The organism is Solidesulfovibrio magneticus RS-1 (genome assembly GCF_000010665.1).
GTDB lineage: Bacteria > Desulfobacterota > Desulfovibrionia > Desulfovibrionales > Desulfovibrionaceae > Solidesulfovibrio > Solidesulfovibrio magneticus.
The window spans coordinates 3,314,983-3,372,653 of record NC_012796.1 but is presented as its reverse complement, the minus strand read 5'-3'; the positions used below and the strand labels follow the sequence as shown (position 1 = coordinate 3,372,653).

The 57,671-nt window shown below is 64.9% G+C and carries 42 protein-coding genes and 5 tRNA genes (1 of these 47 running past the window's edge); 13 read left to right on the top strand and 34 right to left on the bottom strand.

The features are described from left to right. On the bottom strand, window positions 1–1,757 hold the 5' portion of the coding sequence (locus DMR_RS14280; RefSeq protein ID WP_015861626.1) for an autotransporter outer membrane beta-barrel domain-containing protein. 172 nt of this gene lie to the left of the window's left edge; the window shows 1,757 of its 1,929 coding nt (coding positions 1–1,757); the start codon lies at window positions 1,755–1,757; its stop codon lies off the left edge, out of view. A gap of 390 nt (window positions 1,758–2,147) precedes the next feature. Between DMR_RS14280 and DMR_RS14275 the strand changes: the two genes are divergently transcribed. Beyond that, window positions 2,148–3,473, top strand: coding sequence for an Hsp70 family protein (locus DMR_RS14275; RefSeq protein ID WP_173362495.1), 1,326 nt, complete (start codon window positions 2,148–2,150; stop codon window positions 3,471–3,473). 84 nt (window positions 3,474–3,557) lie between these two features. On the opposite strand, the gene DMR_RS14270 is transcribed toward DMR_RS14275, so the two are convergent. The 10 genes from DMR_RS14270 to DMR_RS14225 all read right to left on the bottom strand — a co-directional run bounded on the left by DMR_RS14270 (window position 3,558) and on the right by DMR_RS14225 (window position 19,192). Further along, a complete protein-coding gene (locus DMR_RS14270; RefSeq protein ID WP_015861624.1) occupies window positions 3,558–4,277 on the bottom strand; it encodes a YdhW family putative oxidoreductase system protein in 720 nt (239 codons plus the stop codon). Continuing rightward, window positions 4,274–6,391 carry an aldehyde ferredoxin oxidoreductase gene (locus DMR_RS14265; RefSeq protein WP_015861623.1) on the bottom strand — a complete coding sequence of 706 codons (2,118 nt, stop codon included), beginning with the start codon at window positions 6,389–6,391 and terminating at the stop codon, window positions 4,274–4,276. Before DMR_RS14265 ends, DMR_RS14270 begins: the two co-directional genes overlap by 4 nt. A gap of 125 nt (window positions 6,392–6,516) precedes the next feature. Beyond that, entirely contained in the window at window positions 6,517–7,275 is a 759-nt protein-coding gene (locus tag DMR_RS14260; RefSeq protein WP_015861622.1) for a 4Fe-4S dicluster domain-containing protein, read from the bottom strand. 403 nt (window positions 7,276–7,678) lie between these two features. After that, entirely contained in the window at window positions 7,679–8,401 is a 723-nt protein-coding gene (locus tag DMR_RS14255; RefSeq protein ID WP_015861621.1) for a Crp/Fnr family transcriptional regulator, read from the bottom strand. Between the two features lie 83 nt (window positions 8,402–8,484). Then, window positions 8,485–8,814, bottom strand: coding sequence for a 4Fe-4S binding protein (locus tag DMR_RS14250; protein ID WP_015861620.1), 330 nt, complete (start codon window positions 8,812–8,814; stop codon window positions 8,485–8,487). Between the two features lie 12 nt (window positions 8,815–8,826). Continuing rightward, the gene (locus DMR_RS14245; RefSeq protein WP_015861619.1) at window positions 8,827–10,584 is read right to left on the bottom strand and encodes an adenylyl-sulfate reductase subunit alpha; all 1,758 of its coding nucleotides are present in this window, start codon (window positions 10,582–10,584) and stop codon (window positions 8,827–8,829) included. 36 nt (window positions 10,585–10,620) lie between these two features. After that, window positions 10,621–12,177, bottom strand: coding sequence for an SLC13 family permease (locus tag DMR_RS14240; protein ID WP_015861618.1), 1,557 nt, complete (start codon window positions 12,175–12,177; stop codon window positions 10,621–10,623). 223 nt (window positions 12,178–12,400) lie between these two features. After that, window positions 12,401–13,546, bottom strand: a complete 1,146-nt coding sequence (locus tag DMR_RS14235) for a hybrid sensor histidine kinase/response regulator (RefSeq protein WP_015861617.1) — start codon at window positions 13,544–13,546, stop codon at window positions 12,401–12,403. Further along, window positions 13,536–14,660: a response regulator gene (locus tag DMR_RS14230; protein WP_015861616.1), complete on the bottom strand. Its 1,125-nt coding sequence runs from the start codon at window positions 14,658–14,660 to the stop codon at window positions 13,536–13,538. The genes DMR_RS14235 and DMR_RS14230 overlap by 11 nt, the downstream gene beginning before the upstream one ends. After that, window positions 14,657–19,192 (bottom strand): response regulator, encoded by a 4,536-nt coding sequence (locus tag DMR_RS14225; RefSeq protein ID WP_015861615.1) that lies wholly within the window; start codon window positions 19,190–19,192, stop codon window positions 14,657–14,659. Before DMR_RS14225 ends, DMR_RS14230 begins: the two co-directional genes overlap by 4 nt. Window positions 19,193–19,604: 412 nt before the next feature. On the opposite strand from DMR_RS14225, the gene DMR_RS14220 reads away from it, so the two are divergent. Further along, window positions 19,605–21,638, top strand: a complete 2,034-nt coding sequence (locus tag DMR_RS14220; RefSeq protein ID WP_015861614.1) for a methyl-accepting chemotaxis protein — start codon at window positions 19,605–19,607, stop codon at window positions 21,636–21,638. Window positions 21,639–21,836: 198 nt separating this feature from the next. Here the strand turns inward: DMR_RS14220 and DMR_RS14215 are convergent, their stop codons facing one another. Next, window positions 21,837–22,322 carry a hypothetical protein gene (locus DMR_RS14215; RefSeq protein WP_015861613.1) on the bottom strand — a complete coding sequence of 162 codons (486 nt, stop codon included), beginning with the start codon at window positions 22,320–22,322 and terminating at the stop codon, window positions 21,837–21,839. A 349-nt stretch (window positions 22,323–22,671) separates the two neighbouring features. On the opposite strand from DMR_RS14215, the gene DMR_RS14210 reads away from it, so the two are divergent. Together DMR_RS14210 and DMR_RS14205 are read left to right on the top strand one after the other, a co-directional pair. Further along, window positions 22,672–24,321 (top strand): hypothetical protein, encoded by a 1,650-nt coding sequence (locus DMR_RS14210; RefSeq protein ID WP_015861612.1) that lies wholly within the window; start codon window positions 22,672–22,674, stop codon window positions 24,319–24,321. Between the two features lie 28 nt (window positions 24,322–24,349). Then, window positions 24,350–25,594, top strand: coding sequence for an MBL fold metallo-hydrolase (locus DMR_RS14205; protein ID WP_015861611.1), 1,245 nt, complete (start codon window positions 24,350–24,352; stop codon window positions 25,592–25,594). On the opposite strand, the gene DMR_RS24510 is transcribed toward DMR_RS14205, so the two are convergent. Then, a complete protein-coding gene (locus tag DMR_RS24510; RefSeq protein ID WP_148208441.1) occupies window positions 25,587–25,907 on the bottom strand; it encodes a hypothetical protein in 321 nt (106 codons plus the stop codon). The two genes, DMR_RS14205 and DMR_RS24510, sit on opposite strands and share 8 nt — an antisense overlap. A 69-nt stretch (window positions 25,908–25,976) precedes the next feature. On the opposite strand from DMR_RS24510, the gene DMR_RS14200 reads away from it, so the two are divergent. The 3 genes from DMR_RS14200 (at window position 25,977) to DMR_RS14190 (ending at window position 29,137) form a co-directional block, all read left to right on the top strand. Beyond that, entirely contained in the window at window positions 25,977–27,074 is a 1,098-nt protein-coding gene (locus DMR_RS14200) for a linear amide C-N hydrolase (protein ID WP_015861610.1), read from the top strand. A gap of 137 nt (window positions 27,075–27,211) precedes the next feature. Then, window positions 27,212–28,084, top strand: a complete 873-nt coding sequence (locus DMR_RS14195; protein WP_015861609.1) for a hypothetical protein — start codon at window positions 27,212–27,214, stop codon at window positions 28,082–28,084. Window positions 28,085–28,129: 45 nt separating this feature from the next. Then, entirely contained in the window at window positions 28,130–29,137 is a 1,008-nt protein-coding gene (locus DMR_RS14190) for a SphA family protein (protein WP_015861608.1), read from the top strand. Between the two features lie 393 nt (window positions 29,138–29,530). Here DMR_RS14190 and DMR_RS14185 read toward each other — a convergent pair whose 3' ends face one another. The 5 genes from DMR_RS14185 to DMR_RS14165 form a co-directional block, all read right to left on the bottom strand. Then, the gene (locus DMR_RS14185) at window positions 29,531–30,109 is read right to left on the bottom strand and encodes a rhodanese-like domain-containing protein (RefSeq protein WP_015861607.1); all 579 of its coding nucleotides are present in this window, start codon (window positions 30,107–30,109) and stop codon (window positions 29,531–29,533) included. A gap of 390 nt (window positions 30,110–30,499) precedes the next feature. Next, on the bottom strand, window positions 30,500–30,862 hold the full coding sequence (locus DMR_RS14180; protein WP_015861606.1) for a translation initiation factor Sui1: 363 nt from the start codon (window positions 30,860–30,862) through the stop codon (window positions 30,500–30,502). Window positions 30,863–31,099: 237 nt separating this feature from the next. Beyond that, window positions 31,100–31,176 (bottom strand) — tRNA-Asp (locus DMR_RS14175). Between the two features lie 101 nt (window positions 31,177–31,277). After that, window positions 31,278–31,354: transfer RNA gene (locus tag DMR_RS14170), tRNA-Asp, on the bottom strand. Between the two features lie 18 nt (window positions 31,355–31,372). Beyond that, a tRNA-Val gene (locus tag DMR_RS14165) sits at window positions 31,373–31,448 on the bottom strand. 143 nt (window positions 31,449–31,591) lie between these two features. Here DMR_RS14165 and DMR_RS14160 point away from each other — a divergent pair. Beyond that, the gene (locus tag DMR_RS14160) at window positions 31,592–32,461 is read left to right on the top strand and encodes an esterase/lipase family protein (RefSeq protein ID WP_015861605.1); all 870 of its coding nucleotides are present in this window, start codon (window positions 31,592–31,594) and stop codon (window positions 32,459–32,461) included. Between the two features lie 189 nt (window positions 32,462–32,650). On the opposite strand, the gene DMR_RS14155 is transcribed toward DMR_RS14160, so the two are convergent. Together DMR_RS14155 and DMR_RS14150 are read right to left on the bottom strand one after the other, a co-directional pair. Beyond that, window positions 32,651–33,883, bottom strand: a complete 1,233-nt coding sequence (locus DMR_RS14155; protein ID WP_015861604.1) for a type IV pilus twitching motility protein PilT — start codon at window positions 33,881–33,883, stop codon at window positions 32,651–32,653. 12 nt (window positions 33,884–33,895) lie between these two features. Further along, window positions 33,896–39,379 (bottom strand): alpha-2-macroglobulin family protein, encoded by a 5,484-nt coding sequence (locus DMR_RS14150; RefSeq protein ID WP_043600725.1) that lies wholly within the window; start codon window positions 39,377–39,379, stop codon window positions 33,896–33,898. Between the two features lie 125 nt (window positions 39,380–39,504). Here DMR_RS14150 and DMR_RS14145 point away from each other — a divergent pair, with 125 nt between their 5' ends. Then, window positions 39,505–40,359: a hypothetical protein gene (locus tag DMR_RS14145; protein ID WP_052279002.1), complete on the top strand. Its 855-nt coding sequence runs from the start codon at window positions 39,505–39,507 to the stop codon at window positions 40,357–40,359. Between the two features lie 139 nt (window positions 40,360–40,498). Here DMR_RS14145 and DMR_RS14140 read toward each other — a convergent pair whose 3' ends face one another. The 10 genes from DMR_RS14140 to DMR_RS14095 all read right to left on the bottom strand — a co-directional run bounded on the left by DMR_RS14140 (window position 40,499) and on the right by DMR_RS14095 (window position 49,923). Next, a complete protein-coding gene (locus DMR_RS14140; protein ID WP_006919333.1) occupies window positions 40,499–40,915 on the bottom strand; it encodes a PPC domain-containing DNA-binding protein in 417 nt (138 codons plus the stop codon). Further along, complete coding sequence (locus DMR_RS14135) at window positions 40,912–42,378, bottom strand: M48 family metallopeptidase (protein ID WP_015861601.1); 1,467 nt, start codon at window positions 42,376–42,378, stop codon at window positions 40,912–40,914. The genes DMR_RS14140 and DMR_RS14135 overlap by 4 nt, the downstream gene beginning before the upstream one ends. A 153-nt stretch (window positions 42,379–42,531) precedes the next feature. Next, on the bottom strand, window positions 42,532–43,779 hold the full coding sequence (gene rho, locus DMR_RS14130; RefSeq protein WP_015861600.1) for a transcription termination factor Rho: 1,248 nt from the start codon (window positions 43,777–43,779) through the stop codon (window positions 42,532–42,534). 361 nt (window positions 43,780–44,140) lie between these two features. Further along, window positions 44,141–44,653 carry a CarD family transcriptional regulator gene (locus DMR_RS14125; protein WP_015861599.1) on the bottom strand — a complete coding sequence of 171 codons (513 nt, stop codon included), beginning with the start codon at window positions 44,651–44,653 and terminating at the stop codon, window positions 44,141–44,143. A 338-nt stretch (window positions 44,654–44,991) separates the two neighbouring features. Continuing rightward, entirely contained in the window at window positions 44,992–45,627 is a 636-nt protein-coding gene (pth, locus tag DMR_RS14120; RefSeq protein ID WP_015861598.1) for an aminoacyl-tRNA hydrolase, read from the bottom strand. 97 nt (window positions 45,628–45,724) lie between these two features. Continuing rightward, entirely contained in the window at window positions 45,725–46,303 is a 579-nt protein-coding gene (locus DMR_RS14115) for a 50S ribosomal protein L25/general stress protein Ctc (protein ID WP_015861597.1), read from the bottom strand. 65 nt (window positions 46,304–46,368) lie between these two features. Further along, entirely contained in the window at window positions 46,369–47,313 is a 945-nt protein-coding gene (locus DMR_RS14110; protein ID WP_006919326.1) for a ribose-phosphate diphosphokinase, read from the bottom strand. 59 nt (window positions 47,314–47,372) lie between these two features. Next, window positions 47,373–47,448 (bottom strand) — tRNA-Gln (locus tag DMR_RS14105). A 57-nt stretch (window positions 47,449–47,505) separates the two neighbouring features. After that, window positions 47,506–48,396: a 4-(cytidine 5'-diphospho)-2-C-methyl-D-erythritol kinase gene (gene ispE / locus DMR_RS14100; RefSeq protein WP_015861596.1), complete on the bottom strand. Its 891-nt coding sequence runs from the start codon at window positions 48,394–48,396 to the stop codon at window positions 47,506–47,508. A gap of 57 nt (window positions 48,397–48,453) precedes the next feature. Further along, on the bottom strand, window positions 48,454–49,923 hold the full coding sequence (locus tag DMR_RS14095) for a DegQ family serine endoprotease (protein WP_015861595.1): 1,470 nt from the start codon (window positions 49,921–49,923) through the stop codon (window positions 48,454–48,456). Window positions 49,924–50,315: 392 nt separating this feature from the next. On the opposite strand from DMR_RS14095, the gene DMR_RS14090 reads away from it, so the two are divergent. Beyond that, window positions 50,316–50,392 (top strand) — tRNA-Arg (locus tag DMR_RS14090). Between the two features lie 151 nt (window positions 50,393–50,543). Here the strand turns inward: DMR_RS14090 and DMR_RS14085 are convergent. The 4 genes from DMR_RS14085 to DMR_RS14075 all read right to left on the bottom strand — a co-directional run bounded on the left by DMR_RS14085 (window position 50,544) and on the right by DMR_RS14075 (window position 52,325). Next, window positions 50,544–51,284: a DNA-methyltransferase gene (locus DMR_RS14085; RefSeq protein WP_015861594.1), complete on the bottom strand. Its 741-nt coding sequence runs from the start codon at window positions 51,282–51,284 to the stop codon at window positions 50,544–50,546. After that, complete coding sequence (locus DMR_RS23445; protein ID WP_081429616.1) at window positions 51,265–51,432, bottom strand: zinc finger domain-containing protein; 168 nt, start codon at window positions 51,430–51,432, stop codon at window positions 51,265–51,267. Before DMR_RS23445 ends, DMR_RS14085 begins: the two co-directional genes overlap by 20 nt. 144 nt (window positions 51,433–51,576) lie before the next feature. After that, a complete protein-coding gene (locus DMR_RS14080) occupies window positions 51,577–51,816 on the bottom strand; it encodes a hypothetical protein (protein WP_015861593.1) in 240 nt (79 codons plus the stop codon). 5 nt (window positions 51,817–51,821) lie between these two features. After that, the gene (locus DMR_RS14075) at window positions 51,822–52,325 is read right to left on the bottom strand and encodes a DUF4376 domain-containing protein (protein ID WP_015861592.1); all 504 of its coding nucleotides are present in this window, start codon (window positions 52,323–52,325) and stop codon (window positions 51,822–51,824) included. 562 nt (window positions 52,326–52,887) lie between these two features. On the opposite strand from DMR_RS14075, the gene DMR_RS14065 reads away from it, so the two are divergent. The 3 genes from DMR_RS14065 (at window position 52,888) to DMR_RS14055 (ending at window position 57,436) form a co-directional block, all read left to right on the top strand. Continuing rightward, entirely contained in the window at window positions 52,888–54,243 is a 1,356-nt protein-coding gene (locus DMR_RS14065) for a transposase (protein ID WP_012749653.1), read from the top strand. 561 nt (window positions 54,244–54,804) lie between these two features. Beyond that, a complete protein-coding gene (locus tag DMR_RS22490; protein ID WP_081429615.1) occupies window positions 54,805–55,425 on the top strand; it encodes a 4Fe-4S dicluster domain-containing protein in 621 nt (206 codons plus the stop codon). 1 nt (window position 55,426) lies between these two features. Then, the gene (locus DMR_RS14055; RefSeq protein WP_043600717.1) at window positions 55,427–57,436 is read left to right on the top strand and encodes an aldehyde ferredoxin oxidoreductase N-terminal domain-containing protein; all 2,010 of its coding nucleotides are present in this window, start codon (window positions 55,427–55,429) and stop codon (window positions 57,434–57,436) included. Window positions 57,437–57,671: the final 235 nt, after the last annotated feature.

The following is a 57,671-nucleotide window of genomic DNA, read 5'->3' as shown; positions in this document are numbered from 1 at the left end:
TGGGCCGTGGTCGTGGTCAGGGCGGCCTTGACCTTGCGGTCGGCCTGGTCCACCAGTTCGTGGTGCCATTTGGCTTCCACGAACGGCCGCCAGGAGCCCGCCTCGATGGCGGCGCGCCAGCCGAGCTGGCTTATGGCCGAATCGCGTATCTGCTGGCCAAAGGACAGGGCCGTGACGCCGTTGCCGCCGGTGGCCGCGCCGCTGGTCCCGGATTCGGCAAAACCCTTTATGCGCACCTGCTGCAGCACCAGCCCGGCCACCGGACCGGTGACCACCGGCCCCAGGCGGATGTCGCCGCCGGCGCGAAGGGCCAGGCCCAGGGACGTTCCCGTGGTCGTGGCGCTGTTGCTGTCGGTGAAAAGCCCCAGGGCAACGTCCCGGGCGATCTTGTCCTGGAGGAAGCCGTAGGAGGCCACGACATCGCCCCAGACCGGTCCGGCCTGATAGGCGGAATAGAGGCTGAGTGTCTGGTCGTTCTGGTCGAAGTGCCCGCCGCCCATGGAAAACTGCTGGGTCTGGGTCCCGGCGGTAAAGGCCGCGCCGACGATGAGGCCGCAGGGCAGCTGATAGTCCAGGCCCGCCGAGCCGGTAAACGGCGTGCCGGCGACATCGGGAAAGCCGGAGAAGTTTCGAAGCGTCAGCGCGCCGACGCCGCCGCCCATCCAGACGTTGACGCGTGCTTGGCCGCGATGCTGCCCGGTCAGGTCGATCTGACCCTGGAGGACGGCCGTCCGGGTCAGGCCGCCCTGGATGGGGAGTTCGGCCAGCAGGGACATCAGGCTCGGGGCCGTGAGCAGGCTTGTCTCATAATCCGACTCGATCTTCTGGCCGGCCGTGGTCAGGTGGTGGCCGTCGATGAACAGATACGTTTGCAACTGGATGGGCGTGATGTCGGCCCAGGTGGTCACCAGGGCGGCCACCGGGGACGGGGCGTTGGACGCCAGCACCGAGGACGGCGTGAACCCGAACAGCGTGGGATTGGTGGCCACGAACTGGAACAGGCTGGTGAGGTCGGCGGGGATGTACCGCACGCCGGCCGTTGTCAGGTACGACCACTTGGTGTTCCCGTAGGCCACGGCGCGGGCGTAGTCGTCGACGTTGCTGGCCGGGACGAGGCCGCCCAGGCCGGTCAGGGTCGAGGTGTAAAAGGTGTTGGGCACCATGACGGTGCGCGCTCCGGCCGCCTGCAAGCTGGCCACGCTGGCCGTGAACTGGGCCGCCACGCCGTTTAAGAAGGTCGGATTGGCGGCGATCCAGTCGGCTCCCTGTTTTTGCACGAAGATCAGATCGTTGTTGCCGCTGTTGACGACATAGAGCGCCTGGGTGTTGGCGGCGCCCCCGTTGGCGGCCAGGAGGCAGGCGATCTGCTCGGTGGCGGTCACGTTGCCGGGCAGGTTTCCGGGAGCCGTGACACCGCCGGCCGTGGCGCTCAAGGGGGCCGTGTAGGCGCTGCCGTTGCCGAAGTTGGTGCCGCCGATGCTGACCGGCTCGGCGGAAAGGCCGAACCGGCCGGCCAGAAACGTGGAGGTCATGATCCCGGGGCCGGCCCATCCGCCCTGGGCTCCGCCGGCGACGGCGGCGGCGACCATGGCGTCCGCCGAGGCGTTGCCTGTCGATGCATAGCGAAAATAGCCGCTGTCCAGGGTGCTGTCGCCCAGGCCGACAAACTGATTGAAGGCCCCTGCGGCGTCGGCCGAACAAGGCGCGACAAGGGCGAGCAGGGCGGCAAGAAGCACAAGATGCAGCACTTTTGACATGGGCACTTCCCTGGCGGTCGATTTTCAAAGTCCATCTGGCGATTTGCAATACGACCTGTCGCCTGCTGCGTTGACTGTCACATAAAAACGGTACGTTATCAATCAGAGACCGCCACCTCGGGCCGCGTCTTCAAGGTCCGTCTGGCGCATGGCGGGCGGTGGCCAGCGCGTTTTGGGGAATGGCGTTCGGGCGTTTGACTTCTCAAGGCGTTTGGTGCAAATTTTTTTGTTCGGAAGCTGTTTGCCGAGTTGTCGTTCAAGGCGGGGCCGTGTGCTTGACAGGCCACGGGCATGACCTCGTCACATAAAGCGATCCCACGAAATATCATCAAAAATGATCCTTTTGGCGAAAGGCCAACGGGGTCTTGTTTTGTTGTCGGTCTGACGGGCATGGGGCGGGGCTGTCTTGGGCAGCTGTCGGCCCGAAACGTTTACGGAGAAGGTGAGTCTGTGGCTCTTGGCATTGACTTCGGGACATCAAATTCCGCTGTTGGTTTGTTGAAGGACGGATTGCCTTGCCTCGTCGCGTTGGAGGACGGGAAACAGACGATCCCCAGCGCCATTTTTTATGACACGGAAGAAGATGCCGTGCTCTTTGGCAATGCAGCGATAGCCTTTTACATGGACGGCTGCGAAGGCCGGTTGCTGCGTTCGCTCAAAAGCATACTGGGCAGCTCGCTGGTCAACGAATCCACGGAAGTGGGCTATAAGAACATTGCCTTCAAGGACATCATTGTCACGTTCGTGCGGCATTTGAAGATTGGCGCGGAAACCGCTGTCGGCCATGCCGTGGACAGCGTCGTCATGGGCAGGCCTGTCCGGTTTGTGGACGCCGACGAGCAGGCCGACGCCCTGGCCCAGGCGCATCTGGAGGAGATCGCCAGGAAAGCCGGTTTTCGCGAGGTGCTCTTCCAGTACGAACCCATCGCGGCTGCCTTGGATTATGAGCAGTCTGTCCAGCAGGAAGAACTCGCCCTCATAGTCGATATCGGCGGCGGAACATCGGATTTTTCCATCGTCAGGGTGTCGCCGGACAGGCGGGGCAAGGCCGACCGCAAGCAGGACATCCTGGCCAACACGGGCGTGCATGTCGGCGGCACCGATCTGGACCTGAAACTGAGCCTTGAGCAGGTGATGCCGCTTTTCGGCTACAGGACGCGGACCAGGAGCCTTTTTCCCGGCGATCCCATTCTGGACTTGCCGCCGACGTACTATCGCGAACTGGCGACCTGGCACAAGATCGTTTTTCTGTATAACAACAGAGCGTTGCAAGGGGTCAAGAACATCAAGTACCATGCCCAGCGCCAAGATCTGGTCGACAGGCTGGTCAGGATCATTGAGCGCCAGGAAGGCCATCGCCTGGCCGGGGATGTCGAAGCCGCGAAAATCGCGCTTTCGCAGCAGGATGCCGCCTCGATTGCCTTGAGCTACGTGGAGAAAGGGCTGGAAGCTTCCCTGCGTCGCCAGGAATTCGAGTCCGACATCGCGCCTGAAACAGCAAGCATTGTGTCGAAAATAGACGAATGCCTCAGCCTTGCCGGCGTTCCGGCCTCGGCCATACAGACGCTGTTCATGACAGGCGGCAGCACGGCCATCCCGCGCATCGCCCAGGCCTGTCGCCAGGCCGTGCCCGCTGCCCGCCTGGTGGAGGGGAGCCGGTTTGGCAGCGTGGGCATCGGACTGGCTCTTGATGCCGGCATGAAGTTCGGGGCGTAAGCCCGGCTCGGCCTCAGGCGCGCCGCAAGGGCACGGCCCAGACCCTGGGCTTTTGCCTGGCAGCCTCCGCCGTCAGGCGGCGGATCACGGGTTCATGGCCAGCGTTGTTTCCTGTTCCGCCAGGAAGGCCGCATAGGCGCGGGCCAGATAGAGGCTCGAAAACAGATAGGCCGTTCCTGTGGACGTCTGGATGGTCGCGATGTCCTGAAATTGCGGCTTGGCGGCCATGGCGTCGAGGATGGCGGCGACGTCAGACGAGGCGAGATCGAAGGGCGGCTTCTCGAAGAGTTCGACCGGCACGGGGCGCGGGTAGTCCCGGGAATTTGACCGGACAGCCTCGGCCAGAAGCTCCTCGGGCACGTCCTGGTTGTCCAGCAGGCGGGCGTAGCTGTGACTGAGCAGGGCCGGGTCGTGGTAGAGGGTCCGGCCGGACCGGCTGGTCAAGGACGCGATTTCGGGCAGGTCCGCGACGATGACGGCCAGCGCCGTGCCTGGATCGTCTGGCGGCGAAGTTTCCAGGCGTTCGGCCAGGCCACGCTCCCGCAGCCCCTCCAGGATTTCTTCCAAGGCGAGCAGCCGAGGCTCGGCGCTGGCTTCCCGGATGGTCTCCAGAACAGCCCGGGCCAGTTCGGCTTCGGTGGCCGGTTCGGACAGCCCGATCTGCTCAGGCAGCCTGGATGGTTCGGATAGCCCGGCCAGGGTGGTCAGGTCGGCCGGATCGGCCAGCCCGGCTGGATCGTTCAGCCCAGCCAGCTCGGCCGCATCGTTCCGCCCGGGCGCGTCGGCTTCGCCGGCCGCGCTCACTTCGCGGCCTCGGGCGTGAGCTTAGCGGCGGCCAGGGCTTCGCCCACGTCGGCCAGGCCCAGTGCGGCGTAGCGTGCCTGGCTCGGCGCGCCCGTGGCCTTGTCCCAGCCCATGGCCTCGTAATAATAGTCCATGGCCTTGGCGATGTCGGCCGGGTCCATGCGGATGGTGCCCTTGGTCAAGGCCGCCGCGCCGTTTGGGTCCTCGAAGACCCAGGGCGGCACGATGTCGTGGGCGGCGCGCATGTCCACCCGCCCCATGTCCCGAATGGTCAGGGCCCGGTGCAGGGTGAAGATGCGCTCCGCCACCCGGTCCAGCTCCTCCCGGTCCATGGCCTGGCCGGTGGCCAGGCTCAAAAACTTCGACTCCAGGCTGTCGTCCCCGGCATAGCCGCGCTCGCGCAAGGGAGAGGCCGCCCACGGCCCCATCCAGTTGCAGACCCCCAGGGCGTCGTGGAGTTCCTTGCGCAGAAGCGACCACTTGGCCCGATGGGCTTTGTGGATGTTGGCCGGCGTGTAGTCCCCTGGGGCGTCCAGGGCGTCGGGCGAACCCCAGATGGCGGCGGCCAGTTTCTTCTGCACCTCCAGGGGCAGGCCGTTTCGCACGAAGTTCGTATGGGAGTGGCACTGGGCGTCGCGGTTGTACTGGGTGTTGATGATCACGCCGCACTGGCCGTCGTCCTCGTTGGCGTGGTGCTTGGCATGGCCCATCTTCCAGTAGGTCGTCGAGTGGTCCTCGGCCCACTCCGACTCCGGGATGGACCAGTGGTCGAAGATCGCACCCGTGCCGCGACTGAGCACGTCCCCGAGTTCGCCCTGGCGGTTGGCGACGCGGGGGATGAGGTCCAGCAGGAAGGCCGGATCGGCGCTCTCGTACTTGTCCCAGGGGATGGATGCGTATTCCTTGGACCCAAGCCTGGCCTTCAGATAGCCGCCTTCGTAGAGCTTTCGCAGGTCGCGTTGCAACTGGCCGTAGTTGGACCACAAGCCCAGGTCGTCGGCCAGATGCATGCCCACCATGCAGGCCTCCATGGCGGCCTCGCTGTTTTTCTTGCCAGCCAGCTGCTTGAAAAACGAGCGGCCGAACATCAGCGCCACGCAGGTGTTCTGGCCCATGTCCGGGATGCCGTACTTGGCGGTCACCGACGGCATCTTGAGCATGGTGTGGCAGCGGATGGGGCAGGCCGTGCAGCCGTTGCCGCGCACGGTGTATTTCCAGGCCTCGTCGCCCAGGAAATAGGCGGCGCTGTTGGTGCGAAAGGCGATGCTGCCCGGGTCATGAATATCGCCGGGAAGTTCCACGGGAGGCTTGGCCGCGCCCCAGTGCTTGCCGGGCTGGCCGACCCAGCGGGAGGCCGGATTGTAGTATTCGGCCTGGGGCGTGGGGAAGCTCGGCACCACGTGCTGGTTGTTGGCGCCCATGATGGAGAGATGGAACTTGACCAGGGCCTCCCAGGCGGCCTTGTCCCCGGCGATGCGCACCGCGCCGCTGCCCTGCACGGCCACGGCCTTGAGGTTCTTGCCGCCCATAATGCCGCCCACGCCGCCGGCCGAATGGGAAACGGAATTGATCACCATGCCCATGGGAGCCAGATTCTCCCCGGCCTGGCCGATGGCCGCCACCACGCAGTCCGGCCCCATTTCCTGGCTGATTTCCAACGTGGCCCGGCGGATGCCCGAACCCCACAAGTGCCGGGCGTCGCGGATCTCCACCCGGGCGTCGCGGATCATGAGCCAGACGGGCTTGTCGGCCTTGCCTTCCACGATCAGGGCATCAAAGCCGGCGTATTTGAGCTTGGCCGCGAAGTGCCCGCCCATGTGCCCCGAGCCGACCAGCGGCTTGGGCCAGCAGGTGGGAAAAAGCGTGGTGATGGTGGCGCGGCCGTTGCACGGCACGCTCGTGCCGACAAGGGGACCGGTGGCGAAAACGAGCTTGTTGGCCGCGTCAAAGGGGCCGGTCCCGGCCGGAACCTCGTCCCAGAGCACCCGGTAGCCGATGCCGGCCCCGCCGAGCAGGGCCGTGTAGCGTTCGCGGGTCTCCTCGGTGGTGATCTTGCCGGTGGAGAGATCGACGCGCAGGACCTTGCCGACAAATCCACCGCTGCCTACGGCCATGACGAGCTCCTTCCCGATGAAGGGGGATTGCGATTCCACCTCTAAAGCGCAGCTTCATGAGGCACAGCATACTGCTGTAATCTGTATTGTTAAAACACCACGGACGTTGTGTCTTACAGAAGAGGCTATTTCGCCGGCCTCGTGCCGGCCGGGGCATGGCAGTCCAGGCAGGTCTTGGCCGTTTCGGGTGGGACGACGGACAGGGTGGGCCGGGTCGGCGCGCCGTCGCGGGTGAGGTCGCGCCAGGGCACGTAGCGCAGGGCCGCCGCCGGACAGGCTTCCACGCATTTGGGGCGGCCCTGGCACAGGGTGCATTTGGCGGCCACCCCGGCCTGCTCGTCAAAGGCGATCATGCCCCAGGGGCAGGCCTGCTGGCACAGGCGGCAGCCCACGCACTGGGCGGCGTCGACCACCCGAGCCCCGGTTTGGGGGTCGGCGACGATGGCGTTTTGGGGACAGGCCGTGGCGCAGGGCACGGGATGGGGGCACTGGCGGCACACGCCCTGGATCACCAGCCCGTCGCCCCAGTCCCCGTGCATGGCCTGGCCGCCGGTGGGGCCGGTGGGGCCGAAATTGACGGTGCGGGCGATCTTGATGCGGGCCAACGACGGCTGGGCCCGGCCGTCGTTAAATTCCGTGCAGGCCAGCTCGCACCGCCCGCAGGCCACGCAGCGGGTGGGATCGGCCAGCAGCACGCCCTGGGCGCTCTCCAGGATCACCAACGGCGTGTTTTCGCCGTAGGCCTCGCCAAGGTTCAGGAAGGCCAGGCCGGCAAGCGCGCAGCCGGACAGCTTGAGAAATCCCCGGCGAGACAGCGCGGCCTCCCAGCCGGTGGCCTTGGCTGCCTGTCCGATCCATTCCGACGAGATGCGTTTTTTGTCCATGTCGCGCCTCCCGTATCCGGCGCATCGGCCATGGGCCGAAGAGACGTTCTGGCAAGTGGGCCTTGCGATGATCATAAAACGCTTTTTGGGGGGCGTCCATCGACACTGTGCGGGGATAGGCCGTTGCCGATGGAGAACCGGGATTGGGGAGACGATTTGGAAAGGAGGAGGCATGGACTCGTATTGCCTTGTTTTGCTCCATCAGGCCCCATGCCGCGATGAGCCTTCCGTTAGTTTAACACCGGTCAAAGGCGACCGTCCCGTCCCTGGACACTCCCGGCTGAGGGCGGGAAAGGCGTTGCTCCGGTTTTGGGGCAATGACGCAAAAGAAGAGCGACCGCATCATGAAAAGCGTCGCATCGTCCTGTGAGGATTGATTGAGAAAAAGTGATGCCAGGACGGCTTATTGGCCTTCGGCCCCGCCGTCGCCGCCGGACAGGGCGTCCAGGATGGCCCCGGGATCGAGCAGGCGGATGCGCTGGCGGGAGACGGCGATAAGTCCACGGCTTTCGAAGGCGGCCAGGGTTTCACTGATGGTCTGCTGGCAGGAACCAGTCATGGCCGCGATCTGCCCCTGGGTCAGGCGCACCGGCACGTCGGCCGGACCGCCCCGGGCCTGGGCGATCTCGTCGTGGGACAGGCAGAGCAAGAGCTTTAAAAGCCTGGTCGGCACGTCGCAGGTCATGACGTTTTCGAGCTGGTCGCTTAAGTAGCGGATGCGCCGGCCAAGCACCTCGATGATGCGCCGGGCCATGAACGGCTGCTCCACCAAAAGCCCCAGCAGGTCATCGCGGCGGATGTCCAACAGCAGGCATTCGGACAGGGCCTGGGCCGAGCACTTGCGCCGCTCGCCGCCCACCACCTCGGCCAGGCCGAACATCTCGCCGGCCGAGCGGATGAAAAAGGTCGGCTCCTTGCCGTGCAGCGACACCCGGAAGATCTTGACCGACCCCTGGTCCAGGTAAAAGGAGCGGTCGCATCGGTCGTTTTCAAAAAATACGATGGCGTTTTTCTTGACGCGCCGCACCGTGGCCAACCTCCGAAAGGCCTCGAACTCGCGTTCCAGGCCGTCGAAGAAGCCGCCCTTTAGCAGGTGCCATTGCCTGGGGTGTTCACACTTGGCCATGGGCTAAAATAGGGTCCTTATTCGCCGGGTCAAGGCAGAAGGCCAACGCCCCGTCCGAAAACGGGGCGTTGGCCGGCGCGGCGCTAGTCCTTGACGTCCAGGCGGTTGCGGTACTTGTAGGTCACGGTGTTGCCGTTGATGTCCGTGCACTTCCAGGTGATGGCGTTCTTGCCCATCAGCGGCACGAGCCGGGCCTTGTGGTAGCCGAGCTGGTAGGGCATGCGCGTTTCGATGGCGTTTCTCGGGCACATCTTGACGCAGGACATGCAGTCCCAGCAGTCGCGCGCGGCGTGGCAATGGGATTTTCCGTCCTGGCCCACGTACATGAGATCGCCCGGGCAGGCTTCTTCGCAGAACGATTCCTCGCGGCCGGCGCAGCCGTTGCACTTCTTGGGGTCGACGATGGGCGGCATGGCGTCCTCCTGTTAGGGCTTGTAGCGGTCGCCCGCAACGATTTGCTCGTAGGGGCGGGTGAAGGTCTCGATCTCGCCGGTGGCCAGGTTCTTGCGGCTTTCCACATGGCAGTCGTAGGCCGGATCGACCTCGGGATAGTCCGAACGGGTCTGCCAGCCCTGCCAGCGGGTCTCCTTGCGGAAGCGCAGGTGGTGGCACAGCACCTCGGCCACGTCGATGCGGTCGATGACCTCGTGCACGGCCATGAGGTCGTGGAGATCCCCGGCTTTGAGGTACTGGACCTGGCTGCGCAGCATGGCCAGGTGCTTGAGCGCATAGTCCAGGCGCTCTTCGTTGGTGCGGTAGAACTGGCTGGTGCCGCCGGCGTATTCGTCCATAAGCCGCTGCAGGCGCTCTTCCATCTCCAGGGCGCGCAGACCGTCGAAGGCCTCGCCGCGCAAAAGCGGGGCGAACACCCGGGCTTTTTCGGCGTCTACCTGGGCGGCGTCGGGCTCGGGCAGTTCCAGGCCCGCGATGTAGGCCGCCGCGCCGCGCAGGGCCAGCTTGCCCTCGGCGGCGCAGCCGCCCACGAACTTGTTGGGGTTGCCGCCGGCCGTCTCGCCGGCCGCGAACAGGCCCGGGATGGTGGTCATGCGCTCCATGTCGACCCAAAAGCCCGACTGGGTGTGGCCGCCGACGATGTAGGGGTCGGAGCCGTAGATCTCGATGGGTTCCTTGACCGGGTCCTGGCCCCGGCTGGCCAGGAAGAGCACGAAGCTCGGACGCTCGTTCAAATAATCCGTCATCATCTGCTGAGCCAGTTCCGGGGCCATGCCGCGCGTGTCGCAGTAGGTGGGGCCGCGCCCGGCCAGCCACTCTTCCATGGGCGCGTTGGCCCGGATGTAGCGGGGGGCCTTGTCCGCGCCCAGGTGGGCGTAGCGGCTTTGCATGATGCGCTCGCCCTTGGCGTTGATGATCGGGGCCTTGTAGCCCACCGAGATGGTGTCCACCGGACCGCAGAAGTCCTTGGTGCGGGTGGCCACCCAGCGCTGCTCCATGGAGGTCATTTCCGCGCCCTGGCGGATGCCCACGGCATAGCCCGTGCCCACGCAGTAGGGGCACATCCAGATCTGGTGGTGGGCGTCGGTGGCGTCGGCGGTGTAGCTTTTATACAGGCCGGCCGCGCCGCCGGTGGCGTTGATGGTGGCCTTGGCCCGAAACACGTAGAACTTGCCGTCGCGCACGCCAAAGCCCAGGGCCCCGATGCAGCGGTTGCCGTCCATGAGGAGCTGGGTGCAGGCTACGCGGTTATACACCTCGGCCCCGGCCTCGATGGCCTTCTCGGCCATGATGGGCTTTAACTGCTCGCCGTGGATGGAGATGTCCCAGGCTCCCCGGTAGCGGATGTTGCCATTTTCGTCGCGCAGGATGGGCAGGCCCCAGCGCTCCAGGTCGTCCACGGACTCGTTGAGTTCCCGGGCGTTGGACAGGGCCAGATCCTCGCGGATGGGGCCGCCGCCGACCTGGGAGCGGCACCAGCGCACCAGGTCTTCCGGGGTCTTGCCTTCGGGGATGTAGGTGTTGATGGCGTCCATGCCGGCAGAGCAGGCACCGGAGCGCATGATGTGGGCCTTTTCCATGATGACCACCTTGAGGGTGGGGTCGAGCTTGGCCGCTTCCACGGCCGAGAAGCAGCCGGCGTTGCCGCCGCCGATGATGAGGACATCGCAGTCCACGCAGACGGTTTCCACGGCGTCAAGACTGGGGGGATTGGGGGCCATGCGAGGCATTGTCGTACTCCTTGTCGTCGATGGGGACGGACGGGGCTAATAGGGCCAGGGGGCGGCCGGGTTCCAGACGGGCAGGCCGAAAAACGCGTACCAGGGGGCCATGACGGCGATGCCGAAGGCTATGGCGAGCAGGGTGCAGACCCAGCCGGCCTTGGCGTAGTCGGCGGTGGAAAAGGTTCCGGTACCGTAGGCGATGACCGCCGCCGTGATCTGGGTGGGCAGCAGGTAGGCGAAGGTGTCCACGTTGCAGATGAGCAGGGTGAAGGCCACGGGATGCAGCCCGAGCTTGGGGCCCATGGCGAAGACGATGGGGGCCAGCATGGCCACGGCGGCCACGTTGGAGAGCATGCCCAGGCGCAGGATCTGGGTGCCCAGCATCATGACAGCCACGGTCTGCCACCAGCCCATGCCCTGGACCAGGCCGTGGATGTGCTCGGCGGTCCAACCGGCCAGGCCGGACTTGGTCATGGCGTCGGTCATGGTGATGGCCCCGCCCAGAAGCAGGAAGGTGCCCCAGATGGTGCGGTCCTGCACGGCCTTCCACTTGAAGGGAAAAAGGCCCGGGATGAAAAGGAGCATGATGCCGACCAGGCCGATGACGCCGAGCTGGTGGTTGTGGAGCACCAGCGGGCTGCCGTTGCCGGTCATGAACAGCACGCCGACCAGGGCGAACACGGCCAGCATGGCCTTCTCGGCCCGGCTCGCGGGGCCAAGGGCTTTGTACTGGCGGTGGATCTGCTCATGGCCGCCGGCAATGGCCACGCCGTCGGTCTTGAAATGGAAGCGCACCCACCATTGGCTGACGGCAAACAGCAGCAGGTAGGGGAGGTGCAGGAGCATCCAGTTGAAGTAGCCGAGGTTTTTAAAGCCGTTTTTCTCGAAAAGGCCGGTCATGATGAGGTTGGGCATGTGGCCGGTGAGGATAAAAAGGCCGGAGATCATGCTGGCGTAGACCATGGCCTGGATAACGATGGCCTTTTTGGCCTCGCGCTCCCGGGGGGTGTCGCCCAAAAGGGCGGTGATGCCCTGGACCACGGGCATGATGGTGGCGGCCCGGGCGTTGGCGGCCGGGATGAGGAAGGCCAGGGCCAGGTTGACCCCGAACATGCCCCAGATGATGCGCCCGACGCTTGAGGCCTTGATCTTGTCCAAGATGGCCAGGGCGATGCGCTTGTCCATGCCCAAAAGCTGGATGATGGCTCCGGTGAAAAAGGCGAACAGGCACAGCCAGACTTCGTGGGTGGTGAACCCCGAGAAGACCTGGCCCATGGGCGGCTTGCCGTTGGTCCAGGGCAGGGCGCGGGTCAGCACGAGCAGGGTGGGGATGGAGATGCCGGTGATGCCCACGGGCATGGCTTCCGAGACCCACATGATCGAGGCCCAGATGAGGATGGCCAGCACCGACATGCCCTCGCGGGACAGGCCTTCCGGCAGGGGCAAGAGGTAGTTGACGGCGGCGAAGGCGGCCCAGGCGGCGGCATAACCGGCCCAGGTGACGCGGGGGCTTCGCCCGCACAGGGAGAGGTTCTCGGAGATGTAGGTTCCGAAACCTCCCCGGCATTCGTTGACGGTCGCGACGGACTCGTTGGCCATACGGCGCCTCCGGTAATCGCCTTGCGGCGGGGATGGCGCTCACTAGCCCGACCGGGGCCGGGGGACTATCGCGGGGACGATAAAGTCGGAAGAAAGGGGATCAAAGGCGTGGCGGCTTCGCCGTTGCGGCTGTCCTGGCGGGGCGTCGTCCTCGGACGTGCCCACCCTGAAGTCGCCCCGGATGCGGCTGTCCGGGGCGGGATGAGACTTGTTGCGGCGGGAATCAGGCCGGCGCGGGCAGGCACAGCACGAGGTTGGTTTCCCCGGGCGTGGCCGCGTCGAGCAGCACCTCGCCGCCCATGGTCCGGGCCATGAGCCGGGCCGAATAGGTGCCAAGGCCGGTGCCGCCGGGCTTGCCGTGGGTGGCGTATTTCTCGAAAAACCGCTCCCGGAAACCGGGGTCGGTTTCGCCGAGGTTGCGCAGGCGCAGGGCGCGCAGGCCGTCTTTGGCCGGGGCGATGTCGATGTCCACCCGGCCGCCGGCCGGGGAATGCTCGATGGCGTTTTTGAGCAGGTTGGAGAGCATGGAGTGGCATAAAAGCTCTTCGCCAACGACGTCCACAGCGACGCCCGGTTCCAGGGGAGCACCCTGCTGGCGCAGTTCCACGGACACGCCCCGGGCGCGGCGCAGGGACGCCAGCTCCTCCACGACCTTGCCAATGACCCGCACGATGTCCACCGGCCTGGGGGACAATTCGTAAACCCCTTGCTCCATCTTGAGCAGGCCCAGGGACAGGTTGACCATGTTGAGCATCTGGTAGCCGGCTTCCTCGATGTCTTCCAGGTAGCCGGTCTGCTCCCCGGTCAGGTTGCCGCCGGCGGCGATGAGCTGGGGCAGGGACAGGATGACGCCAAGCGGCCCCTTGAGGTCGTGGTGGGTGATGCGCTCCACGTCCTCGCGCAGGCGCGCCGCCTCGGCCAGAAGCGTGTTCTGGCGGGCCAGCTGCTCCATGGCTGCCTTGAGCGCCAGATGGGTCGTGACCCGGGCCTTGACCTCCTGGATGTCGAAGGGTTTGGTGATGTAATCCACCGCGCCCAGGGCGAAGCCCGTGACCTTCTCGCGCACCTCGGTCAGGGCGGTCAGGAAGATGACGGGAATGGCGGCGGTGGCCGGGTCGGCTTTGAGGCGGCGGCAGACCTCGTGGCCGTCCATGCCAGGCATGAGGATGTCGAGGAGGATGAGGTCGGGCGGGTTGGGGGCCAGGCTTTGCAGGGCCGTGGGGCCGTCCAGGGCCACGGCGATCTCGTAGTCGTCGCCGAGGGTTTCGACCAGGGTGTCGACGTCGGTTTCCACGTCGTCCACGATGAGGATGGTTTGTTTGGCGTCGCGTACCATGTCGATCACCGTCTTGTCGCAATCAGGCCACATAGGGGTGCTCCAGCGCCTGGCGTTCTTCGTCGCTTTCGGTAAATTTGAGGGCAATCTGCCTGAAGGTTTCTTGAACGTCCAGGAAGGCGTCGACCATGGACGGATCGAAATGGTTGCCCCGGCCGTCGCGGATGACGGCCACGGCCTGGGCGTGGGTGAAGGGCGCTTTGTAGACGCGCCGGCTAATGAGCGCGTCGTAGACGTCGGCGATGGCCATGAGCCGGCCGGGAATGGGGATGGCCTCACCGGCCAGCCCCTGGGGATAGCCGGTGCCGTCCCAGCGTTCCTGGTGGGTGTAGGCGATCTCCTGGGCCAGACGCAGGAAGGAATTGTCGCCGAGATTCTTGGCGGCGGCCTGGATGGCGTCGCGGCCGTAGACGGTGTGGCGGCGCATGACCGCGAATTCGGCGTCGGTCAGGGGGCCGGGCTTGAGCAGGATGTCGTCGCGCACGCCGACCTTGCCGATGTCGTGCAGCGGCGCGGACTTATAAAGCAGATCAATAATCTCGTCCGTGAAATAGCCGTCGTATCCGGGCTGTGCGCGCAGTTTCTCGGCCAACACACGCACATAGTTGCGGGTACGCTTGATGTGCGCGCCGGTTTCCGGGTCGCGGTATTCGGCCAGCCCGGCCATGGCCTCGATGATGGCGTCCTGGGTCAGGGCCAGTTCCCGGGTGCGTTCCCGGACTTTTTCTTCCAGGATCTCGTTTTGCCGGGCCAGCTCCTGGCGGGCCAGGCGCAGGGACAGATGGGTGCGCGCCCGGGCCTTGATTTCCGCCGGCTCAAAGGGCTTGGTCACGTAGTCCACGCCGCCGACGGCAAATCCGCGCGTCTTGTCGGCCACATCGGTGAGCGCCGTGAGGAAGATGACGGGCGTCTCCGCCGTGGCCGGATCGGCCATGAGCCGGCGGCAGACTTCGTAGCCGTCCATGCCGGGCATCATGATGTCGAGCAGAATCAGGTCGGGCGTTTGTTCCTTGGCCAGGGCCAGGGCCGTGGGGCCGTCGGTGGCCACCGCCACCTCGTGGTCCTCGCCCAGGGCGTCCACCAGGATGTCCAGGTTGGTTTCCGTGTCGTCCACCAGCAGGATCAGGCACTCAGCCAGGGTTTTCATGCAGTCTCCGAGGCCTTGGCGGCCAGCAGGGCGCGCGCGAGTTCTAGGGCTTGGGGAAATTTGTAGCTTCGGATGAGGGCTTCCAGGGCCGTGATGTCCGTCCGCACAGCCTCGCCGCAGGGCGTGTCCCGCAGGGTTTCCATGATCTTGGCGCAGGGCTTGGGCTTTCGGGCTTCCAGATGGGGCAGAAGTTCGCCCAGGGCGGCCAGGACATCGACAGCGCAGTTACCCGAAGCCGGTTCCGGCGTCGTCGCCTGGGGCGGGGCCTCGGGCTTGTCCCGGCCGGCCACGGCCCGGGCGAACCGGTCCACGGCCTGGGCAAAGGCCGGCAGGGCCGCCCGGGCCGCCTCGTCGTCGCCGTGGCGCAGAGCCTTTTCCAGCTCGCCGGCCGCGCCGGCCAGCTCGTCGGCCCCCACGTTGCCGGCCGCGCCCTTGACGGAGTGGGCCGCGATCTCCGCCGCCGCCCGGTCCCCGGCGGTCAGGAGTTCCCGGACCCGCTCGGGCACGGCTGGGAACTCCTGGCCCATCTTTTCCAGCAACCTGTCGTAAAGGGCGGCGTTGCCGCCCACCCGTCCCAGGCCGGCCGCGACGTCGATGCCGTCCAGGGCTTGGGCGGGCGGTGGTGGCGGGGCCGCCGGGATGGCCGTGTCCTGTCCGGCTTTTGGCGCGATCCAGGCCGTCAACACGGCAAAAAGGGCCTGGGGATCGATGGGCTTGGCCACGAAATCGTTCATGCCGGCGGCCAGGCATTTTTCCCGGTCCTGGCGCATGGCGTTGGCGGTCATGGCCACGATGGGCAGAGCGGCGAAGCCCGGCAGCTTGCGGATGGCGATGGTGGCGGCCAGACCGTCCATGACCGGCATCTGCATGTCCATGAAGACGAGGTCGTAGGGCGTGCGCTGCACCATCTCCAAGGCGACCTCGCCGTTTTCAGCCACATCCACGGTGTAGCCGGCCTGGGTCAGCAGCTCCCGGGCCACCTGCTGGTTGACCTCGTTGTCCTCCACCACGAGCAGCCGACCCTGGCCGGGGTGGCTGGCTTGCCCGGCCTGGGCGTCCGGGGCCTGCCGCCGTTCCTCGTGAAAGCCGCCCAGGGCGCGCATGAGGGTGTCAAAAAGCAGGGACGGGGTCACGGGCTTGAGCAGCACGGCCTCGAAGCCGCCGTCCTCGGCCCCGCGCAGGACCTCCTCGCGGCCAAAGGCCGTGACCATGACCAGATGGGGCGGCGGCGCATCAAACTTGGCGCGAATTCGCTCGGCGGTTTCCAGGCCGTCCATGCCGGGCATCTGCCAGTCGAGCAGCACGACCTCGAAGGGCTGGTTCTTGCCCCGGGCCGCTTCCAGAACGCTTAAGGCCTCCTGGCCCGAGGCGGCGGCCTCCACGGAAAAGCTCATGGCGGCCAGCATGTCGGTGAGCACCGTGCGGGCGCTTTCGTTGTCGTCCACCACCAGGACACGCCGGCCGCGCAGGTCCGGGTCGGGCAAAAGGACGCGGTGGCGTTTGCGGCTTTTGCGCAGCCGCGCCGTGAACCAGAAGGTCGAACCCGCCCCCGGGGTCGAGTCTACGCCGACTTCGCCGCGCATGAGTTCGGCCAGTCGCTTGGAGATGGCCAGCCCCAGGCCCGTGCCGCCAAAGCGGCGGGTGGTGGAGGCGTCGGCCTGGGAAAAGCTCTGGAACAACCGGGCGATTTGTTCCTGGGTCAGCCCGATGCCGGTGTCGCGCACCTCGAAGCGCAGGACCGCCTCGCCGCCATCTTCGGCGATAAGCCGCACCCGGATGCCCACCTCGCCGGCTTCGGTGAACTTGACGGCGTTGTTGGCGTAGTTGACCAGGATCTGCCCCAGGCGCAGCGGGTCGCCCACAAGGTCCTGGGGCACGTCGGCGGCCACGTCGAAGAGCAGCTCCAGCCCCTTGGCCTCGGCCTTTTCCCGAATCAGCGCGGCCACGTTTTCGAGCACCGCCGACAGGTCGAAGTCGGTGCGTTCGATGGACAGCTTGCCGGCCTCGATTTTGGAGAAATCCAGGATGTCGTTGATGATGCCGAGCAGATGCTGGCTGGCCTGCTGGATCTTGCCCATGTAGTCCCGCTGGCGGGGGGTCAGCTCGGTGGTCAGCGCCAGATGGGACAGGCCCACGATGGCGTTCATGGGGGTGCGGATTTCGTGGCTCATGTTGGCCAGGAAATCGGACTTGAGCAGGGTGGCCTCCACGGCCGCTTCCTTGGCCGCGGCCAGGGCCCGCTCCACGGCTTTTTGCTCGCTGATGTCCACGAAGGTGCCGACCAGGCCGCCGGGGCTGCCGTCGGCCCGGCGAAAGCCCGAAACGTAGTAGAGGGTCTCGTGCATGGCCCCGTCGGCAAAGGGAATGCGCATTTCCCGGCGCACCGAACCGCCGGCGGCAATGGCCTCCTCGTCCTCGCGCTGGTAGGCCAGCCGGTCCGCCTCGGGCAGGTAGTCGAGGTCCAGGACGCGTTTGCCGACAAGCTCCTCGCGCCGCACGCCGAAGGTTTCCTCGTAGGCCCGGTTGAACCCCAGAAAGCGGGTGTCCGCGCCTTTGTAGAAGACGGGGTTGGGGATGGTGTCGAGCAGCACCTGCTGGAAGGCGTTCTGGTCGGCCAGGGCCTGCTGAGCCCGGACGCGCTCGCCGATGTCCAAGGCGAGCTTGAGCGCCAGGGCCAGTTCGGCCCGGGCCTTGTCCAGGTAGCGCTGGTCGGCCTCGGACAGTTCGCGCAACAGGCCGATCTCCAGTGCCCCCACGGCCGACTGGCCGTCGCCCAGGGGCAACAGCCGGATTTCCGTCAGCCCGGCCGCGCCGCCGGCCAGGGCGACGCTGGCTGTTTCAGGCAGGTCGCGCAGGGAAAAGGGCCGGCCCGAGGCGATGACGTCATCGACCAGGGGGCGGCAGGCGCCGGAGATGTCGTCGCCGGGCGGCCTGTCGCCGCCGAAGCGGGCCAGGACCTGGGCGGAGGACTCGCGGCAGCGGACATGGACGGCGGCGTAGGGCAGGGACAAAAACCGGACCAGCTCGTTCAGGGCCAAAGCCGCCAGCCGGTCGGGGTCGAATTCGTTTTTAAACGACGCGGCGAAATGTGTGAGTCCCGCCTCCAGGCGCAGCTGGGATTCCATCCGCGACAGCAGACGCTTGTATTCGCTGACGTCCTCCTGCAAACCCACGTAGCCAAGGAGGTTGCCCTTGTCGTCGTTTACCGGCGAGATGGCCACCCGGGCATGGTAATGGGAGCCGTCCTTGCGCCGGTTGACGAATTCGCCGCTCCAGGGTTGGCCGGCGCGAAGGGAGCGGCGCATCTCGTCGTAGACTTCCCGGGGGGTCGCGCCGCTGGCCAGGACGTTGGGATCGCGCCGTTTGACCTCGGCCAGGCTGTACTGGGTCACCCGCTCGAACTGGGGGTTGACCCAACGGATGCGGGTTTTGCGGTCGGTGACGACCACGGCCAGGGGGCTGACTTCCATGGCCACGCCAAGGGTGCGAAACCGGGCCGCCGCCCTGGCCCGGCGTTGGCGCACCCGGTCCAGGGCCACCAGCGTCAGACAGACCAGCAGCGTTCCGGCGGCGGTCAGGCCGGCCGTCAGCAGGCGCTTGGCCGGGGGGAACCACGTGGCGGTATCCTGGAGCACCACCAGGGTCCAGTTTCCTTCGGGATCGTCCCAGTCCACGGACTGGGTGGCAAGGCTCCAGGCGGCGCCGGCGATGTCAGCGGTGTCCTGGTCGGGCGAGAAGGGAAGCGTAGCCGCCTGGCGGCCCTTGAACACGTCGCCGAAGCGGCTGGCGCGGTCCATGGCGGCAGGTTTGCCTTCCGTGGCCGCAGGGGCCACGGCGTAAAGCCACTCGGGGCGCGTGGCGGCAAACGCCACGCCTTCGGGCGAGAGCAGCACGGCCTGGCTGCCGGAGCCGGCCAGGAGGGCGTCGAGAAACGCCGCGCCAATCTTGGTCATGATGACGCCGATGACCGGGGAGGTGGGCAGCGCGCCGTCGCGCACCGGCGCGGCGTAGTAGAGGCCGCGCTCCTGGGACTGTTTGCCCACGGCGGCGTAGATGTTGGGCCGGCCGGCCATGGCCTGCCGGAAGTAAGGCCGAAAGGCGACGTTGAGTCCTTCGGAGGTGGATCCCTCGGTGTCGTGGATGCGGATGACGCCGCCAGCTTCGATGAGATAGGTCCCTTCGGCCGCGTATTGGCGGCGCAGGGGGTCAAGGACGTTGTGCAGTTCGCTACGGTCGCTTTCGGTGAGCGGCGTGCCGCGAACGGCGAGCTTCACGGTGGGCTGGATCAGGCCGAGCAGGCTGGTCGCGCCGATGAGCTGGCTGTCGATGGTCTTGTCGACCAGGGCGAAATGCAGGCGTTTGGCCGACTCTTGCAGGGCGTGACGATGTTCGTCGAAAATGATGGACCGCGCCGCTTGCACGCTGACGAAGGCCGTGGCCAGTGGCAAGAGCAGGCAGACGGACAAAATGGTCAATCGGCGAAGCGTCGGCATCATGGAGAACCTTTGGATGGCGTGAATGGAGCTTTCCATAAACTATTTGCCGTGAATAGCGCTAGGCGTCAAATCATAAAAGGGAAACACACGACTTGGCGGCCCGCCTGTAAGCGTCGCTGGCTGGCGCGAAATTGCCAGGATCGCCAATTGTTTTGGCCTGGGGCCGTTTTTCTCGCGGGCCGTTTGGGGAATCGTCGCCGGTGTCGCTCCCACGTGGCTGGAGCTTGGGGAAGGGCGAACGTCCTCGGGGCGTTGCGGGGGAGATAGGTGAGCAAGATTGTTCCAACTTGGAGGAATTCATATTGTTTTCTTGTAAACGATTGCCATGAAATCTATTGAAAAAAAGTGTTGTGCCGTTGTCCGTTTTTGAAAAATACTGTACGCAATATGGCAGTGTGTGATTGATGGTCATCAGGTGGGATTGTTGCACAACAAGCACAGGTGAAATATGCGACTGGGATTGCAATCGAAGCTGTTGTTGCCGACCATTTTGTCTATCGTGGCCAGTATGGCCATGGCCGGACTTTTTTCCTATCGCAAAGCTTCAGATGAACTCTGGAATGAGCTCATTTCCTCTTCGCAGCATATTGCCGATACCGTGTGCAAGGGCCTGAGCATCTACACGGAAGACATCAAAAGTATGCTTGTCCTGCAGAGCCGCAGCGAGTCCGTCACGGGATATGTTGCCGCCTCGGCCAAGGACGGGGCCGTGCAGCAAAAGGCCCTGGCCGCCCTCAAGGAGTTGCTGGCCTTTGACAGTTCCATCGATGCCGGCTTTATTCTCGACGACAAGGGCGGCGTGCTGTTGTCCACCGACTCCGGAGTGGCCGGCAGCTACGCCGACCGTGGCTATTTTCAGCAGGCGATCAAGGGCGAGACCAATTATTCCGAACCGCTGCTGAGCCGTTCCACGGGCAAGCCGGTGTTTCTGGTGGCCACGCCCGTGGCCGTCGGCGGCCGGCCGACCGGGGTTTTGGTCGTGCGGGTCAACCTGGCCAAATTTTCCGAGGACATGGTTGCCCCGGTCAAGGTGGGCCAAAACGGCTACGCCTACATCGCGGACAAGGCCGGCGTGGTCTTCAGCCACCCTAATGCCGAACGCATCCTCAAATTCAAGCTGGCCGAGTTCGACTGGGGCCGTAAACTCCTGTCCATGACCCGTGGTGTGGTCGAATATCAGCTCGACGGCCTGACCAAGGCCGCCGTCTTCGCCCGCGACAAGAACACCGGCTGGACCGTGGCCGTCACCGTCAACGCCGACGACATCGCCCGCTCCAGCCAGGCCGTGCGCGACACCACCCTGCTTTTCGGCGGCGCGGGCACCCTGGTCGTGTGCATTCTTATTGTCTGGATCACCCGCAAGATCGTGGCCGACCTGGCCCGGTGCGTGTCCTTTGCCGGCGCGGTGGCCGAGGGCGAGCTCGGGCGCACGTTGTCCCTGGCCCGGCGCGACGAACTGGGGGCCTTGTCCGATTCCCTGGACGCCATGGCGGTCAAGCTGCGGGCCATGATCGAGACGGCCACGGCCAAGACCCGGGAGGCCGAGGAACAGACCGAGATCGCCCGGCAAGCCACGGCCCGGGCCGACGAGGCCCGGAGCCGGGCCGAACAGGCCAAGCGCGAGGGCATGTTGGCCGCCGCAGGTCGTCTCGAAGGCGTGGTGGCCGTGGTGTCCTCGGCCTCGGAAGAACTCTCGTCCCAGGTGGAAGAATCCAACCATGGCGCCCAGGAACAGGCCCGGCGCACGGCCGAAACGGCCACGGCCATGGAAGAGATGAACGCCACCGTCCTGGAAGTGGCCCGAAACGCCGGCCGGGCCGCCGAGACCGTCCACGACGCCAAACGCAAGGCCGAGCAGGGGGCCGGGGTGGTGGACGAGGCCGTGGCCAGCATAGGCATGGTGCGCGACAAGGCTTCCGAACTCAGCCGGGACATGCACGCCCTGGGCAGGCAGGCCGGCGACATCAGCCAGATCATGACAACCATCAACGACATCGCCGATCAGACCAACCTGCTCGCGCTCAACGCCGCCATCGAGGCGGCCCGGGCCGGCGAGGCCGGGCGGGGGTTCGCCGTGGTCGCCGACGAGGTGCGCAAGCTGGCCGAAAAAACCATGGCCGCCACCCGCGAGGTGGGCGCGGCCATCACCGGCATCCAGCAGGGCACTCAGAAAAACGTCGACAATTTCGAGGCCGCCGCCAAGCTCATCGGCCAAGCCACCGAACAGGCCGGGGTCTCGGGCGCGGCGCTCAAGGAGATCGTGGCCCTGGTGGAGGACGCCACCGATCAGGTCCGTTCCATCGCCACCGCCGCCGAGGAGCAGTCGGCGGCCAGCGAAGAGATCAACCGCAGTGTGGACGACATCAATCGCATTTCCACCGAGGTTTCCGACGCCATGAGCCACTCGGCCCGGGCCGTTGTCGAACTGGCCGAGCAGGCCCAGGAGCTGCGCGCGCTTATTGCCTCGCTCAAGGAGCAGTAAGCCGGACCCGGTGGCCGGACGCCGCGACGGCCTCGCCGACAACTTCGGCGGGGCCGTTTGTGTTGAGGGGACTTTGGCAAGGCCGACAAGCTCAAGTTCGCCGCGAGGGGCCGGCCTGGGGATACGTTGGTCCCGGTTTTTTGGGCCGCAATCCCATGGAGCGCCGGAGCCGGAGCGTTCGAGGCACGCGGCCGGGGTTTAGTCCCAAAAGTCGGTCTGTCGAAAATGCAAGGTCATTTGGCCGCAACGCGGGCAGGGATAACCGCCGCCAAGGAGTCGTATTACCTTGTTGTCCGCGAGCCGCCACTCGGCCACGGATTCGCCATCGACCGGGGCGAGGGCCGGATCGGCCAGTGAGGCGAGGGGGCCGGTGGGGCAGGAAGCCGGACGCGTCCCCGGATCAAGCAGATTGATGAGCACGAGGCTGCCTTTATCCCGGCAAAGAGCCGGGAACAGGCAGACGGTGCGAAAGTTGGCGAAGCCGCCGAACAGGGGCAACCGCTCCACATGGTAGCCGCATGGGCACGAAGCTTCGGCCAGGATGCCGGCGGCGGCAGGCCGGGCCAGAGTCAGCAGGCCGAACAGCAGGCAGGCCAGCAGCGCCCAAAGCGCAAGCTGTCCACGGGCGTGCCCAGGTCGACTGGCGGAGTGGGCGCCCATCGGCGGCATGGGGCGTGCGGACATGAGGGCTCCTTGGCTGTCGTGCGGCCGGATTGCCGGGCAACTGGAGGCGCGAGCGGCCCAGACGCCCGGCACCGGGCTGGCTTGGCGTTTGCCGGGTTAGGGGCAGGGCGGCTGGCGTTACGGCTGGGGGCCGTGACCATTTGCCCTTGGGCTACAGAATTTTTCCTGTTTTGGCGACGGGGCACGTCTGGACGGGGCTGCCGGCCGGGCGGGGCAGCGTCTGGCCAATGCGCTGGCCGTGGGGAGGGCTGGCTTTTTTGCCCGGCTTGGGTAGAGGGGAGATGTGGTCCGTTGACGCCGAGGAAACGGCCCGCGTTTGGCTGCGCCTCACTTGGCGTACGGAGGAAACATGCTCCCATTTGCATGCCGCGCCGCCCTCCGCCTTCTGGCCCTGGGGCTGTTGGCGGCCGCCTTGCCCGTTTTCGCCGGGGCGGCCGGCCCGGACGCGGCCGCCTTTTTGCCCAACGACGCGCGCTACAATCCCTGGATTTGGCCCCTGGCCCGGTTTGGCGGCCAGCCTGGGCGCTATGCCGTCAACATCCACATGGGCTTTTGCAATGTGGATTATTTCTGCGAAGTGGCCACGCCGGCCGGGGGCGAGCTTATCAAGGACGTGCGCCGCACGGCCGCTGACGACGTGACCCGGGAGGTTCTGGCCCGCATCGACGCCCTGGACCGCGTAGGCGCGCTCACCGTGCGCTACGGCGTGGGCAACGTCTCGCCCGAGGTCCTGCGGGCGCTGTTGCCGCGAACGGGAGCCATGGCGCGCATCGAGGAGGGCCGTCAACACGGCCGCTGGGGCAATCCCGAAACCCACGCCAAGGTGTTTCAGTGCGACGACGGGGCCGGCGAATATTACACCGTCCACGGCTCCCTCAATCTCCAGACCGTGGGACTCACTTGCAAGGGCAACAACGCCCTGCGTTTCGTCGAGGACGCCCCGAACCTCTCCGCCGCTTTCGCCGCCCTGGCCGAGGCGGCCGGAACCGGCGACGGGACCGGCCTGTTCCCGGGCGGGCGGGGCACGGCCGACTCCAGCGGCGACGACCTGCCGCCCTTTGCCGTGGGCGATTACGTGGTGCGCTTCTACGGCGGCCGGGCCAAGGCCTTTGTGGGCGGCTTTCCGGCCCAGGCCGGCAAGCCCTGGCCGCTCTATCTCAACGCTCCCTTTCCCGGGCAACACGCCCCGGGGGTGATCGACTGGTACGACGCCGCTCTCTTCGACGCGGCCGCCGAACTGCGCCAGGGCCGTGACGTGGTCCTGGACGTGGCCATGTTCGAGATCGGCCCCACGGCCTCTTTCATCGACAACCTCTACCGTTTCGTGGCCGAGGGTTTTGCCGGCCGGCGCGGGGAGGACCGGACGCGAAACGATCCCGTCCCGGCCGTGCGGCCCGGCAACCTGACCGTACGCCTGCTGTGGCAGTTTCAGGGCGGCGATCCGGCCGCGCCAACGGCCACGGCCACGCTCCTTGCCGGCCCGTCGGTGCTGCGCCGTGTCGATGCAGCCACGGGCAAGGCCTTCACCCTCGAATCGGCCCTGGTCTGGCCCAGCCTCGACGCGGCCGGCCGGCCGGTCAATCCCGGCACGCCCCGGGACATGCACAACAAGTTCGTGCTTCTCGACGTGCCCGGCCACGAGACCGGCCGGCGCATTTACGTCTCCTCGTCCAACCTCGACACCCCGGGCCTTGGCAGCGGCCGGCTCTGGCAGGCCGGGACCATCGTGGCCGCCCGGCCCGGCAGCGGGCTGTGGAGCGGAAATAACGCCCAGGCCCGGCAGTTGTTTACCGCGTACAAGCACTATTTCGAACTGCTCTGGGCCAGCCGGGAAGGCCAGCCCGGAGCCGGTCAGGCCGCGTTTCACGAGGCGATTTCCCGGGAGCATCTGGCCGGGCGCGTCAACTGGATCGAAACCGTGCCGGAAGGCGCGCCGCCGTCGCGGCCCCCGCGCCCGGGCATCGACGCCTTTTTCTTCCCGGTTCCGCTCAATCGGTGACGCCCGGGGCGCGCCGCAAGGAGGGGGTATGGGTCCGATTCGCAACGCCGGTTCCGGCTTGCCGCGCCGCCCCAGGCAGGCACGGGCGTCCGCCAATCATCCGGGCGGCCATTTGCCCCGGGCGGCCAACCACAACACCGTGCTGACGCTGCTTGGCACCACCGGCGGCATGACCTGGTGGCCGGACTGCGACCGGGCCAGCGCCTCCCAGGCCTTGGCCGTGGGCGACGCGCTTTACGTTATCGATCTCGGCTTCGGCGCGACCCGTCGCCTGGCCCAGGCCTTCAACCGGGGCAGGTACGTCCGGCGCGGCCGGGAGCGCATCCAGGGCGATCTGACCACCTTCCTGGCCAATGTGCGAGCCGTGTTCCTGACCCACCTGCACATGGACCACCTGGGCGACTATGCGACGTTTCTCGAAGTCGGGGCGCGCTCGGGCTACGGCGGCGGCAAGGAGCTTGTCGTCATCGGCCCGGGCGAACGGGGGCGGCTGGAGGAAAACCATTCCGGCTACGCCGGCGGCATCATGACGGCCGAGGCCGGGGGCGGCTGCCCGGCCACGCCCACGCCCGGCACGAAACGCATGACCGAGCTGTTGCTTGAGGCCTTTGCCCAGAACTTCAACGACTGCGCCCGCGACGAGGGCTACCCCGACCTGACCCGCATTCTCGACGTCCGGGAGATTGGCGACCCCGGAACCATCTCCTGGCCGGCCGGCTTTGTTCCGCCCGATCCCGGCCGGCCCTGGACCGCCGCCGACACCTGTCCGGCCATGGAGCCCTTTGCCGTGTACGAGGACGACCGGCTGCGGGTTACGGCCGTGCTGGTGGACCATTTCCAGGTCTACCCGAGCTTTGCCTACCGCTTCGACACCGACGACGGCGGCGTCGTCATCTCCGGCGACACCGGGCCGGACACGCGCGGCAACCTCCAGCGCCTGGCCCGGGGGGCCGACGTGCTGGTCCACGAGGTCATCGATCAGGCCTGGATCGAGTCCGCCTTTGCCGGCGTGGATCGAAACCATCCGGCCTGGCCGCTGTATGACCACGTCATGACCGCCCACACCAGTTCGGCCGATCTGGGCCGGGTGGCCGCAGCCTGCGAGGTCAAAACGCTGGTGCTCAGCCACATCGCCCCGGGCAACACGCCGCCCTGGCGTTTCCAGGCCATCAAGCGCGACTTCCCGGGCCGGCTCATCGTCGGCGAGGATCTTCTGGAGATCGGCATTGGCCGGCCCCTCGGACGCCCGGGTACTCGACGTCCGGCTAATTGACGTAGCCTGCGGCCTGTCTGCACAAACACCAACACGCGGTCCATTGCATAGGTTGCCCTTCTGTATGGCCGGGGTTGGGAATTTGTCTTGCCTTGATTCCTGAAATCGGAATAGTTGTCTTGGCTTTTATGTTGTCGGCCAGGAAAGGAATCAGCGCCGGTTCGGTGCAGTCACGTTTTCGCGGCAATGCTTTCGTGACAGGACACGTTTCACGAATCGACCCCGGCAGCGTGTTCGTCTGATCCTGGCGTGTTGCAAAGAGCCGGTTTTTCCCTTTTCGTTTGTGCGAAAACCGCGTTCCGGCGCTACGCATGGCGCGACCGCGCCTTGTCGCGCCTTGTCGGCGCGGCTTTCGCGTAACCTGTTTCCGGGGAGGATGCCCATGCCGCGACGTATGACGGCGCTGCTCTTTGTGTTGTTCCTGACCATCCTGACCGCCGCGCCGGGCCAGGCCTGCACCAGCGTGCGCACCAAGACCAGCGACGGACTGGTCTTTTACGCCCGCACCATGGAAGGGGAGTGGACGCTGCAAACGGTGCTGGGCATCGTGCCCCGGGGCACGGCCTATCAGGGCACTCTGCCCGACGGGTCTTCCAAGGGCCTTGCCTGGAAGGTCAAGCACGCCTTTGTCGGCATGTTCGATTTCGGGATGCCGCTTCCCTCGGACGGCATGAACGAGAAGGGCTTAGTGGTCGGCGCGCTTTTTTTGCCCGGCTACGTGACCTATGAACCCTTCGACCGCACCAAGGCCGGCAAGACCCTGGCCCAGTACGAATTCGGCGCCTGGCTGTTGTCCAGTTTCGGCAGCGTGGCCGAGGTCCGTAAGGGCTACCGGCAGGCCCGGGTCTGCCAGGGGCCGGTGGGCGACGCCGGACCGCTGCCCCTGCACTACGTCGTCCACGACCCCTCGGGCGACTGCGTGGTCATCGAATACGCCAAGGGAACCGTCACCCTCTATGACAATCCGCTCGGCGTCATGACCAACTCCCCGACATTCGACTGGATGCTCACCAACCTCGACAACTACATCAACCTCTCGACCTTCAACACGCCCGAGCTGAAGCTCAAGGGCCTGACGCTCAAGACTTTCGGCCAGGGTTCGGGCCTCTACGGCCTGCCCGGGGACTACAGCCCGCCCAGCCGCTTCGTGCGCATGGTGGCCCTGTCCCAGGCGGCCCTGCCGGCCAAGGGCGCGGACGCCGGCCTGAACCAGGCCATCACCATTCTCGACAACGTGGACATCCCCATCGGCGCGGTGCGCGGCTTCGAGGGCGGGCAAGAACGCTTCGACAAGACCATCTGGTCTGTCGTCGCCGACACGGCCCGGCTTCGCTACTATTACCGCAGCATGGACAACAAGAACTGGCGTTACGTGGACGTGGCCAAGGCTCTGGCCGGGGCCAAGGGCATAAGCGCCATCCCGGTCTTTATTCCGGTGGATTATCCGGACACGACCGGCCAGGCTGCTCCTTTTAAATAGTGTCCGGCTGATGCCCGGACGAACCAGGCCCGGACAGCCCTCGCCACGAGGCTGCCCGGGCCTGTCAATGCCGATTGCTGTTTTGTTGTTCAAACGCCTGCCCCGGCTGTGCGCCCCAACCCCAAGGACGTGCCTCCATGTCTCACCGTCTGTTTCCCTCTTCGGCTCTTGTCTTGTTGCTTGCCCTGGCCGTTGCCGGCACTGTCGCGGCCCAGTCGTCGTCGCCGCCGCGTAGCGACGACGACATGCAAAAGCTCACCCAGGAATCGAGCAACCCCGTGGGCAGCCTGTGGATGATCACCAACCAGTTCAACCTCAACCTGCTCCAGTCGCCCAAGGGCGGCGCGTTCAAACAGGCAAAGAGCCAGTTCAACTATAATTTCCAGCCTGTCCTGACCTTCGACCTGCCGGCCGACCTGCGCCTCATCACCCGGCCGCTGATCCCGGTCTACAACACGCCCTACGCCGCCGGCCTGCACAAGACCGACGAGCGTTTCGGCCTTGGCGACGCCGAATTCATGGCCATGGTCGCCCCGGCCTCATCCAGCTCCGGCTTGCTGTTCGGCCTCGGACCCACGGCGGTGTTTCCCACAGCCACGGACAAGCATCTGGGCAACGGCAAATGGCAGCTTGGCGGCGCGGCGGCCCTCGTCTATATGGATGCGACCTGGGTGGCGGGCATCTTCCCGCAACAGTGGTGGTCCGTGGGCGGCGATCCCGACCGCAAGGAAGTGAGTCTGACCAAGGCGCAGTATTTCCTGTGGTATTCCCCGGCCAAGACCTGGCAGGTGGGGATGTCGCCCAACATCCTCATCGACTGGACCCAGAAGAAGGCGGAAAACGCCCTGACCCTGCCCGTGGGCCTGGGTGTGGCCAAGCTCGTCACCCTGGGCGAGCTGCCGGTCAAGCTTTCGGCCGAGGCCGATTATTCGGTGGTCCGGCCCCGTCACACGGGCACGGAGTGGACGTTCAAGTTCACGCTGACGCCGATTTTGCCCAAGCTTTTCTAGCGACACGCTTTCACAACATGCAACCCCGCGCCAAAGGATGCCGCCATGCCGACTTTTCCAAACGCCGCCGGACGTCTTCACGTCGCACGACTCCTTCTCGCCCTGGCCGTCTGGGCCGTTTGCGCCGCCGCGCCGGCCCCGGCCCGGGCCGCCGAAGGCGGGGTGAGCCACTACATCCTCGGCGCCTACGGCGATTTCCTCATGGGCTACATCCCGGCCGGCGGGTTTTACGTGCGAAACGACACCTTCTACCAGTCCGCCCACATGGATAAGTCCCTCAAAGGCGGCCGGGCCTATGCCGGGGTCGATTCCACCATGGCGATGAACCTCACCAAGCTTTCCTACCTGTTCGACGTGCCGGCCATGGGGGGCTTCCTCGGCGTGGGCGTGGGCGTGCCGATCATCTTAAACGAGCACATCACCGGCGATCTGGCCGCCGACTGGAACCACAAGTCGCGCACAACGGGCCTGGAAACGCCCCATCACCTGGCCTACGGCGGCGGCGGCGACCGGGGCGGGCTGTCCGACATCTTTCTCATGCCGCTTATCGCCGGCTGGAACTTCGGCGAATGCCATCTGGTCGTGTCGCCCATCATCTTTTTGCCCACCGGCTACTATAATCCCAAAAAACTCACCAACCTCGGCATGAACTACGCCAGCTTCGACGGCAACGTGGCCTTCACCTGGCTTTCCAAGAGCAAGATCGAATTTTCGGTCAACGCCGGCTACATGATCAACACCGAAAACCAGACCACCAGCTACCTGACCGGCAACCAGATCCACGCCGATTGGACCCTGGCCTACCATTTCAACGAGCGCCTGGCCCTGGGCGCGGTGGGCTACCTCTTTGCCCAGACCACGCCGGATTCCGGCTCCGGGGCCAAGATGGGCTCCTTTCTCTCCTCGGGCACGGGCATCGGCCCGGCCATCACCTACACCGTGCCCGTGGCCGGCAAGGAACTCATGCTCGTGACCAAGTGGCTCCATGGCCTGGGCGCGTCCAACAGCCCCATCGGCGACACGGTTTATGCTTCGTTCGCCATCAAGTTTTAGGCGCGGTGTCACGAAGGGCATCTCGGACTGTTTGCAGGCAGCAGGCTAAGACCATTCGGTTGTGGAAATATTGACGTCTTTTTAAGAAACTCGAACGAGCCGGCTTTCGGTCATCCTCGGGGATGCAAGCCCGAGGGCGGCCGCAAGCGAGACAGACGACGCGGGCTTCCGATGAAAAGACCGGCTGGCGTCGCGCCGCCGACCACGCAAAACGCGCCCGGACCATGCAAGTCCGGGCGCGTTGCCTTTTGCGGGAAACGGATGGACCCTGCGGCGCGCCGCGTGATGGGAAGCGCGGCAGGCCGGGAGGCCGGCCGCTGGGGCCGGCGGGCAGCGGCTTGGCTGATGGCGTTTGCAGGAGGGACTCGCGCCAGTCGCCGCCGGGGCCGCCGGCTACGGCTTGGGCAGATAGACCAGGGCCGGGTCCAGGGCGAAGGTTACGGGCAGTTTGGCGTTTTGCCAGCCGTTTAAGGCCCTTTTGCCGAAGGTCGGGCTTTGCTGGTCCTTGTCCATGTCGCCCTCGAAGCCGTCGACAATGGTGTAGACCTTGGCAAATCCGGCGTCGGTCAGCCGGTTGACGCTCTCGGCGCTGCGCTGCCCCGAGCGGCACATGATCATGATGACGTCGTCGGGCTTGAACTTGGCCTGGACAGCCGTCACGAAGCCGTCGTTTTGCTTCATGGCGTATTCTTTTTTCTCGGCGTTGAAGTCGTAGGTCAGAAAGCGGCTGGGGATGTTGTGGGCCATGGGTGCGTGGCCGACGAAGACATATTCTTCAGGGGTGCGGCAATCGAGGATTTTTATGCCGTCCTTATTGGCGCTCCACTGCTCGAAGGCTTCCTTGGCCGTGACATAGAGGCCGGCCTTGGTCTGTTTTTTCTCGTCAGCCGGTTTTTCGGCGGCCAGGGCGAGGCTTGAAAACAGCAGGGACACGAAGAGTACGGCGATCAGGACGCGGCGGGTGCGGGACATGGCGGTCTCCTGGCTGGCGTTGCAAAGGATTTCCTACGACTTTTCCATGAAATGGCGCGAACAATGGCGCGTTGCTGCAACATAACGTCGGTTTTTGCCGTTGTCGCAGCCTGCTTGTGGCATGGCGCGTCTGGCTGGTCAAGGGCGACGGAGCGGCTGGGGACTTGGCCGGATGCTGCGTGAGGGGAGGGGGAGGCGCGAAGGCGTTGCCCAGGCGCAGGCGTAGGGCGGCGAGGGCGAGCGAGCATCAGTCCATGCTCGAAACGCTCGAGGCCAAGGGCGTTGTCCAGGCGCGGGCGGGTGAACAAGGGCTTGCGCCGTTGATGACGCGCCGGGCAGGGGATGGACGGCGACGCGAAAGGAAACGGTGGGCGGCGTGAAGTGAGAAAATCAGCCGCCGGCCAGCTTGACGACGTAGCCGCGTTTTTTGAGTTCGGCGGCCAACAGGTCCCGGTTGTCGCCCTGGATCTCGATGACGCCGTCCTTGACCGCGCCGCCGCAGCCCAGGCGCTGCTTGAGTTCCCGGGCCAGGGCCTCGAGTCCCTTGCCGGCCAGGGGCACTCCGGTGACCAGACACACGCCCTTGCCCTTGCGGCCCTTGGTCTGGCGGCTAATGCGCACAACACCGTCCCCGGCCGGAGCCTTGGCGGCGGCACAGACGCAGGCGGTCGGGGCACGGCCGCAGCCCGGGCACAGGCGGCCGGTGTCGGTGGAGTAGACAGGCACGGAATCGGCGAGGCGTTTGGGCGGCATGGCGGTCTCCTTGGGCCGGACCCGGGCGGGCGGGAGTCGTCAGGGCCTTGGTCAGCGCGTCCGTCATGCTGCCGGAAACGGAGGAACACCACGAATGTTCCGGGAACCAAGGTCGTCTTTCCTCAGGGCCGCGACAGCGGGCAAGCGGTCGTTTGCCCCGGGCCGAGGCCGAGCAAAACAAAAGGCCCCGAAGGTGTCGCCTTCAGGGCCTTGTCAGGCGCAAGCGCCTTTGTGATCTGGCGGGGCCGACGGGACTCGAACCCGCGCCCTCCGACGTGACAGGCCGGCGTTATAACCAGCTTAACTACGGCCCCAGATCAGGGGTGCAGTCCGCGAGGCAATGGAGCCTCAAATAAGAAACCTCAAAGGGACTGCGCTTTGAGGTCCCGACAGACGCGTGGCGTCTGGTGTGATCTGGCGGGGCCGACGGGACTCGAACCCGCGCCCTCCGACGTGACAGGCCGGCGTTATAACCAGCTTAACTACGGCCCCAGATCATTGACAAACTCGTGGTAGGCGGAACAGGGCTCGAACCTGTGACCCTCGGCTTGTAAGGCCGATGCTCTCCCGACTGAGCTACCCGCCCGCCCGGCGAGAAACGGTATCTACGCATCTCCGCCCTGGCCGTCAACAGGTTTTTTATCAGGCGTTTGACGTTTTGATTTTCATTTTATATTTCAGGGAAATGACAGCCCTCAAAAAGGCCGCCGGCCAGGGAGGCCACGCCCCATGACCATCCTTGGCTGGCTGATCGCCTTGCCCTTGGCCGTGGGCGCGGTGGTGGCCGGGGTGAGCTACGCCGCGTTTGGCTGGTTTGCCCTGGCCGGACGGGCCGTGCTGCTGTCCCGGGGCTGCCCCGGACGTCGGACCGCCTGCGTGTTACGAGGGCTGACCTCGGCTCTGGCCGCTCAGGCGATCATGGTGGCCGCCTATCCCCTGGGGCCACTGCTCCAGTCCCGCCGCCAACCCGGCCCCCCCGGGAACAGCCAGGTCGATGACACGGCCCCGGTGGTCGTGTGCTTGCATGGCCTTTACCACAACCCCTCGGCCTTCTGGCGCATCCGGTGGGCTCTTGGCCGGTCCGGGCTCAACCGCGTGCTGATTCTGGGGTATCCGAGCTTTCGGGACGACTTCGAGACCGAGGCGGCCCGGCTGGCCGTGCGTCTGCGGGAACTCGTGCCGCCCCGCGCTCCGGTCTGTTTCCTCGGCCACAGCCTGGGCGGCCTCATGGCCCGACGGCTGGCTGCCGAACCTGATTTTTGCGGCCGTACCCGTTGCCTCGTGACGCTCGGCACGCCGCACCAGGGCAGCGTCTTGGCCCGGCTGGCCGTGGGGAAACTTGGCCGGTCGCTGACCCCGGAGAGTAAACTGTTTGGCTGCTTGAACGCCTTGCCCGCTCCGCCCGGGGCGCGGCTGGTCGCCCTGGCCTCGCCCGTGGACAATCTGGTCGTGCCCGACCGCGGGCTTGTTCCCGACCGGCCGGGCTGGGAGCTGGAGCGCACCGAGCCGGTCTCCCACGTGGCCATGCTCTATGCCGGCGCGACCGTGTCCCGGGCCGTGGCGCTGGTGGCGGCCGGCGTCGGCTGCAGCCAGTCATGAAGCCCGGGCCGCGCGGCTCTTCCCCGCAAGTCGCTCACGGCGTCGTGATTGTCGGGCAAAGCTCCCCGGCGGTCGCGCTCATCGCTGTCGTGCTGTCGGCCACGGTCCGCTTCTCCCGCCGCAATACCCGGACGATGGTCTTGGCCCTCAACGGGCCTGGGCGGCGAAGCTTGCCTGCCGGTCCCGGCCTCAGGGCTTCTTGCCGTGCATCTGGGCCACCAGTTCCTCCAGGGAAACAGCGTCGTCGATGCGGTAGAGTTCAGGGGCTTCGCCTTCGAGTTCGTGGACGGCCTTTGGCGGCTGGCGCGGCCCGGGGTCGCCGGGGGCGGCCTGGGGTGGCGGGGTCAGACTCAGCCCGAGTGGCTCCGGAGCCGGACGGATGGGCGGCGCGGCCTGGCCCGAGGCCCGAAAGGCCAGGGCCGGCGGGGTCAGGCTGGCCTTGGCTTCCAGAAATTCCTGGCGGTAGCGCTCGAAGGTGAACATGCCGTCGGCCCGGCCGGCCTGCTGCAGGTTTTCGATCTGGTTGAAGCGGTTTTCCCGGATGATGTTGCGCAGGGCCGGAGCGCTGACGGCCATGGACAGCACCGGGGCGCGAAAGCCGGCCTTGGGCAAAAATTCCAGATGCTGCACCACCACCGCGCACAGGCAGGAGGCCAACTGGGAGCGGACAAAGTCCTGGGTGTCCGGGGCAAAGGCGTTGCACAGGCGCAAAAGCGCTTCCTCGGCCGTGGCGGCGTGGAGGGTGGCGATGACCAGATGGCCGGATTCGGCGGCGTTTACGGTCAGGCGCATGGTCTCGGGTTCGCGCAGCTCGCCGACCACAATGACGTCGGCATCCTCGCGCAGCACGTCCTGGAGGCCCTGCTCGAAGCTTTGGAAGTGCGCCCCAAGCTCGCGCTGGTCAATGAGCGAGCGGTCAGAGACGAAGCGGTATTCGATGGGGTCTTCCAAGGTCACCACATGGGCCGGGCGGGTCTCGTTGATCTCGCGCAGCATGGCCGCGATGGTGGTGGACTTGCCGTTGCCCGTGGGGCCGCAGATGAGGATTAGCCCAAAAGGCCGGGCGCACAGGGCGCGCAGGGACGGATGGAGGTTTAAATCCTCAAAACTCGGGGCCGAGGCCGGCAGAAACCGCACGGCCAGCCCCAGGCCATCGGCGGTGTGGAAGGCGTTTAAGCGCATCTGCGACTCGGTCAGCCGGGCCGAGAAGTCCACGGACCAGCGTTCGGCCAGGATGCGGCGTTGGCGGTCGGTGGTCAGGCTGGTCAGCAGCTCGTCGAGTTCCGCGGCGCTAAAGACGATGTCGCGCTGAAAGTGCAGTTGGCCGTTTTTGCGGGCGGCCGCCGGCTTGTCCGCCCGCAGGTGTAAATCGGAAACGTTGCTGCGCACGCACGAAGCAACCAGTCGTTTGAATTTTTCCATACAAAGCCGGCGCTATCTCCCGGCCGGTACGACGGTAAAGGTTGACGTCTCGCCGCTGGCCCGCAGTTCCGGGGCGTACATGGCCTCGGCCTGGGCCGGCGGCAGGCTGAAAACGCCCGGGGTCACGGCCCGAAGCAGGGCGTAGTGGGTCTGCCACTTGTCTTTTTGCAGATCGGCGAAGAGCAGGATGCGGTCGTCGCGCAGGTCGAGGTGGGTGGTTTCGCCCTCGCCCGGCGTTTCCATCCAGGGCAGGCGCTCGGTGGTGGCCAGTCGCGGGTTTTCCACTTCCAGACCGGCCGGCAGCAGATTTTCGAGCACCACGTTGGCCACAGGGCCGGCGGTGGCCCGGGCGGCGAACTTGACCACCACCAGCGCCCCTTGGGGCACGGTGTTGCCCTCGATGGGCTTGCCGTCGCGGGTCAGGTAGCTGCGCGCGATTTCCAGGCCGGCGGCTTGCGGACTGTAGGCGGCGGCCGAGGGGATGCCCCGGGTGCGCACGGCATAGTAGCAGCTGCCGGGCTGGTAGCCCGGGTCGAGGTCCAGGCGCAGATCGCCGGGCTGGCTTAAGCCCCGAAGGCTCAGGACCTTGGTGCTGGTGACGTCGGAGAGCAGCCCGGAACCGGCGTAGAGCTTGCCGGCAAAGGGCTTTTTGGCCTGCTGGCGGGCGTAGAACTTGCCCAGGGCCATGAGCGCGAAGGCGTTTTCCTGGGTGGACGGATAGGCCTCGCCTTCCAGAAGCCGGCCCACGTCCACGGCCAGGCTGCCCAGGCGCGGATCGGCCGGGGCGGCGTCAAGCAGGGCCGAGAGGTAGAGCGCCTTGTCGCGCAGGGTGGAATCAAGCGTTCCGCCGGTCTCCTTGCGCGCCTCGCCCGAGGGCGGCGGGCCGGCAAAGAGCCTGTCGGCGGCCCGGGCGTTGCCCACGGCGGCGTAGGCCGCGCCCAGAAGCCCGCGCGCCTCGGCGGGCAGGGGCTTGCCCGAGGCGTCGCGCAGGTTGTCCATGGCCCCGATGTCGGCCCGGCCGGCCCGGGCCTGGACGTAGAGGGCGTAGGCGGCCAGCTTGGGGCCGTCGGGCGCGTCAAGCTTGGCCTCGCGGCCGGTCTCGGCGGCAAAGCGCAAGGCCTGGGCCTGGGCTTCCTTGTCCACCGGATAGCCGGCTGTCGCCGCCTCCACCAGGAAGTGGGCGGCATACAGGCTCATCCAGGCTTGGGGCTCGTCGCCGCCGGGCCACATGGAAAAGCCGCCGTTATAGAGCTGCATTCCGGTGATGCGCCGGATGGCGGACAAGACCATGCCGGCCGGATTGTCTCTCTCAAAGCTGCCTGGGTCCATGGCCCGGGCCAGATCGGCGAAGTAGAGCAGCGGGAAGGCCTTGGAGGTGGTCTGCTCCAGACAACCGTAAGGGTAGCCCAGAAGCGACTTCAAATTGCCGGTGAAGCGGATGAGCGGATACGGCCCCACGGCCACGTCGCGCTTGGCCGAGCCGGGCAGAAACTCGCCCGAGGCCAGCTCCGGGATGGTGAGGCTGGCTGTTTCAAGGGCTCCCGAGCGCACCGAGGTGCGCGGCGGCAGGGGCGAACGCACCGGCAGGGACACGGTGTCGGCCGTGGTCTCGCCGTTGCCGGAAACGGCCAGGGACAGGTTGGCCAGCCCCTCGGCCTGGGCGGCGTTCAGATCGAAAGGCACGTTGGCCGTGCTCCCCTTGGGGATGGACACGATGCGCGGCGAACCGACCACCGACACCGGGCCTGTGGCGGACAGGGCCACGGAGAAGTCGCCGTTTTTGCCGGTGTCGTTACGCACGGTAAGCATAGCTTGGGCCTTATCGCCAAAGCCCAGGAAGCGCGGGAAGCTCGGCAGCACGACCACCGGGCTCTTGACGATGGTTTTGGCCTCGGATCCGGCGAAGCGCCGGCCGGACAGGCCCACGGCCATGAGCCGCACCTGGCCCTGGAACTCGGGGATGTCGAAGCGCACCTCGGCCTTGCCGGTGGGGCCGACCAGCACCGGGCCGGACCAGAAGGCCACAGTCCGGGCCGCCGGACTCTGGGAGCGCACGAATCCGGACAGGTCTTCCAGGCCGTCGCCGCCGCCGGCCAGGGCCTTGCCGGCTATGGGCGCGACCTCGGGCAGGAGCAGGGCGAAGGTGTCGCTGGTCTCCACCTGCAACTGGCGTTTGGCGTAGAAGGCGGCGAAGGGATCGGCGGTCTTCTGGGCGATGAGCTGCAAGATGCCCTCGTCCACGGCGGCCACGGTGACAAGGCTGCCCGGCGGGGCCGAGACCTCGGCAGCCAGGGTCGTGCCGGGCCGGATCTCGGCCGGTGCGGCTATGGCCACCGGCAGCTTGCCCGAGGCCTTGTCCACGCCGATGGGGGTCGCGCCATAGGCCCGGGACGGCGTGCCGGGCACGACGCTTGCCGTCTTTTTGACGAGCGTGGCCGTGATGTAGACCCCGGGCAGATACTCGGGCTTTACGGGCACCAGCACCTCGCCGGTGTTGCCGGGCAGGTCCACGATCTGGACGTCGTGGATGGCCGTGCCTTCCACGGCCACCAAGAGCTTGCCGCCAAAGGGCGCGCGCACCTGCACCTTGGCCGTCTCGCCCGAGGCGTAGTCGGCCTTGTCGGTCTTGAGTTCAATGCGGGCCGGGTTTTCCATGGCCCAGGGCGAGTAGCCAAAGCCGCCGGCGTAGAATTCGAGCTGGGTGGCCGCCCCGGATTCGGGGTCTTCGAGGACCACGCGGTAGCTGCCAAACGATGGCGGAGTGAAGCTCACCTTGCCCTTGCCGGCGGTAAGGGCCACGTCCTTGGATTCCACAAGCTTGGGGTCGCGCACGGATTCGTACTTGAGGGTTCCGCCGTCCTTTCGCAGCACGGTCTGCCATTCGTCGCGGTACAGGGTGGCGGACAGGGTCGCCGTGGCGGCAAGCTTGCCGTCGCTGGCCACGGACACGCACTCGAACGCCGCCGGTTTGCCCGGGGGCAGGGCGTCGCTGGCCAGGCGCTTGAGTCCCGGATAGGCAGGGTAGACATGGACCGGCATCCGCACAAGCCCGGCCACGCCCCGGCCGCCGCCCTCGCGCACCCGGGCCGTGAAGACGGCTTCCAGCGCCGCCGGCGGCGACAGGTCGCCGGGCAGTTCGGCCGTGAACGAGGCCTTGCCCTCGGCGTCCAGGGTAGCCGATTCTTGGAAGAATTCGCTGTCCTCGAAGCTGCGCTCCGGGTCGCCGAACACGTACTGCTCGTAGCCCTTGGGCGCGAAGGCGGCCTTGACGAGCCGGCCCCGGGCTTCCACCGGCAGATCGGCCCCGGGCGCGCCGAAGAGGTAGCGGCCGGTGACGCCAAAGGCCACGGGCTGGCCGAGTTCGGCCTTGGCCGTGTCGGCGCTAAGCGACACGCTGATGCGGTCGGGCACGAACTCCTCGACCTGGAAGCGGTACTGGCCGATGACCGTCTCGCCGGTGACGATTTCCAGGCTGTAGGCCCCAGTCAGGGATTGGCTGGGCAGGGCCTGCTTGAGGCTGACCACGCCCTCGGCCCCGGTGACGGCGGCCTGCTCGCCGATCTTGCGGCCCTGGGGGTCGGACAGGCGGATGAGCACCGGCATGGAGGGCGGCACGCCCAGGCGCACGTCGCGCACCACGGCCAGCCCTTCCAGGGTCTCGCCCGGGCGGTAGATGTCGCGCTCGCCGTAGACAAAGGCGGTGTAGCCCGTGGCCGGCATGACCGCGCCGCCGACGTCGAGGCCGGCGTCGTCGGCCCGGAAGCGGTCGTACAGCAGGAAGCTCACGTCGGCCCCTTTTTGGGCGACGACGAGGTAGGGGCGCTTGTCGTAGTTGGCCCGGGGATTGACCTTGGCCCGGAAAAGTCCCTGGGCGTCGGTGACGCCGGCGGCGATCTCCTGGTTCTGGTGGGAGAAGACCTTGACCGAAGCCCCGGCCAGGGGGGCCAGGGTGGTGGTGGAGGCGGTCCAGACCAGCAGGTCGCCGGGGCCGGACTTGGCGACGATGCCGATGTCGGTGAGGCACACGAACCGCTGGTAGCCCTCGAACTTGCCCGGGACGGTGAGCGCTATGCGGTACAGCCCCGGCTCATGGCCCTGGATGTATTTTTCCAGATTGACCGGGGTGATCTCGGCGGCGTTGCTCTTGTGGCGCAGCGGCACCCGGTCGCTGAAAATGCGGTCGCCCAGGTTGGAGTTGACCCCGCCGCCGCCGTAGTCGTCCTCGAAGGCGGAGTAGTCCATGGTGAAAAGCGGGAACATGTTGTTGAAATAGACCCGGTCGATGGACACCTCGGCGGCGGCGGCGTTGACGCTTTTCACAGCCAGGTTCTTGTAGCCGTTTCGCGACAAAAACACGCCCTGGTCGCGGAAATCGACCGACGGGGCCAAATCCGGGATGCGCACGGTTCTGGTGGCCGTCTCGCCGAGCACGGCCCCGTCACCGGCGGTCAGCCCTTTTTCCAGGGTGACGGCATATTCCCGGCCGGGTTCGAATTCGCCGCTCAAAATCAGTTCCGCGCCGTCGGCGGACAGTTCGGTGGCCAGGTCCGGTTCGACGCGGATGTGGCCGGCCGCGGCCTCGCCCGCTTCCACAGGGGTGGACATGAGCAGGCGCACGGCGGCCATGCCTTCCTCGGACACGGCCTTGGCCTCGCGCAGACGCAAATTGGGGTCCAGGGCCACAGGGATGACGGCCACGGCCTCGCGGCTAAGGGTCAAACTGCCCTTTTCCGGCCGCAGCCCCGGGGTGATGACGATCTTTACGTCGCGCTGCTGGGGGGTCTTTTCGATGGGATCGGAGACGAATTCGAGCTTCTTGGCGGCGTAGGTGGTGGTGAGCGACACGGACACGGGTTTGTCCGGGGCGCGGGGATCAATGAGCTTGATATGATTGACCAGGGCCTTGGGATCGACGGAGCGGTTAAAGGCCGCCTCGCCGCGAACCACCACCATGGCCCCGCCTTCCGGGGCGGGTTCGAGATGGGCGGTGAGCCTGGCCACTTCGAAACTGCCGTAGCTGGCCTGCCAGGAATCCTTGCCGGCCAGGGTCTGGGGCGGGGTGAGGAAATCCTGACCCTTGAAGGCGATGGTGTAGACCGTGGCCTGGGCAAAGCCGTCCTTGGGCTCGAAGCGCAGCATGTAGGGCGAAACCCAGGTCCAGCGGCCGGGGAGAGCCGGCTCGATGGCGGCCGGATCGGCGGCCGGGGAGGCTCCTTCCCGGGCCCCGGTCACGGGCCGGTCAAAGGCGGTTAGGAGATAGCGGCCGCGCTCGGGGTCCATGGCCAGACCGGCCACGCGCACGGCGTCGAGGTTCTGGGGCGCGGCCGGTTGGGCCGGGGCCTGGACGGTCGCCGGGGCCTGGGGCGCTGAAGGCTCTGGCGTTGGGGCCGGCGCGCGGGCCAGCAGGACGAATTCGCCGGCCGCGATGCAAAAAAGGATGGCGATGAGCCAGTTTTTCCAGGTCTGCCGCGAGCCGCTGTGTTGGGCGTCGTTCATGCCGGCCTCCAGTAGCTTCATTCATACCCTGGCGCGGTTTTTTTTCAACCGCGATGATCGGGAATCCCGCGTTTGCAAAACGCGCCGGCTCTGATACCCGAGAGCCATTCCACCGAGGAGGCGTTATGCGTCGCATGTTCACCCGCTTCATGGCCCTGGCTTTTGCCCTGGGCGTCTGTCTTGTCCTGCCGGGCGTCGGCCAGGCCCAGGAGGAAACCCGCAAAACCACGGTCTACGGCATGTTGCGCCAAACGCCCCAGGGCGGCATCGAACTGACCAGCGCCCAGGAACCCGGGGTGGTCTACGTGCCCTTCGACCGGGGCAGCATCATGAACAGTTTGCTGGACATCAAGGTGCGGGTGCGCGGGGTGGTGCGCGAGATCGTGGTGCGAAACGGGGTCACCTACAAGGTGCTGGCCGTGGATGACGTGACGCCCATGACGGCCGAATACGGGGCCACGACCATCGAGCGCGGCAAGGCGGCAGGGCTGCCCGGCACGGACCTGGCCGAGGTCCACGCCTACCACGACCGCACCTGCTATTTCTATCCGCGCTACGCCGTGGTGGAGTCCCTGGCCGGCTATTCCGACGGCCATGTGCTTAAGGTTTCGGCCCACACGGCGGCGGATTCGCCGGATGCGGTCTGCGAATTGGCCCAGGGGCGGCCGCTGTTCGAGATTCCCAACGGCGGCGACTTCGCCTTCGCCGGCCTGTCGGGCGACACGCTGTTCGTGACCAACGGTCCGGCCGATGGTCTGCACGGCCTTATGGCGGTCAATCTGGCGGCCCAGAAGCAGACCCTGGACGCCACGGTGATTCCGGGAGCGTCGGTGGCTTCGGGAAGCCTGGCTTACGGGGAAAAAATCGAGAGCGGGCGCAAGCCGGCCTGCCCGGCCGGCAAGACGGCGACGCGGCCCATGCGGCTGGACCTCAAGACCGGCAAGGCGGCCCCGGCCGGCAAGGACAGCTGCTGGCCCTAGGCATGGCCGCTGGCCGCGAATACCCCATCGACACCATCCTCCGGCATCCTCATTTCCCCCTTTCGGGTGGGTCCGGGAGGGGCTGAGCCCCTCCCGGCCGCCGGAGGCATCTTCCTCTTATTCTTCCTTTTTCCCTTCACTACATCCCGGTCTGATCCCACAGGGGCAGGCCGGTAGCGGCGTCGAGGCCGCGGTGCAGGCGGGGGCCTTCGATAGGGGTGATGCAGGCTTCGCCGGCGAAGATGATGTTGCCGGGCATGGCGTGGCCGCCGGTGATGGTGAAATCGCCCTTAAGCAGCGTCAGGTGCAGGTGGATGATGGGCTGGCCGTCTTTCAGGGACACGTTGCCCAGGCCGGCCAGGATTTCCGTGCCTTCATTGAGGGTGTGGGTGACGTATTTGCGGGTGTCCTGGGGATAGTAGCCGAGTTCGGCTTTTTCCAGGGCGCCAATGAGGCTCACGTGGCCTTTGGTGATGTTTTTTTCCAGGCAGATGGCCACCAGGGCGGACAGCAGGTCTTCGCCCTTGGGCAGGCGCACGAGCAGCGAGTCGTTCATTCCATGATCCTTTTTTTCCAGAATTCGGAGCGTTTCTTGATGGTTTCTTCAAGCTTGGCCAGCTCGCGCCGATCGGCGTCGGTCTTGGCCGCCGCCTTGGCCTTGCCCAGCTGGAACTTCACCTGGGGGGGATTGTTGTCGTAGACGGCGGCGTAGGTCAACTGGAGATAGGCGTGGAAGAGGTCGCCGGACTGACCCAGTATCTGGCCGTAGATAGACCGGATTTCGGCGTTTTCCGGCACCCGCTGGCGGACTTTTTCCAGATAGGCCACGGCTTGGGCCGGCTTGCCTTCCTGGGCCAGCATCCGGCCGTATTCGAAATTGGCGTCGATGTCGGTGGGGTTTTGGCGCAGGGCCGCTTCGAGCAGGCTTTTGGCCCGGGCGAAATCGCGCACTTTAAGGTAGTAGCGGCCCGTCTCGCGCAGGACCAGCGGATCGTTCGGGGCGCAGGCCACGGCCTCGTCAAAGGCGGCCCGGGCCTGTCCCACGTCCTCCAGGGAGCGCGACAGGGCGATGGCCAGGCCGAGCTTGTCCAGGCAGGTCATCTTGTCGCCAAGTTTTCGGAAGTAGGCCACGGCGTTTTTGGCGTCGGTATAGCGGGCGCGCACCAGCATCTGGGCGCGCTTGAAGGCGGCGTCGTTGTTTCTGCGGTCCTGGACATCTTTGGGCAGCATTTTCACCCGGTCCTTGAGGTAGCCCATGCGTTCCTCAAGGCCGGGGTGGGTGCTGAGATACGTCGGGATGACGCCGCCGCCCTGCATCCAGCGCATCCGTTTCATGGTTTCGAAGGCTTCCACCAGCCCGCCCGGCGGATAGCCGGCGGCGACCAGATAGTTCATGCCGACCTGGTCGGCCTCGCGTTCGTCATCGCGGGAATACTTGAGATAGGCGTGGGCCGTGGCGGCCTGGGAGCCCACGGCCACCAGGGAGCCAAGGTCCTGGTTGCCGGTGGCCGAGCCCAGCACCACGCCGGCCAGCACGCCGACGAGCTGGCCGATGCTCAGGAGCTTCATTTCGCCCACACGCTTGGCGATGTGGCGCTGGCTGACGTGGGCCAGTTCGTGGGCCAGGACGCCGGCCACCTCGGACTCGTGCTCCATCTGGAGAATCAGTCCGGTGAAGACGAAGACGTAGCCGGCCGGTCCGGCAAAGGCGTTGACGGCGTTGTTGTTGATGATGCCGACGGTGAAGGGGAAGGGCTGGGGCGGCATGGTCCTGGTCAGCCGGTCCAGCAGGCCGGTCACGTAGTCGTTGATCTCGGTGTCCTCGATAAGCGGCATCCGGGACCGGATCATGATGTTGAATTTTTCGCCGAGTTCCCGTTCATCCTTGAGGTCAAACGACAAGAAGGAGGCCTGGACCAAGGATGGGGCGAGCAGGGAGACGATGAGCCAGCAGGCGACCAGGGTCGCCGCCAGCCGCCGGGTCGCGCCCGGCCGGCGATGCAAGCTTGGGGCGTCCATGGCCGGCCTATACGCCGAACCGGCCGGGAAGGAAAGCACCCGGCGGCTTTGGTTAAAAACCCTTAAGAAAACCTGGCCGGGCCAAGGCGGCAAAAAAGGCGGACCGCCTCGTAAGCGATCCGCCTTTGTCTTCGGCAGTGGGGAACCGGCGGTCTACCGGTTCATGAGGTCGAGGAACTCGCGGTTGCTTTTGGTGCCGCGCATCTTGCCCAGAAGAAACTCCATGGAGTCGATGGGACTCATGGGGGCCAGGAGCTTGCGCAGGATCCAGACGCGGTTAAGGACGTCGGGGTCCAGGAGCAGCTCTTCCTTGCGGGTGCCGGACCGGTTGATGTCGATGGCCGGGAAGACGCGCTTCTCGGACAAATGGCGATCCAGGTAGATTTCCATGTTGCCGGTGCCCTTGAACTCCTCGAAAATGACTTCGTCCATGCGGGAGCCGGTGTCGATGAGCGCCGTGGAGATGATGGTCAGCGAGCCGCCGCCTTCGATGTTGCGGGCCGCGCCGAAAAAGCGCTTGGGCCGCTGCAGGGCGTTGGCGTCGAGGCCGCCGGAGAGCACGCGTCCCGAGGACGGGGTGACGGCGTTGTAGGCGCGGCCCAGGCGGGTGATGGAATCCAGCAGGATCACCACGTCGATCTTGCGCTCGACCAGGCGCTTGGCCTTTTCAATGACCATTTCAGCGACCTGGACATGGCGCTGGGGCGGCTCGTCAAAGGTGGATGAGACGACCTCGGCCTTGACGGTGCGCTCCATGTCCGTGACTTCCTCGGGGCGTTCGTCGATGAGCAGCACGATGAGGAAAACGTCAGGCCGGTTGGCGCTGATGGAGTTGGCCAGGGTCTGGAGGAGCATGGTCTTGCCGGTGCGGGGCGGGGCGACGATGATGCCGCGCTGGCCGTGGCCGATGGGGGCGAGGAGATCGATGACCCGGGAGGAGTAGTTTTCTGCGCCGTTCTCGATAACAAAGCGCTTGTCGGGATATAGCGGCGTCAGGTTGTCGAAGAGCACGAGATTTCGTGAGGCTTCGGGCGGCGCGAACCCGATTTCGCCGACCCGTAGCAAGGCGAAGTAACGCTCGCCTTCCTTGGGCGGCCGGATCTGGCCGGAGATGACGTCGCCCTTGCGCAGGCCGAACCGGCGAATCTGGGAGGGCGAAATATAGATGTCGTCCGGGCCGGGCATGTAGCTGTACATGGGCGAGCGCAGGAAGCCGAAGCCGTCGGGCAGTATCTCCAGCACGCCTTCCCCGAAGATGGCCCCGTTTTGGGAGGCGCAGCTCTGCAGCAGGGCGAAGATGAGCTCCTGCTTGCGCATGCCGTTGGGGTTCTCGACATTGTACTGGACCGCCAAGTCCATGAGCTCGGGCATGCTTTTGAGCTTGAGCTCGGAAAGGTTCATGGAGTTGCCCTCCATGAGACTGGACTTTACAGCGGCGGGTTGCAGGATGTCGTCGCTTTCGATGGGATCGGAAAGCACGGGTGCAGGGGCCGGCTGAGGATTTCGCCCGCGGCGTTTGGGTGCATTGCTCACAGAAATAGCCCGGCGCGGAAATGCGCATATTGATAGTGTGTGAAAACCCGATGCAGCGTGAGTTCGTCGCGTCCGCGCCCCTGTGGAGGAGCGGGCGACTCGCTATGTTACGGGGGCCAAGGCAAGTGGAGGATAGGCCGGCAACGGCCTGGAACGATCCATATACTTTTTCGCGGGTGTGTCAAGGGCGGGTCGGCCCATGACTGCCCAAAGTCTTGGGATCGCGGTCCTATTCTTCAGGTTTGGGTTGCAGGACGTCGGCGAAGATCTCGTTAATGACGTCTTTGATTTCCTGCTGGTCCTTGTCCAGGGCCAGGGCCAGTTCCAGGGTGAGCAGGCTGGTCGCCTGTTCCAGGAGCCGGCGCTCGCCAAAGGACAGTTCCTTGTTCTGGCCAATGAGCAACAGTTCCTTGAGCACATAGGCCACGTCGGCCAGATCGCCGCTTTTGAGCTTCTCGGAATACTCCCGGTACCGGCGGTTCCAGTTCTGGCCGGTATAGCCGGTGAAGTCGGAGCGGTCCTTGAGGGATTCGATGATGGCCGCGCCCTGTTCGGCCGTGCACAGGGGCCGCAGCCCCACGTTGGCGGCGTTTTTCACCGGCACCATCAAGGTGACATTGTTGCTCAAGATGCGCACAATGAAAAAGTCGGCCGAGGCGCCCCCGATGACCTGGGTCTCGATCCGTTCGACCCTGCCCACACCCTGGGCCGGATAAACGACTAGCTGCTCCTCGGAAAACACCGTGGGACTCCTCCCGGCCAGACGCTCGCCAAATACAACGTCTGTACCGTCTTCAATACAAAATAGCGTACTTGTCCCCTTGTGTCCATGGATTCCGGCGATGGCCGGAAAACCGCTTCCCATAAGGGTTGGAGCCTGTAAAAGGGGGCCGCCCCAGGGCGGAGGCGGGCTGACGGGGATTTGCAAAAATGCGACTTTTGCCCGCAGACCAGGGGCGAAACAGCGGATGGTCCGCCACACCCGGGGTGCCCACGCAAAAACGTCGGTTTTTGTTCTGGAAAATTCGTGCTCTTCGCGTCCTGCCCCAAGACGAGGGAGGCCCATGGCGAGGAAACGCGCTACGGCTGGGGCAACGGCGGGGGCACGGCGTCAAAGCCGCCCACGCGGCGCTGAGCCGTTTCAAGGCCGTCCTCGAAAAAGGCCATGATCCCGTCCACAGCCGCCGGTACGACCTGGCGCACCACGGGCGTTTCGTCGCCGCGAAAGGCTTCGAGCACATACCCGGCCACGTCCCGGCCCTCGGGACGGCCGATGCCCAGGCGCAGGCGCACGAACTCCGGACTGCCCAGTTCCTGATTGATGGACTTGAGCCCATTGTGCCCGGCATTGCCGCCGCCGCGTTTGAGGCGCATCCGCCCGAGCGGCAGGTCAAGCTCGTCATGCAGGACAAAGACGTCGGTTGGGGCGAGCTTATAGAAATCCAGGGCAGCCCGCACGGCCCGGCCGCTCAAGTTCATGAAGGTCAGCGGCTTGACGCAGGCAAACTGGGCGAAAGCCCCGCCGGGCAGCACCGGCAGGGAAAGGGTTACGGCTTCGAGGTCCTTGCGGCCGGTCAGCGTCGCCTTGGGCGCGCCGCCGAGTTGCCGGGCGCGCTCCATGAGGGCGTCCAAGACCATGAAGCCGAAATTGTGTCGGGTGGCGGCGTATCTCGGCCCGGGATTGCCCAGGCCCACGATGATGGCGGAAACGGCCATGGCAGGTGGGGAAACCAAGGGGCTTTCGCGCGAAAAGAGGCGGGGCGCGCCGGAAAACGCACCCCGCCGCATACGCGAAAACGGAACCTGGCGAAGGCTAGGCGCCTTCGCCGGCGGCCTCGGCCGCACTGGCCAGGACGCCGATGACGGCATAGTTATTGTCGTAAACAGCCTTGACGCCCTCGGGCAGGACGACGTCGGCGATCAGGATGCTCTCGTTGATGTCGACATTGGTGATGTCCAGGACAATCTTGTCCGGGATGACCAGGGGCAGACAGAGGACCTCGATGAACTCGCGGTGGATCTCCAGCTGGCCGCCTTTGACCTGGCCCTTGGACTTGCCCACCACTTCGACGGGCACGCGGACCTGGATTTCCTTGGTCAGATCCACGCCGTAGAAATCGACGTGGGTAATGCGGGGCTTGGTCGGATGGTGCTCGACCTTCCAGACCAGGGCGGGCTTGGTCTCGCCCTCGATCTGGAGATCGAAGACGTGGGAGGAGGCGATCTTGGAATAGAGCTTCTGCAGGGGCAGGTGCTCGACCATGACCGGGACGTTGACGCCCTTGGCGTCGTAGTAAACGCCGGGAACCATATCGTCTGCGCGCAGCTTGCGGCAGGCGCCTTTGCCGAGGCCCGCGCGGGTCTTGACGGCGAGGGACTGGGTCTGACTCATATCGGGTATCTCCTTTGCGCCCTGGGGCGAAACATGGTTTTTTCGGCCGGCCGTGCGTCGCCCGATTAGGTGAACAGCACGCTCACCGAGGACTCGGTGTGGATATTGTGGATGGCCTTGGCCAAAAGCCCCGCGATGGAGAGCACCTTGATCTTGGAGCAGGCCTTGGCTTTGTCGTTAAGGGGAATCGTGTTGGTGGTCACGATCTGGGTAAAGGGCGAATTCTCCAGCCGTTCGATGGCCGGGCCGGACAGCACTGGATGGGTGGCCGTGGCCATGACCTCGCGGGCCCCGTTTTCCAACAGCACCACGCCGGCCTGGCACATGGTGCCGGCGGTGTCGATCATGTCGTCGAGCACCACGCACAGCTTGTCCTTGACGTCGCCGATGACGTGCATGGCCTGGGCCTGGTTGGGGGCGTCGCGGCGCTTGTCGATAATGGCCAGGGTCGCGCCGAGGCGTTTGGCAAAGGACCGGGCACGTTCCACTCCGCCGGCGTCCGGAGAAACCACGCACAAGCCCGGGCCGGAGAAATCCTTGAAATATTCGGCCATGATGGGCGCGGCGAACAGGTTGTCCACGGGCAGGTTGAAAAAGCCCTGGATCTGGCCGGCGTGCAGGTCGATGGTGAGCAGGCGGTTCATGCCGGCAACCGTCAGGAAATCGGCCACGAGCTTGGCGCTAATCGGCGCGCGGGGCGCGACCTTGCGGTCCTGCCGGGCGTAGCCGTAGTAGGGCACAACCGCCGTGACGCGCCGGGCGCTGGCGCGCTTTAAGGCGTCCAGCATCAGGCACAGTTCCATGAGGTTGTAGTTGACCGGGTACGAGGTGGACTGGACCACGAAGATGTCCGAGCCGCGCACGTTGGCCCCTACCTCGATGCGGATCTCGCCGTCGCTGAAGGTGCCGACCTTGGCCGGCAGCAGGGTGCAGCCAAGATGGTCGCAGATGGCCTCGGCCAGTCCGGGATTGGAAGTGCCGGTGAGGATTTTCAGATCGCCTTGCGCCATGTGCGAAGCCTCGGGTGCTGTGCCGGTCCGGGAGGGACCGGGTGGTGTCGGAGAAAAACTGGCTGGGGCGGTAGGACTCGAACCCACGAATGCGGGGACCAAAACCCCGTGCCTTACCAACTTGGCGACGCCCCAGCATGAAAATGGTCTATTGCGGCGGACCGGCCGCGCGGCCCCGAGGGGCCGCGTGCGTCACAGCGGCGCGAGATAGGCACGCGGGCCGCTTCCGGTGAGCATGGCCAGGGCCAGGGTGGCCGTCTGGCGCTTGCGGAAAAGCCCGAACACCGCCGAACCCGTGCCCGATAAAAGCGCGCCCGCTGCCCCAAGGGCCAGCAGGCGCTCCTTGACCCGCCCCAGTTCGGGGTGGGCCGCGAAAACGACGCTTTCAAAGTCGTTCCGCATGGGCGCACCGGTGACGCAAAACGCCCTTTTATTGGCGTCAAAAGCAGTTGTCAAGAGGTTTGCCCCAGGTTTTTGCGGCAAGGCCCGGGAGGCGTCCAGGGCGGCATAGGCCCAGGCGGTCTTGACCCGGGCTTCGGGGCACACCACCACGGCGCACCAGCCGGCCAGGCCGGGATCGGCCGGGATGAGCGTCTCGCCCACGCCGGTGGCCACGGCCGGGACGCCGAGCAGGAAAAAGGGGATGTCCGCGCCAAGGGTCAGGGCCAGGGCGGCCAGGTCCACGGGCGACAGGGCGGCTTCATCGGCCCGGTCGTTCAAATAGCGCAGCATGACGGCGGCGTCGGACGAACCGCCGCCAAGGCCGGCTCCGTGGGGAATGTGCTTGGCCAGATGGACTTCCAGACGCGGGGCGTAGCCCGTGGCCGCAGCGTAGGCCCGGTAGGCCCGAACGACCAGATTGTCGTCGGTTTCAAGCTCGGGATCGGAACATTGCAGATCGATGTCCCCGGGGCCGTCGAAGCGGCGCAGACGCAGGACGTCGGCCGGTTCGGGCAGGGGCAGGAAAAAGGTGTCGATGTCGTGGTAGCCGTTGGGCCGCCGCGCGCCCACGGCCAGGCGCAGATTGACCTTGCAGGGCACGGGCAGGAGGGTTTCCTCGATAGGGCAGGGGAAAGACGCCATGGGTGTTGCCTGTGCGCCCCCCGGCCGAAGCCGGGGGGCGGTTGTGTTGCGGCGGTGTTACTTGGCGTCGGCCAGGGGCACGGTGCGGAAGACGGTCTGGTTTTGGCGCTTGATAAGCAGCATCACCACGCCCTTCTTCTTGCCGTCCTCGCCGACGATCTTCTTGAACTCCTCGGGGGAGGTCGCCGGGCGTTGGTTGACCTCAAGGATCACGTCGCCCGGGCGGACGTCGGCCTGCTCGGCCTCGGAGCCGTCGGCCACTTCCGTTATCAGCACGCCTTGGGCCTTGTCCATGCCTATGGCCTTGGCTTCCTTGGGGGCCAGGGCCCGCACGGACAACCCGAGGGCCGAGGCCGAGGCGTCCTCGCCGGCGGCGTCGTCCTCGCCTTCCTGGCCGCGGCCGCTCTGGGCCAGCTTCTTGGCGTCGCGTTCGCCCAGGGTGACGCTGACCGTGACGGGCGACCCCTTGCGCATGACCACGAACTCGGCCGATTCGCCCGGGCGGATGGCGGCCACGCGGCGCAGCAGATCATTGGCGTTATCGACCTTCTGGCCGCCCACGGAAGTGATGACGTCGCCGGTCTTGATGCCGGCCTTGGCCGCGGGCTGGCCTTCCATGACCGAGGAGATGAGCGCGCCCTTGGTGGAGTCGAGGCCCAGGGCCTTGGCGGTGTTTTCGTCGATGTCCTGGATGGAGACGCCAAGCCAGCCGCGCTGGACCTTCTTGCCGTCGCGCAATTGACTGATCACGTCCTTGGCCATGTTGGAGGGGATGGCGAAGCCGATGCCCTGGCCCGAGGCCACGATGGCGGTGTTGATGCCGATGACCTTGCCGTCGAGGTCAATAAGCGGCCCGCCGGAGTTGCCGGGATTGATGGAAGCGTCGGTCTGGATGAAGTTGTCAAAGGGGCCGGCCCCGATGATGCGGCCCTTGGCGCTGACGATGCCCAGCGTCACCGTATTTTCCAGGCCAAAGGGGTTGCCGATGGCCAGCACCCATTCGCCGACCTTGAGCTTGCCGGAGTCGCCGAATTCCAGATAGGGCAGGCCGGACTTGCCTTCGATCTTTAAAAGCGCCAGATCGGTTTCGGCGTCGCGGCCGATGATCTTGGCGGGCAGCGGCTTTTCGTTGTTCTTAAACTGCACCTTCACCTCGTCCGCGCCGTCCACAACATGGTTGTTGGTGACGATGTAGCCGTCGGCGGAGATGACAAAGCCCGAGCCCATGGAGCGCTGCTTCTGGCCCTTGCCGCCCTGGCCGCCGCCCCGGCCCTGGGGGCCGAAGTGCTTTTCGAACTGTTCGAAGAAGTCGTCCATGGGGCCGCCCTGGCCGCCGCGTCTCTGGAAGAGTTCGCGCATGCCTTCCTGGGCCTTGACGGTTTTGGTGGTGGAGATGTTGACGACGGCGGGGCCGTCTTTGTCGACGAGTTCGGTGATGTCGGGCAGGGGGACGCGGGCCTGGGCCATGGCGGTCCAGGCAATGAGGGACAGGGTGGCGATGGTGGTGGCGAGAAGGCGTCTTGCCATGGGGAACTCCTGTGTTGCTGGGCGCGTCGCCTGGGGATGGCGGGCGTCCGTGGCTTTTGCCGTTGAACTTTGTTGCGGCGCGTAGGGGATTTTTCCCTGTATACGCCAGTTTCTTCCGAAGTAAACTGCGGCCGGCCTTGCGCGCCTTTTCCCGGGAGCGGCGGGCAGCGGTCGGCCGTGTGGTCTGCCGAGCCTTTCTTGACAAGCGTTCGCGAGGCAAATAGTAAAGTTTGTTCGTCGCGCGTCAATTGGCTGAATTGCCGGCAAAAGTTTCGGCGCGGCATTTCTGTCATCTTGAGAAAGCCAGTGAAATAAGCAAGATGGCCTTCAGCTTCGGGCGCGGTTCCGGGACAAACTGAAGGAAGAATGAATATCGTTTCATATGTCGACCGGCTCCCGTAGCTCAGTAGGATAGAGCGATCGCCTCCTAAGCGATAGGCCGTGCGTTCGATTCGCGCCGGGAGCACCATAAAAATCAAGGGGTTGGACTGATGAGGTCCAGCCCCTTTTGCGTTGGGCGGGGAGTTTGTCCCCCACCTGTCCCCCGGTTTGCGATGTACGGCGGCGCGCGATTTGGCACTGATTAGCACTATGTTTGGCACGCCGCCTGTTTTCTCCCTCTAGTTTTTTAACGCCTCTTCGGCGGCGCGGATTCGCGCGGCTGCGAGGGCGGCATATTCGGTTGATAATTCCACTCCGATAAAGCGCCTTCCTGTCTCCAGACAGGCCATGGCCGTGGTGCCGCCGCCGAGGAAGGGGTCGAGGACGGTGGCCCCTTCGGGTGACACGGCAAGCAGGTCCTTGACGAGTCGCACCGGCTTGGCCGTGAGGTGCACCTTTTGCCTTGGGTCCATGGCATACGTGAAAACGCCCGGCAGACATTGGTGGCTATGGGTTTGCATCCTGTCCTTGACGCCGTGAATGACGAACTCGGCGTCATGCCGGAACGAACCAAGGCTTGGCCGGGCGTTGGGCTTGTGCCAGACGATAATCCCCTTCCACGCCCAGCCGGCGGCCTGGATCGCGTCGGTCAGGGCCGGGAGCTGCCGCCAGTCGCTGAAGACTAGGCAGGACGCGCCAGCCCTGGCCAGCCGCCAGCACTCCCCGAGCCACAACGACGCCCACATGACGAAAGAGCGCTGGTCCTTGAGATCGCCGAGCATGGGAGGATAAACCCTCCTGGTGCCGGTGTTCTGGTACTTTGCCGCCGGGTTGACCTGGCGCGCCGACAAGTTCAAGCCGCCGCTGGAATACGGCGGATCGGTGAGCACCAGGTCCACGACGTCGCCGGGAAGTTCCCGAAGGATCGAAAGGGCGTCGCCTTGGTAAAGCGTGCCGTTGTCAAAGAGCTGTTGGGCCACGCGAGCATTCCTTGTCTGCCCTTTCGGGACGGTCTTCGGGGCTCGCGGCCCTCACGTGGTTGATGGTGCGGCAGCGGGGGCATTTGATTTCGATGGTCCCGGTGCCTTTGGCCAGTAAACGTCCGCATTGTCCGCAACGTATCTCCATGCTTGCCTTTACAGGTTGGGCCGGAAGCGGTAGCCCTCTAACGCCCGCGCGGGCTGGAGCGCGGCTTCGGCCGTGGCGCGATGTTCACGCATCGCGTCGGTGGGGCGGTGTCCGCCGCCCTGCCGCTCCTCTTCTTGCTCTCTCCTAATACCTTGCTACCCGTTCTCCCCCTTCGTCCGGTTCGATGGAGCGGCGGCAATGGCCGGCCCCGAAGACGGCATCCAAGCCCGCCTCCAGCAGACGGCCGAGGCGGCTGCCGGCGACGGCGGCCTTGCCGGCCCGGCTCGAAACCGTCTCGTCGGGATCGCCGCCGGTGAGGACGGAAAGGAACTGGTCCAGGCCAAGGAGGATGTTCCAGAAATAGCGTTTTATCTTGGTTCCCATGACTGTTACTCTGGCCAGCCCGTGGTGATGTCATAGGCCCGAACCGCTTCCACGCTTGTCAGCGCGTTGATGGCGACATGGTGGGCGTGCTCGGCGTCAAAAAGCGCTTCGATGAAGTCGCCGACGACTTCCGCAGCCGTCCGAAGCGTGGCCAGGTCCACCTCGATCCACCCCGTCGCCGCCTTCCATTTGATGCGGGTGCCTTCGGGCTTCCAACTCAAGTAGGTGATGGAATCGCCGTAGGTGCCCTGATCCTCGGGCATGGCGGCCAGTCGGGCAGCGCCGAAAGCGACGCCACGGGCGCGAATCTGGTCCCGCAGTGCCGTGACTTTGGCCATCCGTGCCGTCTTGATTTCCTCCAGCGTCGAGCCGGCGTCATCAACAAGGACGGCTTCGCCGGCTGCTTCAAGGGCCAAAAATTGTTGGTATTGCCCGTTTTGCGCATCGACCGGAATATCGGCCCCTTCGGAAGAACGAATCGTCGAACCGTTGTTTATGAATATCCGCATGTAGGCCACCTAATAGAGTTCGGCGTCGGCGGTCCAATGCCATGACCACCCCTGGTTCGCTCCTGTTGCCCCGGTTTGATTGACGCGATAGCCCGCAGGGGAAATGAAGATTGTATTTGCCGTCATGTCTGATGCGGTGTTCAAGTTCCGTAAAACGCCGCTTGCCCCTGTCGCAGGGCTGTAAAAGGTCAGCGTCGGAGTGGAGCGCATGGGCACATAGAACTTCCGCTGCCCAAAATCCCAGAAGTCAGTCTGCCCAGTTCCAAGGTTGACGCCGCCTTCAGGCCCGTAGTTCCCCGTGGCTGTGCCAGGGGCTATTCCCATGGGATAGGTAGACTGATAATACCTCATGCACAGAAGCAACTCTTCGGCCGTTGTCCTCGGGAAAAAAGGCGTTGAGACGTCTCCGGGCTCGATTTTGACTTGCGCCAAATCGAACACCCCTGACTGTCTTCCCAACCCACCGGCCCTGGCAGAGCTCGCCGAACCAGCGCTAACAGCGTGTTGAAAAACTCCGCCAAGTGACCGAGAATCCAGCCATCGGGGTTCCGGAGGTGATCTGATGGGGCTTGGCCGTCAGGGTGATCAGCAGGGGACGATGTATCTGGCCTGGGATGAGATCCCTCGGTCTCGTGGGCACGTTTTTTACGATCGTCTCCAGCAGATTCTCCGGAAAGCCGGCTTCGATGGTTTCGCCGAGAAGCTGTGCAAGCCCTTCTATTCCGACAAGGGGCGTCCCTCCATTCCGCCTGGCCGGTATTTTCGGATGCACCTCGTGGGGTATTTCGAGGGCATCGACAGCGAGCGCGGCATTGAGTGGCGCTGCGCTGATTCGCTTTCCCTCCGGAATTTTCTCCAGCTTTCGCCCAAGGAGTCTGTGCCGGATCATTCCTCGCTCAGCCGGACACGGTCCCGTCTGCCACTGGCGACCCACCAAGAGGTTTTCACCTGGGTTCTCAAGCTGCTCAGCAAGGATGGCTTGGTCCTTGGAGGCCGCATTGGCGTGGACGCTTCGACCATGGAGGCCAACGCGGCGCTCAAAACCATCGTGCGCCGGGACACGAGTGAGAGCTACCGCAAGATGCTCCTGCGCATGGCCAAGGAGAGCGGCATCGACTCTCCGATAGATGAGGATCTGGCTCGCATGGACCGCAAGCGCGTCGGCAAGACGCTTTCGAACAAGGACTGGCGGTCACCGGTCGATCCCGAGGCGAAGATCGCCAAGATGAAGGATGGCCGAACGCATCTGGCGTACAAGCCCGAGCACGCGGTGGACCTGGACACCGGCGCGGTGGTGGCGGCCGAGGTGCATGAAGCGGACAAAGGGGACACCTCGACTCTGCAAACGACGCTGAAAGCCGCTCAAGAAAGTCTGCGGCGGGTCACTTCCACACCGCCATGCCCGGACGACCCTGCGGAACTGGTCGCGGATAAAGGCTATTTCTCCCGGGATGTCCTCAAGGTTCTGGACGGTGGACCATGGCGGACGAGAATCGCCGAACCCAAACGCAACGGTCTGAACTCCTGGCGTGGCGACCAAGAGGCGCGACGCGCCGTGTACAACAACCGAATCCGGATATCCTCGATGGTCGGGAAGGCCATGGGAAAACAGCGGACGGAACTGGTCGAAAGAAGCTTCGAGCATACGCTGGACCGGTGCGGCGGCATGCGCCGGGTCTGGCTCAGAGGACGAGAGAACATCCGGAAACGCTATCTGGTCCATGTGGCTGGTTTCAATCTCGGCCTGCTGATGCGGGTCAAGACCGGCCATGGCACCCCCAGGGGCTGGGCCAGTGCCTGGCTTGCGCTCATTTGGCCTGACCAGCATCCCTCAATGGCCTATTTGGCCATCGTCATGGTGGTCAAGGGACGATGCTGCGGGATCATCCCCATCGCCATCATCTGCGGGGGAGAATAGCCGGAAACAGCTTTTTGCAACGGCCTGTTAAAAGCGGTTGGCTCTAGACCAAACAGGTCGGCCAATGTCTTGGCGGATTCACTGTGAGAGTGAAAGTTGATGGATACTAGAAACGGTTCTGCAAGGATTTGCTTCAAAATGAAGACTAAAATCAATGAGTTTTGCCCTCCTGTTGCCTTGTTTGCTACAGATTGAACTAACATATGCAATGTGTAATTAATGCATATTGAAGTAGTTTCTCTGTTTTTGTAGTTCAAAACATAGAGTCTGATTGTCATGGCCCGTGTTTATGACATGCAAACTGTTGCTGGGAGTACATTTTATTGTCTGTCCCTGAATTTCGCTACAATGTATCAGGAAAAGCCTTGACAGACTTCGACGTTGACTCCGTGTTACGAAAAACAAAGAAGGAAGGTCGGCGAAGGCGAATTATGCAGGAAGGCATCCGTTGGGCGTCGCTAGCACAGCCAGTTGATGACGAGCGTTTGTCGTGCCGGCCTGCGCGCGGGCGCTGTTGCCTGCTAGTGGCTGTTGCCGCCTGCGCATGTGACGTGACACGGGATGGAACAGCGCATCCGGCCGCCGCATGACGGCACGGGCGTCCACGCCAGCGTAACGAAGGGGGCCGCGATGGAAAAGAAAAACGATCAAGACATGAAAGATGCCAGACTTGCGTTGCTAGTCTATAAAATGAAGAACATCATGCGGTTGGTTGTGGCGGAAGGAGAAACGGCCTGCACCAACGATCACGTCAGGCCAACCGAAAAATGTACAGGCTGCATGTCCTGCATGGTGGTGTGCGCGCTTTCACATGAAGGACGCAGTTCCTCGGAATTCTCAGGGATACGAATCGGCCACCACACGAACGAGTGGACCCTTCGCGAAAAGGAACAAATGCTTGACCACTCGATATGTCGGCATTGTCCTGGCATACCGCCATGCGATGAGGTCTGCCCGAAGCACGCCCATTTTCGTAGCGACAAGCTCGGTGCCGTTTTGATTGACCATGATGCCTGCATTCGCTGCCGCGCCTGTGTGAAGGCATGCCCATATCATGCCTGTTGGTATTCGAAGGAGCTTGATAAGATCGTGAAATGCGACCTGTGCCACGATAATGATGATGATCCACAGTGCATCGGGAAGTGTCCATCTTTGGTGATCAAGCTTGAGAAGGCCGTATAGTATGGAAGAGAACGCTAATACCTTGGTCTGTGGTTGGAACCGTTGTATTCTGAGAGTCGATTTGTCGGAAAAAACGGTACAAAGTATACCGTTGTCCGAGGAATTGCTTGAGAAATATCTTGGAGGAATGGGGCTCGCCGACAAGATTATCTGGGATTATATCCTTGAAAAGGATATACGGGCGGGGTTCGACCCGTTGAGTCCGGACAATATCTTCGTCATCGCCATGGGCCCGTTGACCGGGCTCTCCACCCAGGGCGGAAGAGGGATATATCAATACATCAGCCCGGTGACCGGACATCTTGGCGGCGGTTCGGGCGGCGGCTTCGTCCATGCGATGCTCAAGCAGGCGGGGTATGACGCTTTGGTCATTACGGGGAAAGCCGATCAGCCTGTGTATCTCTGGATCGACGACGATTCCGTGAGCATTAAGGATGCATCGGAACTGTGGGGTCTGGGCGCGCACCAAACGGTGTCGACGCTGAAAAAGCAGCATGGTGAAGTCTGCAGCGTTGTCATAGGGCCAGCCGGTGAAAACCTGGTACGCCATGCGACCGCCATGATCGATGGATTCAAGTCTGCTGGCGGAAAATGTGGTACAGGAGCCGTGCTTGGGTCGAAAAATCTGAAAGCGATCGTTGTCAGAGGCAAAAAGGGCGTCAATGTTGCCGACCCGAAAGCGTTTCTGGAGAACGATGCAGATTTTCGCAATGCCATTAAAGAAAACAGCGCTTGGCCGCGCTTTGCACTCTGGCTCGCCTATTTTCATACGACACCTTTCAAGCCAAGGCTGGCCGAACACATTTATGATTACGCTGTCAGGCTCGAAGCATGCTGGAACTGTCATATGGCTTGTTGTGGATATCATGAACAGAGCAGGGGAAAATATCCGACACGCGGAACGGGGCCGGAGATCGCAAACCAGGAGAGCTTTTCCGCTCTGGGCGTCAACGACCTTGAAGCGCTGAATTATTATTCCGATTTGCTCAACGACTATGGAATAGATTGGAAAGAAGGACCTGGTGATATTGGCATCGTCATGCAATTATACAAAGATGGCGTCCTTTCCGCAAAAGACACCGACGGACTCGAACTTGATTCCGGAGATGGCAAGATCATCGAGGAGATGATCCACTGGATGGCGAAGCGGGAGCGTATTGGCAACCTTGTTGCCGAAGGGAAAATGAACATTGCCAGGCTGTTTCCCGAAGCTCGAAAGTACGACAACACGGTGCGGGGGACGACCGGATACGGTAAGGACGATCCGCGGACGGACAGGAGGAATATCGGCCCGGCTGTCATGTGCCATTTTACGCCCTATAGGGGTGCTTGCTTGGAGACCTGGGGGTGGCAGTCAATTGGTCTGGCCGATTTCAGCTGGGAATTCCCGGGAAAAGAAGGACTTCGTTCTGGCAGAGGGTATACAAGGGAGGAGGCGGCCGAAATAGTCAAGGAGGTTGTCGGAGCTGACGACCATGCAATGTTCAGCAAGGGTGAGCCCAAAGGGTGGTGCAAGCTAAACGTCAGGATAGGCAATTGGGTTGTCGCCAACGAAAGCCTCATCTTGTGCAGACGGATAGCCTGCATCGTTGACAACAATATTACGCGGGCCGGCATTTCCGCGCGCATGTTGTCCACGGCGACTGGAAAAGAATTTACAACGGAGTCGATCGAAAGAATTGGGGAAAGAATCTTCAATTTGCAAAGAATGATCGATGCCAGGCTGGGGATAACGCGAACGCAGGACAAGTTTCCAGAATATTTCTACCAGCCGCTCGGCGATGGCATGGGAGGCCTGACTGAAGAAGATGAAAAGGTCATTCATGAGGAAATGGACTACTATTATTCCTTGAGAGGCTGGGACCTGGAAACTGGGCAGCCGACAAAGGAGAAGGCCGAAGAATTGGGCTTGGCTATCGAGTGGACTGCCTTGCAAAAGGACGGCCCCTACAAGGACTGGGAGGGGCCCCCATTGGCAGGTGTGTCTCGTGGGCAACGTGCTGCCTCGTAGGGATCCCAACCCAATTGGCAAACACGGAAGTATCGGCCCTTTTTCAGGCTTACTTTCGTTTAATGCCGCGCTATATCGCCACTCCCGATCACGAGATGGGATACGGAGCTTGCGCCACAGAGGCATGAGTCCTTGATCACAGTGTCGTCCCACGCCGTCGCCGGAATGCTCGACAACGGTTCGGCACTGCCGTAGGGAATAGCGCATCGCCGTGCGATATCGGGTGGATGCATGT

What these genes read in the sequence shown, in the direction of transcription:
- DMR_RS14235 (WP_015861617.1), bottom strand. Translation starts at nt 13,546, where the DNA reads ATGTGGCCTGATTGCGACAAGACGGTGATCGACATGGTACGCGACGCC.
- rho (WP_015861600.1), bottom strand. Translation starts at nt 43,779, where the DNA reads ATGAACCTTTCCGAGCTCAAGCTCAAAAGCATGCCCGAGCTCATGGAC.
- DMR_RS14240 (WP_015861618.1), bottom strand. Translation starts at nt 12,177, where the DNA reads ATGGCCAACGAGTCCGTCGCGACCGTCAACGAATGCCGGGGAGGTTTC.
- DMR_RS14185 (WP_015861607.1), bottom strand. Translation starts at nt 30,109, where the DNA reads ATGTCCCGCACCCGCCGCGTCCTGATCGCCGTACTCTTCGTGTCCCTG.
- DMR_RS14140 (WP_006919333.1), bottom strand. Translation starts at nt 40,915, where the DNA reads ATGAACGACTCGCTGCTCGTGCGCCTGCCCAAGGGCGAAGACCTGCTG.
- DMR_RS14245 (WP_015861619.1), bottom strand. Translation starts at nt 10,584, where the DNA reads ATGCCTCGCATGGCCCCCAATCCCCCCAGTCTTGACGCCGTGGAAACC.
- DMR_RS14220 (WP_015861614.1), top strand. Translation starts at nt 19,605, where the DNA reads ATGCGACTGGGATTGCAATCGAAGCTGTTGTTGCCGACCATTTTGTCT.
- DMR_RS14250 (WP_015861620.1), bottom strand. Translation starts at nt 8,814, where the DNA reads ATGCCGCCCATCGTCGACCCCAAGAAGTGCAACGGCTGCGCCGGCCGC.
- ispE (WP_015861596.1), bottom strand. Translation starts at nt 48,396, where the DNA reads ATGGCGTCTTTCCCCTGCCCTATCGAGGAAACCCTCCTGCCCGTGCCC.
- DMR_RS14065 (WP_012749653.1), top strand. Translation starts at nt 52,888, where the DNA reads ATGGGGCTTGGCCGTCAGGGTGATCAGCAGGGGACGATGTATCTGGCC.
- DMR_RS14155 (WP_015861604.1), bottom strand. Translation starts at nt 33,883, where the DNA reads ATGGAAAAATTCAAACGACTGGTTGCTTCGTGCGTGCGCAGCAACGTT.
- DMR_RS23445 (WP_081429616.1), bottom strand. Translation starts at nt 51,432, where the DNA reads ATGGAGATACGTTGCGGACAATGCGGACGTTTACTGGCCAAAGGCACC.
- DMR_RS14150 (WP_043600725.1), bottom strand. Translation starts at nt 39,379, where the DNA reads ATGAACGACGCCCAACACAGCGGCTCGCGGCAGACCTGGAAAAACTGG.
- DMR_RS14200 (WP_015861610.1), top strand. Translation starts at nt 25,977, where the DNA reads ATGCCGCGACGTATGACGGCGCTGCTCTTTGTGTTGTTCCTGACCATC.
- DMR_RS14260 (WP_015861622.1), bottom strand. Translation starts at nt 7,275, where the DNA reads ATGGACAAAAAACGCATCTCGTCGGAATGGATCGGACAGGCAGCCAAG.
- pth (WP_015861598.1), bottom strand. Translation starts at nt 45,627, where the DNA reads ATGGCCGTTTCCGCCATCATCGTGGGCCTGGGCAATCCCGGGCCGAGA.
- DMR_RS14115 (WP_015861597.1), bottom strand. Translation starts at nt 46,303, where the DNA reads ATGAGTCAGACCCAGTCCCTCGCCGTCAAGACCCGCGCGGGCCTCGGC.
- DMR_RS14230 (WP_015861616.1), bottom strand. Translation starts at nt 14,660, where the DNA reads ATGAAAACCCTGGCTGAGTGCCTGATCCTGCTGGTGGACGACACGGAA.
- DMR_RS14225 (WP_015861615.1), bottom strand. Translation starts at nt 19,192, where the DNA reads ATGGAAAGCTCCATTCACGCCATCCAAAGGTTCTCCATGATGCCGACG.
- DMR_RS14255 (WP_015861621.1), bottom strand. Translation starts at nt 8,401, where the DNA reads ATGGCCAAGTGTGAACACCCCAGGCAATGGCACCTGCTAAAGGGCGGC.
- DMR_RS14095 (WP_015861595.1), bottom strand. Translation starts at nt 49,923, where the DNA reads ATGGCAAGACGCCTTCTCGCCACCACCATCGCCACCCTGTCCCTCATT.
- DMR_RS14215 (WP_015861613.1), bottom strand. Translation starts at nt 22,322, where the DNA reads ATGTCCGCACGCCCCATGCCGCCGATGGGCGCCCACTCCGCCAGTCGA.
- DMR_RS14180 (WP_015861606.1), bottom strand. Translation starts at nt 30,862, where the DNA reads ATGCCGCCCAAACGCCTCGCCGATTCCGTGCCTGTCTACTCCACCGAC.
- DMR_RS14135 (WP_015861601.1), bottom strand. Translation starts at nt 42,378, where the DNA reads ATGGACGCCCCAAGCTTGCATCGCCGGCCGGGCGCGACCCGGCGGCTG.
- DMR_RS14265 (WP_015861623.1), bottom strand. Translation starts at nt 6,391, where the DNA reads ATGGCCGTAGGCAGCGGTGGATTTGTCGGCAAGGTCCTGCGCGTCGAT.
- DMR_RS14210 (WP_015861612.1), top strand. Translation starts at nt 22,672, where the DNA reads ATGCTCCCATTTGCATGCCGCGCCGCCCTCCGCCTTCTGGCCCTGGGG.
- DMR_RS14145 (WP_052279002.1), top strand. Translation starts at nt 39,505, where the DNA reads ATGCGTCGCATGTTCACCCGCTTCATGGCCCTGGCTTTTGCCCTGGGC.
- DMR_RS14275 (WP_173362495.1), top strand. Translation starts at nt 2,148, where the DNA reads ATGGGGCGGGGCTGTCTTGGGCAGCTGTCGGCCCGAAACGTTTACGGA.
- DMR_RS14080 (WP_015861593.1), bottom strand. Translation starts at nt 51,816, where the DNA reads ATGGGAACCAAGATAAAACGCTATTTCTGGAACATCCTCCTTGGCCTG.
- DMR_RS14195 (WP_015861609.1), top strand. Translation starts at nt 27,212, where the DNA reads ATGTCTCACCGTCTGTTTCCCTCTTCGGCTCTTGTCTTGTTGCTTGCC.
- DMR_RS24510 (WP_148208441.1), bottom strand. Translation starts at nt 25,907, where the DNA reads ATGCGTAGCGCCGGAACGCGGTTTTCGCACAAACGAAAAGGGAAAAAC.
- DMR_RS14075 (WP_015861592.1), bottom strand. Translation starts at nt 52,325, where the DNA reads ATGCGGATATTCATAAACAACGGTTCGACGATTCGTTCTTCCGAAGGG.
- DMR_RS14055 (WP_043600717.1), top strand. Translation starts at nt 55,427, where the DNA reads ATGGAAGAGAACGCTAATACCTTGGTCTGTGGTTGGAACCGTTGTATT.
- DMR_RS14110 (WP_006919326.1), bottom strand. Translation starts at nt 47,313, where the DNA reads ATGGCGCAAGGCGATCTGAAAATCCTCACCGGCACTTCCAATCCCGGA.
- DMR_RS14160 (WP_015861605.1), top strand. Translation starts at nt 31,592, where the DNA reads ATGACCATCCTTGGCTGGCTGATCGCCTTGCCCTTGGCCGTGGGCGCG.
- DMR_RS14190 (WP_015861608.1), top strand. Translation starts at nt 28,130, where the DNA reads ATGCCGACTTTTCCAAACGCCGCCGGACGTCTTCACGTCGCACGACTC.
- DMR_RS22490 (WP_081429615.1), top strand. Translation starts at nt 54,805, where the DNA reads ATGGAACAGCGCATCCGGCCGCCGCATGACGGCACGGGCGTCCACGCC.
- DMR_RS14205 (WP_015861611.1), top strand. Translation starts at nt 24,350, where the DNA reads ATGGGTCCGATTCGCAACGCCGGTTCCGGCTTGCCGCGCCGCCCCAGG.